The sequence below is a fragment of the Actinomycetospora aeridis genome, assembly GCF_037400275.1.
GTDB classification, from domain to species: Bacteria; Actinomycetota; Actinomycetes; order Mycobacteriales; family Pseudonocardiaceae; genus Actinomycetospora; species Actinomycetospora aeridis.
Genome location: NZ_JBBEGL010000008.1, coordinates 54,794 through 110,860, shown reverse-complemented (window position 1 = coordinate 110,860; position 56,067 = coordinate 54,794). Strand labels below are relative to the sequence as shown.

The 56,067-nt window shown below is 74.7% G+C and carries 54 protein-coding genes and 3 pseudogenes (2 of these 57 only partly in view); 23 read left to right on the top strand and 34 right to left on the bottom strand.

Annotated features, from left to right (window positions below):
* The 4 genes in view from WCD41_RS25390 to WCD41_RS25375 are tightly spaced (each overlapping or abutting the next) and all read right to left on the bottom strand, a layout consistent with a single transcriptional unit that may run on beyond the window.
* A protein-coding gene (locus WCD41_RS25390; RefSeq protein ID WP_337717758.1) for an NtaA/DmoA family FMN-dependent monooxygenase crosses the window boundary here: on the bottom strand, nt 1-881 show its 5' portion. Its footprint begins 439 nt before the window's first position; the window shows 881 of its 1,320 coding nt (coding positions 1-881); it begins with the start codon at nt 879-881; the stop codon falls past the left edge of the window.
* A complete protein-coding gene (locus tag WCD41_RS25385) occupies nt 878-2,035 on the bottom strand; it encodes an LLM class flavin-dependent oxidoreductase (protein WP_337717755.1) in 1,158 nt (385 codons plus the stop codon). The genes WCD41_RS25390 and WCD41_RS25385 overlap by 4 nt, the downstream gene beginning before the upstream one ends.
* A complete protein-coding gene (locus WCD41_RS25380) occupies nt 2,032-2,691 on the bottom strand; it encodes a cyclase family protein (protein WP_337717753.1) in 660 nt (219 codons plus the stop codon). Before WCD41_RS25380 ends, WCD41_RS25385 begins: the two co-directional genes overlap by 4 nt.
* On the bottom strand, nt 2,688-3,605 hold the full coding sequence (locus WCD41_RS25375; RefSeq protein WP_337717751.1) for a dihydrodipicolinate synthase family protein: 918 nt from the start codon (nt 3,603-3,605) through the stop codon (nt 2,688-2,690). Before WCD41_RS25375 ends, WCD41_RS25380 begins: the two co-directional genes overlap by 4 nt.
* A gap of 423 nt (nt 3,606-4,028) precedes the next feature.
* Between WCD41_RS25375 and WCD41_RS25370 the strand changes: the two genes are divergently transcribed.
* The 5 genes from WCD41_RS25370 to WCD41_RS25355 all read left to right on the top strand — a co-directional run bounded on the left by WCD41_RS25370 (nt 4,029) and on the right by WCD41_RS25355 (nt 8,490).
* Nucleotides 4,029-4,691 carry a GntR family transcriptional regulator gene (locus WCD41_RS25370; RefSeq protein ID WP_337717749.1) on the top strand — a complete coding sequence of 221 codons (663 nt, stop codon included), beginning with the start codon at nt 4,029-4,031 and terminating at the stop codon, nt 4,689-4,691.
* A gap of 153 nt (nt 4,692-4,844) precedes the next feature.
* Nucleotides 4,845-4,976: a putative leader peptide gene (locus tag WCD41_RS31185; protein WP_373695194.1), complete on the top strand. Its 132-nt coding sequence runs from the start codon at nt 4,845-4,847 to the stop codon at nt 4,974-4,976.
* An 81-nt stretch (nt 4,977-5,057) separates the two neighbouring features.
* Entirely contained in the window at nt 5,058-5,996 is a 939-nt protein-coding gene (locus WCD41_RS25365) for an LLM class flavin-dependent oxidoreductase (protein WP_337717747.1), read from the top strand.
* A complete protein-coding gene (locus tag WCD41_RS25360) occupies nt 5,993-7,279 on the top strand; it encodes an NtaA/DmoA family FMN-dependent monooxygenase (RefSeq protein ID WP_337717745.1) in 1,287 nt (428 codons plus the stop codon). The genes WCD41_RS25365 and WCD41_RS25360 overlap by 4 nt, the downstream gene beginning before the upstream one ends.
* Nucleotides 7,276-8,490, top strand: a complete 1,215-nt coding sequence (locus tag WCD41_RS25355; RefSeq protein WP_337717743.1) for an acyl-CoA dehydrogenase family protein — start codon at nt 7,276-7,278, stop codon at nt 8,488-8,490. The genes WCD41_RS25360 and WCD41_RS25355 overlap by 4 nt, the downstream gene beginning before the upstream one ends.
* Before the next feature lie 3 nt (nt 8,491-8,493).
* Here the strand turns inward: WCD41_RS25355 and WCD41_RS25350 are convergent, their stop codons facing one another.
* Together WCD41_RS25350 and WCD41_RS25345 are read right to left on the bottom strand one after the other, a co-directional pair.
* Nucleotides 8,494-8,856 (bottom strand): winged helix-turn-helix transcriptional regulator, encoded by a 363-nt coding sequence (locus WCD41_RS25350; protein WP_337717741.1) that lies wholly within the window; start codon nt 8,854-8,856, stop codon nt 8,494-8,496.
* A gap of 4 nt (nt 8,857-8,860) precedes the next feature.
* Nucleotides 8,861-9,448, bottom strand: a complete 588-nt coding sequence (locus WCD41_RS25345; RefSeq protein ID WP_337717738.1) for an NADPH-dependent FMN reductase — start codon at nt 9,446-9,448, stop codon at nt 8,861-8,863.
* Nucleotides 9,449-9,773: 325 nt separating this feature from the next.
* Between WCD41_RS25345 and WCD41_RS25340 the strand changes: the two genes are divergently transcribed.
* The gene (locus WCD41_RS25340) at nt 9,774-9,959 is read left to right on the top strand and encodes a hypothetical protein (protein WP_373695193.1); all 186 of its coding nucleotides are present in this window, start codon (nt 9,774-9,776) and stop codon (nt 9,957-9,959) included.
* Here WCD41_RS25340 and WCD41_RS25335 read toward each other — a convergent pair.
* The 7 genes from WCD41_RS25335 to WCD41_RS25305 are packed head-to-tail and all read right to left on the bottom strand — an operon-like array spanning nt 9,950 to nt 17,468.
* Nucleotides 9,950-11,146, bottom strand: a complete 1,197-nt coding sequence (locus tag WCD41_RS25335) for an acyl-CoA dehydrogenase family protein (protein WP_337717736.1) — start codon at nt 11,144-11,146, stop codon at nt 9,950-9,952. The two genes, WCD41_RS25340 and WCD41_RS25335, sit on opposite strands and share 10 nt — an antisense overlap.
* On the bottom strand, nt 11,143-12,525 hold the full coding sequence (locus tag WCD41_RS25330) for an LLM class flavin-dependent oxidoreductase (protein WP_337717734.1): 1,383 nt from the start codon (nt 12,523-12,525) through the stop codon (nt 11,143-11,145). The genes WCD41_RS25335 and WCD41_RS25330 overlap by 4 nt, the downstream gene beginning before the upstream one ends.
* A gap of 13 nt (nt 12,526-12,538) precedes the next feature.
* Nucleotides 12,539-13,837 carry an MFS transporter gene (locus WCD41_RS25325; RefSeq protein WP_337717732.1) on the bottom strand — a complete coding sequence of 433 codons (1,299 nt, stop codon included), beginning with the start codon at nt 13,835-13,837 and terminating at the stop codon, nt 12,539-12,541.
* On the bottom strand, nt 13,834-15,090 hold the full coding sequence (locus tag WCD41_RS25320; RefSeq protein ID WP_337717730.1) for an LLM class flavin-dependent oxidoreductase: 1,257 nt from the start codon (nt 15,088-15,090) through the stop codon (nt 13,834-13,836). The genes WCD41_RS25325 and WCD41_RS25320 overlap by 4 nt, the downstream gene beginning before the upstream one ends.
* The gene (locus WCD41_RS25315) at nt 15,087-15,539 is read right to left on the bottom strand and encodes an LLM class flavin-dependent oxidoreductase (protein ID WP_337717728.1); all 453 of its coding nucleotides are present in this window, start codon (nt 15,537-15,539) and stop codon (nt 15,087-15,089) included. The genes WCD41_RS25320 and WCD41_RS25315 overlap by 4 nt, the downstream gene beginning before the upstream one ends.
* Complete coding sequence (locus WCD41_RS25310) at nt 15,536-16,273, bottom strand: SDR family oxidoreductase (RefSeq protein ID WP_337702466.1); 738 nt, start codon at nt 16,271-16,273, stop codon at nt 15,536-15,538. Before WCD41_RS25310 ends, WCD41_RS25315 begins: the two co-directional genes overlap by 4 nt.
* Nucleotides 16,274-16,307: 34 nt before the next feature.
* Nucleotides 16,308-17,468 carry an acyl-CoA dehydrogenase family protein gene (locus WCD41_RS25305; protein WP_337717726.1) on the bottom strand — a complete coding sequence of 387 codons (1,161 nt, stop codon included), beginning with the start codon at nt 17,466-17,468 and terminating at the stop codon, nt 16,308-16,310.
* A 64-nt stretch (nt 17,469-17,532) separates the two neighbouring features.
* On the opposite strand from WCD41_RS25305, the gene WCD41_RS25300 reads away from it, so the two are divergent.
* Nucleotides 17,533-18,417, top strand: coding sequence for a LysR family transcriptional regulator (locus tag WCD41_RS25300; protein WP_337717724.1), 885 nt, complete (start codon nt 17,533-17,535; stop codon nt 18,415-18,417).
* 15 nt (nt 18,418-18,432) lie between these two features.
* Here WCD41_RS25300 and WCD41_RS25295 read toward each other — a convergent pair whose 3' ends face one another.
* The 7 genes from WCD41_RS25295 to WCD41_RS25265 form a co-directional block, all read right to left on the bottom strand.
* Nucleotides 18,433-19,026 (bottom strand): peroxidase-related enzyme, encoded by a 594-nt coding sequence (locus tag WCD41_RS25295; protein ID WP_337702473.1) that lies wholly within the window; start codon nt 19,024-19,026, stop codon nt 18,433-18,435.
* Nucleotides 19,027-19,035: 9 nt separating this feature from the next.
* A complete protein-coding gene (locus WCD41_RS25290) occupies nt 19,036-19,620 on the bottom strand; it encodes a peroxidase-related enzyme (protein WP_337717722.1) in 585 nt (194 codons plus the stop codon).
* 333 nt (nt 19,621-19,953) lie between these two features.
* The gene (locus WCD41_RS25285; RefSeq protein ID WP_337717901.1) at nt 19,954-21,054 is read right to left on the bottom strand and encodes an LLM class flavin-dependent oxidoreductase; all 1,101 of its coding nucleotides are present in this window, start codon (nt 21,052-21,054) and stop codon (nt 19,954-19,956) included.
* Nucleotides 21,048-22,028 carry an ABC transporter substrate-binding protein gene (locus WCD41_RS25280; protein ID WP_337702477.1) on the bottom strand — a complete coding sequence of 327 codons (981 nt, stop codon included), beginning with the start codon at nt 22,026-22,028 and terminating at the stop codon, nt 21,048-21,050. Before WCD41_RS25280 ends, WCD41_RS25285 begins: the two co-directional genes overlap by 7 nt.
* On the bottom strand, nt 22,018-22,716 hold the full coding sequence (locus WCD41_RS25275; RefSeq protein WP_337717720.1) for an ABC transporter ATP-binding protein: 699 nt from the start codon (nt 22,714-22,716) through the stop codon (nt 22,018-22,020). The genes WCD41_RS25280 and WCD41_RS25275 overlap by 11 nt, the downstream gene beginning before the upstream one ends.
* A complete protein-coding gene (locus tag WCD41_RS25270; RefSeq protein WP_337717718.1) occupies nt 22,713-23,552 on the bottom strand; it encodes an ABC transporter permease subunit in 840 nt (279 codons plus the stop codon). The genes WCD41_RS25275 and WCD41_RS25270 overlap by 4 nt, the downstream gene beginning before the upstream one ends.
* A 176-nt stretch (nt 23,553-23,728) precedes the next feature.
* Entirely contained in the window at nt 23,729-23,992 is a 264-nt protein-coding gene (locus tag WCD41_RS25265; protein WP_337717715.1) for a helix-turn-helix domain-containing protein, read from the bottom strand.
* A gap of 48 nt (nt 23,993-24,040) precedes the next feature.
* Here WCD41_RS25265 and map point away from each other — a divergent pair, with 48 nt between their 5' ends.
* Both map and WCD41_RS25255 read left to right on the top strand, forming a co-directional pair.
* Nucleotides 24,041-24,823, top strand: a complete 783-nt coding sequence (map, locus tag WCD41_RS25260) for a type I methionyl aminopeptidase (protein ID WP_337717712.1) — start codon at nt 24,041-24,043, stop codon at nt 24,821-24,823.
* A 263-nt stretch (nt 24,824-25,086) separates the two neighbouring features.
* The gene (locus tag WCD41_RS25255) at nt 25,087-25,575 is read left to right on the top strand and encodes a beta-class carbonic anhydrase (RefSeq protein ID WP_337717710.1); all 489 of its coding nucleotides are present in this window, start codon (nt 25,087-25,089) and stop codon (nt 25,573-25,575) included.
* 42 nt (nt 25,576-25,617) lie between these two features.
* On the opposite strand, the gene WCD41_RS25250 is transcribed toward WCD41_RS25255, so the two are convergent.
* From WCD41_RS25250 to WCD41_RS25205, 11 genes are all read right to left on the bottom strand, one after another.
* The gene (locus tag WCD41_RS25250; protein ID WP_337717707.1) at nt 25,618-26,403 is read right to left on the bottom strand and encodes a sulfotransferase family protein; all 786 of its coding nucleotides are present in this window, start codon (nt 26,401-26,403) and stop codon (nt 25,618-25,620) included.
* Nucleotides 26,400-27,314, bottom strand: a complete 915-nt coding sequence (locus tag WCD41_RS25245; protein ID WP_337717704.1) for a hypothetical protein — start codon at nt 27,312-27,314, stop codon at nt 26,400-26,402. The genes WCD41_RS25250 and WCD41_RS25245 overlap by 4 nt, the downstream gene beginning before the upstream one ends.
* The gene (cysC, locus tag WCD41_RS25240) at nt 27,311-27,946 is read right to left on the bottom strand and encodes an adenylyl-sulfate kinase (RefSeq protein ID WP_337717702.1); all 636 of its coding nucleotides are present in this window, start codon (nt 27,944-27,946) and stop codon (nt 27,311-27,313) included. The genes WCD41_RS25245 and cysC overlap by 4 nt, the downstream gene beginning before the upstream one ends.
* Nucleotides 27,947-28,072: 126 nt before the next feature.
* A complete protein-coding gene (locus tag WCD41_RS25235; protein ID WP_337717700.1) occupies nt 28,073-29,362 on the bottom strand; it encodes a sulfate adenylyltransferase subunit 1 in 1,290 nt (429 codons plus the stop codon).
* A 2-nt stretch (nt 29,363-29,364) separates the two neighbouring features.
* A complete protein-coding gene (gene cysD / locus WCD41_RS25230) occupies nt 29,365-30,276 on the bottom strand; it encodes a sulfate adenylyltransferase subunit CysD (RefSeq protein WP_337717698.1) in 912 nt (303 codons plus the stop codon).
* Nucleotides 30,273-30,998, bottom strand: a complete 726-nt coding sequence (locus WCD41_RS25225; RefSeq protein ID WP_337717696.1) for a phosphoadenylyl-sulfate reductase — start codon at nt 30,996-30,998, stop codon at nt 30,273-30,275. Before WCD41_RS25225 ends, cysD begins: the two co-directional genes overlap by 4 nt.
* 139 nt (nt 30,999-31,137) lie before the next feature.
* A complete protein-coding gene (locus WCD41_RS25220; protein ID WP_337717694.1) occupies nt 31,138-32,913 on the bottom strand; it encodes a nitrite/sulfite reductase in 1,776 nt (591 codons plus the stop codon).
* Nucleotides 32,914-33,017: 104 nt separating this feature from the next.
* Nucleotides 33,018-33,101 (bottom strand): putative leader peptide, encoded by an 84-nt coding sequence (locus WCD41_RS31180; RefSeq protein ID WP_373695199.1) that lies wholly within the window; start codon nt 33,099-33,101, stop codon nt 33,018-33,020.
* Between the two features lie 98 nt (nt 33,102-33,199).
* Nucleotides 33,200-34,351 carry an LLM class flavin-dependent oxidoreductase gene (locus tag WCD41_RS25215; protein WP_337717692.1) on the bottom strand — a complete coding sequence of 384 codons (1,152 nt, stop codon included), beginning with the start codon at nt 34,349-34,351 and terminating at the stop codon, nt 33,200-33,202.
* Between the two features lie 15 nt (nt 34,352-34,366).
* Complete coding sequence (locus WCD41_RS25210; protein WP_337717690.1) at nt 34,367-35,671, bottom strand: MFS transporter; 1,305 nt, start codon at nt 35,669-35,671, stop codon at nt 34,367-34,369.
* Nucleotides 35,672-35,918: 247 nt separating this feature from the next.
* The gene (locus WCD41_RS25205; RefSeq protein WP_337717688.1) at nt 35,919-36,962 is read right to left on the bottom strand and encodes a hypothetical protein; all 1,044 of its coding nucleotides are present in this window, start codon (nt 36,960-36,962) and stop codon (nt 35,919-35,921) included.
* An 89-nt stretch (nt 36,963-37,051) separates the two neighbouring features.
* On the opposite strand from WCD41_RS25205, the gene hemW reads away from it, so the two are divergent.
* Nucleotides 37,052-38,287: a radical SAM family heme chaperone HemW gene (hemW, locus tag WCD41_RS25200; RefSeq protein WP_337717686.1), complete on the top strand. Its 1,236-nt coding sequence runs from the start codon at nt 37,052-37,054 to the stop codon at nt 38,285-38,287.
* 32 nt (nt 38,288-38,319) lie between these two features.
* Here hemW and WCD41_RS25195 read toward each other — a convergent pair whose 3' ends face one another.
* The 3 genes from WCD41_RS25195 to WCD41_RS25185 form a co-directional block, all read right to left on the bottom strand.
* Complete coding sequence (locus tag WCD41_RS25195) at nt 38,320-38,580, bottom strand: hypothetical protein (RefSeq protein ID WP_337717684.1); 261 nt, start codon at nt 38,578-38,580, stop codon at nt 38,320-38,322.
* A gap of 190 nt (nt 38,581-38,770) precedes the next feature.
* Nucleotides 38,771-40,282, bottom strand: a complete 1,512-nt coding sequence (locus tag WCD41_RS25190; protein WP_337717682.1) for a LuxR C-terminal-related transcriptional regulator — start codon at nt 40,280-40,282, stop codon at nt 38,771-38,773.
* The gene (locus WCD41_RS25185; protein ID WP_337717680.1) at nt 40,279-42,078 is read right to left on the bottom strand and encodes an Hsp70 family protein; all 1,800 of its coding nucleotides are present in this window, start codon (nt 42,076-42,078) and stop codon (nt 40,279-40,281) included. Before WCD41_RS25185 ends, WCD41_RS25190 begins: the two co-directional genes overlap by 4 nt.
* A 298-nt stretch (nt 42,079-42,376) precedes the next feature.
* Between WCD41_RS25185 and WCD41_RS25180 the strand changes: the two genes are divergently transcribed.
* From WCD41_RS25180 to lhgD, 13 genes and pseudogenes are all read left to right on the top strand, one after another.
* Nucleotides 42,377-43,525: an IniB N-terminal domain-containing protein gene (locus WCD41_RS25180; RefSeq protein ID WP_337717678.1), complete on the top strand. Its 1,149-nt coding sequence runs from the start codon at nt 42,377-42,379 to the stop codon at nt 43,523-43,525.
* Nucleotides 43,526-43,623: 98 nt separating this feature from the next.
* Entirely contained in the window at nt 43,624-45,456 is a 1,833-nt protein-coding gene (locus tag WCD41_RS25175) for a dynamin family protein (protein ID WP_337717676.1), read from the top strand.
* The gene (locus tag WCD41_RS25170; protein WP_337717674.1) at nt 45,453-46,922 is read left to right on the top strand and encodes a dynamin family protein; all 1,470 of its coding nucleotides are present in this window, start codon (nt 45,453-45,455) and stop codon (nt 46,920-46,922) included. Before WCD41_RS25175 ends, WCD41_RS25170 begins: the two co-directional genes overlap by 4 nt.
* Before the next feature lie 104 nt (nt 46,923-47,026).
* Complete coding sequence (hrcA, locus tag WCD41_RS25165) at nt 47,027-48,046, top strand: heat-inducible transcriptional repressor HrcA (RefSeq protein WP_337717899.1); 1,020 nt, start codon at nt 47,027-47,029, stop codon at nt 48,044-48,046.
* Between the two features lie 56 nt (nt 48,047-48,102).
* Nucleotides 48,103-49,260: a molecular chaperone DnaJ gene (dnaJ, locus tag WCD41_RS25160; RefSeq protein WP_337717672.1), complete on the top strand. Its 1,158-nt coding sequence runs from the start codon at nt 48,103-48,105 to the stop codon at nt 49,258-49,260.
* Complete coding sequence (locus tag WCD41_RS25155) at nt 49,257-50,012, top strand: 16S rRNA (uracil(1498)-N(3))-methyltransferase (RefSeq protein ID WP_337717670.1); 756 nt, start codon at nt 49,257-49,259, stop codon at nt 50,010-50,012. Before dnaJ ends, WCD41_RS25155 begins: the two co-directional genes overlap by 4 nt.
* Before the next feature lie 2 nt (nt 50,013-50,014).
* Nucleotides 50,015-50,902, top strand: coding sequence for an alpha/beta hydrolase family protein (locus WCD41_RS25150; RefSeq protein ID WP_337717669.1), 888 nt, complete (start codon nt 50,015-50,017; stop codon nt 50,900-50,902).
* A 58-nt stretch (nt 50,903-50,960) separates the two neighbouring features.
* A pseudogene (locus WCD41_RS25145) lies at nt 50,961-51,647 on the top strand (PhoH family protein); the annotation flags it as partial.
* A pseudogene (locus tag WCD41_RS25140) lies at nt 51,636-52,460 on the top strand (LAGLIDADG family homing endonuclease); the annotation flags it as partial. The pseudogenes WCD41_RS25145 and WCD41_RS25140, both read left to right, overlap by 12 nt.
* Before the next feature lie 261 nt (nt 52,461-52,721).
* Nucleotides 52,722-53,090, top strand: a pseudogene (locus WCD41_RS25135) (PhoH family protein); the annotation flags it as partial.
* Nucleotides 53,091-53,116: 26 nt separating this feature from the next.
* Entirely contained in the window at nt 53,117-53,656 is a 540-nt protein-coding gene (ybeY, locus tag WCD41_RS25130) for an rRNA maturation RNase YbeY (protein WP_337717667.1), read from the top strand.
* Nucleotides 53,653-55,095, top strand: a complete 1,443-nt coding sequence (locus WCD41_RS25125; RefSeq protein WP_337717665.1) for a hemolysin family protein — start codon at nt 53,653-53,655, stop codon at nt 55,093-55,095. The genes ybeY and WCD41_RS25125 overlap by 4 nt, the downstream gene beginning before the upstream one ends.
* A protein-coding gene (gene lhgD / locus WCD41_RS25120) for an L-2-hydroxyglutarate dehydrogenase (protein WP_373695192.1) crosses the window boundary here: on the top strand, nt 55,088-56,067 show its 5' portion. 325 nt of this gene lie beyond the right edge of the window; 980 of the gene's 1,305 nt are visible here — the first part of the coding sequence; it begins with the start codon at nt 55,088-55,090; the stop codon falls past the right edge of the window. The genes WCD41_RS25125 and lhgD overlap by 8 nt, the downstream gene beginning before the upstream one ends.

Genomic DNA, 56,067 nt, shown 5'->3' with positions numbered 1-56,067 from the left:
ATGCCGCGGGCCCGGTCCAGATGCTCCTTGCGGTCCTGGGCGTCCGCGGTGGTGTCGCCGAGCACCGGCACGAGACCGGGCAGGACGAGCAGGTGGTCGGGGTCGCGGCCCAGCGCGGCCGCCCGCTCCCGGAGATCGGTGCGGAACGCGACCGCCGCCTCGAGGGTGTTCTGCGCGGTGAAGACGACGTCGGCGTGCCGGGCGGCGAGGTCGCGCCCCGGCCCGGACGAGCCGGCCTGGAAGATCACCGGCCGGCCCTGCGGCGAGGGCGGCAGGGTCGCCGGGCCGCGGACGGCGAAGTGCTCGCCGCGATGGTCGAGAGCGTGGACGTGGTCGGTGTCGACGTAGCGGCCGGTGCCCTTGTCGCCGACCAGCGCCGCCGGGTCCCAGCTGCCCCACAGGCCCTTGACCACGTCGAGGAACTCCCCGGCGCGGGCGTAGCGCGCCGCGTGGTCGGGCAGCGGGGCGTCGCCGAACTGCGCGGCGGCGCCGGGCACGAACGTCGTCACCGCGTTCCAGCCGGCCCGCCCGCGGCTCATCGCGTCGAGGCTCGCCATGCGCCGCGCGAGGTTGTACGGCTCGTTGAAGCTGGTCGACGACGTCGCCACCAGCCCGATCCGCTCGGTGGCCGCGGCGAGCGTGGCCAGCACGACGGCCGGGTCGAGCGCGCCGAGCGAGGGCCGGGCGTAGCGCTCCTCGGAGCCGTCGAGGGTGTCGGCGAGGAAGAGCGCGTGGAGCCCGCCGGCCTCGGCGAGGCGCGCGTTCTCGAGGTGGTAGCCGGGTCCCAGGTGGTCGAACGGGTCGCCGTCGCGGAACCGCCACGCGCCCTGGTGCATGCCCAGGCCCATGACGGTCGCGGTCAGGACGGCTTCCGACCTCACGGCCGCAGCCCCTTCTTCTCCAGCAGCGGCAGCACCGTCTCGACGAACTGCTCCAGGTCGGGCTCGTAGTCGTAGAAGCCGAGCTGGACGCCGTCGAAGCCCGCGGCGTGCAGGCGCTCGAGCGACTCGGCGACCTTCTCCGGGCCACCGGTGATCTGCAGGTGGCCGCCGAGGGCGCGGTCGGCGAGCACGTGCTGCGGCCACGCCTGGCTGTCGCCGCCGGTGTGGCGGGCGTGGTAGTTCTCGAGCGAGCCGTGGTCGGCGTGCTCGACGATCGCGTCCCGGTACGCCTGCGCCTCCGCGTCGGTCTCCCGACAGACGATCAGCGGGAAGATGATCACCTTGACCTCGCGGCCCTCGGCGCGGGCGGCGCGCTTGATGGTCGCCACGTGCTCGGGCAGCGCGTCGATGGCGCCGTCGAAATCGGCACCGGCGGGGCTCGACGTGAACACGATGTCGGCGTGGCGCCCGGCGAACGCGTAGCCGGCGGGCGAGCCGCTGGCGGCCACGAGGATCGGGCGCCCGTAGCGCGGCCGCGGCGAGACGTAGGCCTCGTGGAGCCGGTAGAACGCGCCGTCGTAGGTGAGGTTCGACCGGCCCGCCCACAGGTCTTCCATGATCGAGGTGAACTCGTCGGCCTGCTCGTAGCGGCGGTCGTGGTCGACGCGCTCCATCCCGAACATCCGCGGCTCCTTCTCCGCGTAGCCGGTGACGATGTTGAGCCCGTAGCGCCCGCCGGAGATGTGGTCGGCGGTGGCGGCGAAGCGCGCGAGGTGCAGCGGGTGCCAGTTGCCGTAGAGCACGTGGACCGTCGAGAGCGACAGGATCGACGACGTCGTCGCGGCCAGGGCGACCGTCGAGATGAACGGGTCGAGGAAGTTCTCGCGGTAGGCCATCTCCCCGCCGAACCCGCCCTGGCCGACCCACTGCTGCAGGCCGAAGACGAACTCGAAGCCCGCGCTCTCCGCCCGGGCCGTCAGCGCGCGGTTGTACTCGAAGTCCCAGCGGGTGTCGCGCGGCAGCGTCGACTGCGAGAACGCGCCGGTCTGCAGGGGCAGGAAGAGCCCGAGCATCAGCGGCGCCTGCGCGGCCCGCGACAGGGGACTGGTGGGGTCGTCGAGGGGACCGGGAACGCGGTCGAGGGGACGGCTCATGACGGGAGCTCCTCGGCGACGATCCGCGCCGGCCCGGCGTCGCCGCCCCGCACGGCGAGGGGGAACGCGCGCAGCAGGGCGTGGCCACCGGCGAGCGGCACGAGGCCGGTGAGGTTCTCGGCGATCAGCACGTCCGCGCCGAGCAGGGTGCGGTGGACGTCGAAGGCGAAGTCCGGGCCGCGGCGGTGCACCGGCAGGTCGGGGGTGATCATGTCGACGCCGACGAAGGGGATGCCGCGCTCGACGACCCAGCGGGCCAGCTCCACCGACAGGCTCGGGTGGTCGCCGTACTCCTCGGAGGTGAAGCGCTCGCCCCAGCCGGTGTGCAGCACGAGGAAGTCGCCCCGCTGCGGCTCGGGGCCGCCGGCGAGGACGTCGTCGACGGTGATCTCCTCGCCGGGCTTGCGGTCGACCGAGGCGACGACGGCACGGCCGTGGAAGCGCTCGAGGGGGATCTCGTCGATGGAGGCGCCGCCGGGCACCGCGTGCGAGGGCGCGTCGACGTGCGTGCCCACGTGGAGCGCGAGCGTGATCGACGAGATGTCCAGGGGCGCGCCGTCGGCCATCGAGGCGATCTGGTGGCGCTCGACCTCGGGCAGGATCGGAATTTTCGGCATGCCGGCCCAGAGCTGGTGGGAGAGGTCGTGCAGGGTCATCGGGACTCCCGGGTGAAGTGGTCGAGCAGGTCCCACTTGGCGAGGTGGGCGGCGAGGTCGGCGCGGGCGGTCTCGTCGAGGCCGTCCCACGGCCACAGCGGGCGGCCGAGATCGCAGCCCATGAGGGACGCCGCGGCCTTGACGGCGGGCAGGAAGCCGAGCGCATTCCAGCGGCTCGGGAAGTCGGCGAAGAACAGCGCGTCCGCGGCGGCGGCCTCGTGGTCGCCGCGGCGCACCGCGTCCAGCACCCGCGCGGCGATCGGCAGGCCCGGGGTCGGCAGCATGGCGCCGGCGCCGCCGAGCACCAGCGTCGAGAGCAGCATCTCCATGTTGGTGAACACGCGGGCGTGCTCGGCGACGCGGGACACCAGGCCGAGCAGCTTCGCCTCGTCGCGCGAGGTCTCCTTGAGCCCGGCGACCTGGGGGTGGCTGGCGATCCGGGCGATGGTGTCGACGGAGAGGTCCACGCCCAGGCGCGGGTTGTTGTAGAGCATCACCGGGATCGGGCTGGCGTCCGCGAGCAGCGAGAACCAGCGGTGGGCCTCGTCGCCGGTCGGGGCCGCGCCCCACGGCTTGGGTGACGCGACGGCCAGCGCGAGCGAGGCCCCGCGCTTCGCGGCCTCCTTCGTCAGCGCGATCGACTCGGCCAGCGACGGGCTCGAGACGCCGGCGACGACCGGCACGCCCGGCGCCGCGGCGACCACCGTCTCGAGCATCGCCAGCCGGGCCCGGCGCCCGAGGACCTGGAACTCCTGACTCTCCACGCCCGCGACGCTGATCGCCGCCGGCGCGTACGCGGCGATGTGCCCGACCTGCGTGGCGAGGCGGCGCTGGTCGACGCGCACGGAGTCGCCGACGAACGGGGTGAGCGCCGCGACCACCAGGCCGGGCGGGAGAGGGGCGGTGTCGGTCATGGGTGACCTTCCGGGCGTGGGCGCACGGCGGCGGGCGCGGTCACGGGGACCGCGTGCGTTCGTGCACGGGAGACGGGGCGATCCGAGACGGGGGCCACGGCCGGGCGCGCGTCAGCGCGGGGGCCCGTGGGCGTCAGGGGGAGGGGTGCCGCGTCAAAAGCGGCTGTGCACCGAGGTCAGGGACGACAGCTGCGGCAGCCGCGGTCACCGCGGGTGTCGCGAGGGTGCGAGAGGAGGTCGCGCTGACAGTTCATGCCGGGCCCCTCTCTCCTTGTCGGTGCACTCCCGACGGTAGACACCGCGCGAGGCTCTGCGCAACCACGTGGCGACATGCGTCTACGCGCGTCGACACGATCTGCGTCACGCCGGGCCCTCGTCGACGCGTGCTCTAGAGTTCTCCCGATCCGGCCCCGGGGAGGACCCATGACCGCCGCCTCGAGCACGAGTGCGGGCGAGACCGCGCACGATCGGCTGCTCGAGGAGCTGACCGGCGGCGCGCTCGCCCCGGGGTCGCCGGTGCTCGAGACGGCGGTCGCCGCCCGCTTCGGGCTGGGACGCGCGCCGGTGCGCGAGGCGATCGTGCGCCTCGAGGCCGACGGGCTGATCGTGCGGGGTCCGCGCGGGCCGGTGGTGCGGACGCTGACGCCGGGCGAGGTCGTCGACATCTACCAGGCGCGCATCGCGCTGGAGGCCGAGGCGGCGGCGTCGGCGGCGCGGCACCGGTCGAGCCTCGACCTGGCGCGCCTGCAGCACGTCCACGACCAGGCCCGCGACGTCGACGACCCCGAGGAGTCGCGCCGGCTGCACGGGCGCTGGCACGCGGTCCTGCGGCGCTCGTGCCGCAACGACACGATCACCGACATGCTGGAGCGCCTCGCCCGCCAGCTCGCGCTGCACGACACCGGCGACATGACCCGGTCGGCGAACCTCGAGTCCACCGACGACGAGCACCAGGTCGTGCTCGATGCGATCGTGGCGGGTGACGAGGACACGGCGAGAAGGGCCCTGCGCGAGCACCTCGAGCGCACCCGCGACGTGCGCATCGCCGCCCTCGTGCGCGACGAGGGTGCCGACGCCGCCAGCTGAGGCGCACGATGGACTCCTGGACGGACGCCGGCGACCTGCTCGTCGTGCCCGACGCGCGCCACCGCCTCGAGGCCGTGGAGGACGCGGTCGTTCTGCTGACGGTGGCCAAGCTCGCCACCAAGTGACGCTCGCCCACCCCGAGTGATCCGCGGCATGGACCGGGCGGCGGGGCGTCTGCGATGCTCGAGCGCGATGTCCCTCTCGGTCGCGCTCCGCACGCGCCGCCACGTCGACCTCCGTCGGCAGGCGAGCGCGATCTGTGCGTGCGTGCCGCCGCGCCGCTAGCAGCACCTCCGCTCGCGCGGCGTCACCAACCTCGTCCGATTCACCCCGAGGTCAGGGACCACTCGTGCACGCACACCTGTCATGACCGCCGTCCTCCTGCGTCTCGACGGCGACCGCGCCGCCGCCTGGCTCGCCCCCGGCGGTCCCGGGGCCGCCCGACTCGGCCGCGCGCTCGACGACTCCCGCGCCGACGCCGTACTGATCGGCGCCGAGCGGGTCGCCGGCCCCGCCGAGCAGGCCGTGCTCACGGCACCCGGGCTCGACCCGAGCGTCGTCGCGACCTTGCTCGCGCACCACACGCGGCGCATCGGCCTCGTCGTCACCGCCGCGCCGCAGCGCGACCACCCGTTCAACCTCGCCCGCCGCGTGGCCTCCCTCGACCACGTCAGCGACGGACGCGCCGGCTGGCTCGTCGGCGACCGCGACCTGCGCGCGCTCGGCGGCCCGCCCGTCTGGACCGACCACGCGCTGGGCACGGCGACGACCGCCGACGCGGTCACGGTCGTCCGCGAGCTGTGGCGCAGCTGGCCCGCCGACGCCGTCGTCGCCGACCACCGGCGCGGCGTCTTCACCGAGTCGCACCGGATCGCCCACGTCGACCACCGCGGCGCCTTCGACGTCGCCGGCCCGCTGCCGCTGCCCGAGGGCCCGCAGGGCGAGCCGGTGGTGCTGTGGTGGTGGACCGGCGGCGCCGACAGCGGGCCCGCGGACGCCGTCGCCGACGCGCTGGTGGTGCCCGGCCCGGGCGTGGTCCTGGCTCCCGGTCCGCGGTTCGTGCCGGTCTCGGGCCCCGGTGTGTGCCCGCCGGCCGGGGTCGACGGGGTCGTGGTGCGCCTCGACGACCTGCCGCCGGAGGGGCTCGCCGACCGCCTCCGCGACCCCCGCGACGCCCCCGCCGCGCCCTCGACGACGCTGCGCCGGCGCCTGGGCCTGCCCGACCGCGCCCCGACGCCGCCGGGAGCCGGGCGCCCGTTCGCTCCCGTGCCCGCCTCGGCGGCAGGGAGTGGAGCCACCCGATGAGGAACGACCAGCTCACCCTCAACGTCAACGTCCTCGACGTGGGCCTGCACCTCGCCGCGTGGCGGGCGCCGGATCTCCACGGGCGCTCGTTCCTCGACCCGCAGCACTACCGGCGCTGCGCCGAGCTCGCCGAGCGGGGCGCGCTCGACGCGCTGTTCCTCGCCGACGTCCCGGCGATCCGCGACGACCCGCGGATGAAGCCGTCGCGCAATCTCGAGCCGACGGTCGTGCTCGGTACGGTCGCGGCGGCGACGGAGAACCTCGGCCTGATCGTCACCGCGTCGACGACGTTCAACGACCCCGTGGAGCTCGCCGACCGCCTGCTCTCCCTCGACACCGTGTCCGGAGGGCGGCTGGGGTGGAACGCGGTCACCACGTACCACGAGGCGACGGCGGCGAACTTCGGTCTGGACGGGCACCCCGACCGCGCCACCCGCTACGCCCGCGCCGGCGAGTTCGTCGACGTGGTCCGCGCGCTCTGGGACTCGGCGGCCACCGGGCGGGCGGTCCACCACCGCGGCGAGCACCTCGCCCTCGACGGCCTGCTCACCGTGCCGCCCTCGGCCCAGGGGGCGCCGGCGATCGTGCAGGCCGGGGGATCGGCGTGGGGACGCGACCTCGCCGCCCGCTCCGCCGACGCCGTGTTCTCCGCGGAGCTGACCCTCGAGGCCGGACAGCGGCACTACGCCGACGTCAAGGACCGGGCGCGGCGCCTCGGCCGCGATCCCGACGCGATCCGCATCCTGCCGGGACTGGTCACCGTGCTGGGCGGCACCGAGGCCGAGGCCCTGGCGCGCCACGAGTCCTACGAGCGCCACGTCCCCGCCGGCCACGCGCTCGGGCGCCTCGGCGGCGTGCTCGGCGTCGACCTGGCCACCCTCGACCTCGACGCCCCGGTCCCCGACCATCTCCTCGACGACCCGCCGGAGCCGGAGCGCTTCCGCGGCGCGCTCGGCTTCCGGGAGGCCGTCGTGCGGGTGGCCCGCGAGCGCCGTCCCACGCTGCGGGGCCTGCTGCGGGAGTTCGGCGGCTACGGGCACCGGCTGGTCGTCGGCACCCCCGAGCAGGTCGCCGACACCATCGCCGACTGGTTCGAGACGCGGGCCGCCGACGGCTTCAACCTCATGCCCGACGCGCTGCCCTCGGGGCTCGAGGACTTCGTCGAGCACGTCGTCCCGCTCCTGCGGGCGCGCGGCCTGTTCCGCCATGAGTACGCCGGGACGACGCTGCGCGAGCGCTACGGGCTCGCCGGCACCGGTGCGGAGAAGGGGGCCACCGCATGACCGACACGCTCCCCACCGCGGCGGCACCGTCCGGGACCCCGCCCGACGCGTTCGAGCAGGTCCTCGCCGAGATCCACGAGGGGGAGCTCGCCCGGGAGGAGGGGCGAACGCTGCCCTGGGCGCCGGTCGAGCGGCTGCGTGCGCTGGGCTTCGGCGCGCTGCGCGTCCCGCGCGCGTACGGCGGGGGCGAGGCCGCGGTGCCGGAGCTGATCGCGCTGGTCACGCGGCTCGCCGAGGCCGACGCGAACGTCGCCCACCTCCTGCGCGGGCACTTCGGTCACGTCGAGCAGCAGCTGGTGGCGCCGGCGTCGGCCCGGCGGGACCGCTGGCTCGAGGACGCCGTCGCGGGCGGGCTGGTGGGCAACGCCGCCAGCGAGCGCGGCGACGCCCCGTCGTCCGCACCGTCCACCGTCCTGCGGCGTGAGGGCGAGCGCCTGCTGCTGTCGGGGACGAAGTACTACAGCACCGGCACGATCTTCGCGGACTGGATCACCGTCAACGCGCAGCTCGACGGGGACCGGGTCACCGCGACCGTGCCCGCCCAGGCCCCGGGTGTCCGTCGCGACGACGACTGGGACGGGTTCGGGCAGCGGCTCACCGGCAGCGGCACCACCGTGTTCGACGACGTCGACATCGACCCCGACCACGTCGCCGACTACCGCGACCGCGTGCTGACCCACTCCACGGCGTTCTTCCAGCTCTACCTGCTCGCCGTCCTCGCCGGCATCGGCCGGGCCGTCGTGCGCGACACGGTCGGCTTCGTCCGCCCGCGCCGGCGGTCGTTCGTCACGGGCCGCGGCGCGATCCCGCGCGATGACCCACTGGTGCAGGAGATCGTCGGGCGGGTGTCGGCGGCCTCGTTCACCGCGGACGAGCTGGTGGCGAGCGCGGCCCGCGCGGTGCAGGCGGCCGTCGACACCGCCGGGCCCCGCGGGCTCGCGCGAGAGGCGGTCGACGCGGCCGAGCTCGCGGTCTACCGCACCCAGCTCGTCGTCGTGGACACCGTGCTGGGCGCCACGAACGAGCTGTTCGAGGTCGGCGGCGCGTCCGCCACCTCGTCCGGGCGCGGCCTCGACCGGCACTGGCGCAACGCGCGGACGCTGGCGTCGCACAACCCCGCGGTGTTCAAGGCGCGCCTCATCGGCGACCACCTGCTCAACGGCGTCTCGCCGTCGGCGGAGTGGTCGGCGTGGAGCACGCCGACGCCCTGACCGTCAGGGACGGGAGCCGTCGTACTCCGCCCGCGCTGAGGCCACGGCGTCGCGGTGGCGGACCGCCCACCCCGAGAGGTGTGCGACGGTGTCGTGCAGCTCGCGCGCCATGTCGGTGGCGAGGTACTCCACCTGGGGCGGCGTGGTCGGGTGGACCCGGCGCTCGAGCAGCCCGTCGCGCTCGAGCTCGCGCAGGGTCAGCGACAGCATCCGGCGGCTGATCCCGTCGAGCGAGCGCTCCAGCGCCGCGAAGCGCACCGGCGCGTCGCGCGTGCTGGAGATGATCGCCAGCGCCCACTTGCTCCCGACGCGGTCCAGCGTGTCCCGCAGCGCGGCGCAGGTGGCGGGATCACGCGGGGCGGTCACATCCTCATCGTGCCACCGGGGACGCCGTGATCCCACCGCCACGGACCGAGGCGAGCGCCCGCGCCCACGTCTCGACCTGGTCGAGCAGCGTGTGCACCTGCGCGTCGCGGCCGGCGGTCGGCGCGATCTCGGTGTGCGAGGCGAAGTCGGTGGCGCTGACCAGCCCGACCGACGCGGCGACGGGCGCCATGCGCAGCTCGATCGAGTTGAGGCGCAGCTGCTCGACCGCGCGGGCGCCCCCGGCCCCGCCGAAGCCGACGAAGCCGATCGGCTTGTCGTTCCACTCCGCGTAGAGGTAGTCGAGGGCGTTCTTCAGGGCGGCGGGCGGTCCGTGGTTGTACTCGCCGGTGACGACCACGAAGCCGTCGTACGAGGCCACGGCGTCGGCCCAGCGGCGGGTGTGCGCGCCCTCGTAGCTGCCGACCATCGCGGGCCACGGCTCGTCGTAGAGGGGGAGGTCGAAGTCCGCCACGTCCAGCAGCTCGTGGACGGCGCCGGGGCGCGTGGCTGCGACCCCGAGGACCCAGCGGGCCACGGCGGGGGCGAGCCGGTTGGGGCGGGTGCTGCCGACGACGACGGCGATCCTGGTCATGAGGTGATCGTCGGCCGGTCCCGGTGCGTTCGGAAGGAGGCACATCCCCGTCCCGGCGTCACACCGGTGTAGCGGTGCTGGTCAGGCGGCCGGCTGTGGTGCGCGCCTCAGGCGGGGGACGCGCGCCCCGAAGCCGCGCGGAGTGCCGTGCCCCAACGGCACCGTTGCGCGCGACGGGGCCCGGGAGGAACAGCGATCAGTGTGCGGAAGATGGGATCGGCGCCTCTGGCGCGCCGGCGCGTGATCGACCTGTGCCGCCGGGTGACGACGGGCTGTCGGGGCTGAGCCGACCCCGTCCCTGTCGCCATCGTCGAAGGAAGTTCCCGTGTCTCTCGTCGGCGTCGACCCGATCATGGACATGATCCGGACTGCGACCAACGTGGCCGGTCAGATCACCGTGCCCGTCCTCGTCGCCGGCCAGGAGGGGCTGCTCGCCCCCGAGGGTTCCCCGCAGTCCGAGACGCTCACGGAGGCGGAGTCCGCTGACCCGCAGCCGGCCGGTCAGAAGTAGCCGTTGACCGGGAGCGGGTCGCCGGAGATCAGGTGGCGGCCGATGGCGGCGGCCTTGTAGCTCGCCGGGTTGTGCAGCGTCAGCGTGCGGATGTTGCGCCAGTGCCGGTCGAGGTTGCGGGCGCGGCTGGACGCGGACGCGCCGCCGACGTCGAACAGCGCCGTCGCCGCCTCGAGCCCGACCGCGTCGAGGTGCACCTTCACCGACACGTGCGCCAGGGACGCCGCGAGCAGCAGGTCGTCGGTCGGCTCGCCCTTCGCCCAGGCCTGCATCACGGTGTCGATCGTGTCGGCGGCCGTGAGCACCGCCGACTCCGCGATCCACGCCGTCGCCGCCAGCCGGCCGACGGTCTCCTGCAGGATCGGGTCGTCGACGGCCTGCGCGGCGGCGGCATGCTCGAAGGTGCGGCTCCGCGACCGGACCACGCCCGCCGCGTCGGTGGCGACCGAGCGCAGGATGCCCGCCACCAGCGCGTGCAGGTAGAGCTGCAGGAACGCGACGTCCCCGGGCGGGCGCGCCTCCAGCCGCGGTCGTGAGCCCAGGACGTCGCCCGGCTCCACCGTCACGTCCGCGAAGGCCGTCGTCCCCGTGCCCGTGCGGCCCTGGCCCATGCCGTCCCAGTCGTCGATCACTGACACCCCGGGCGCGTCGGCGGGCACCATCACCGTCGCGACCCGGTCGTCGGGCACCCGCGCCGCCACCGCGATCCAGTCCGCGTACAGCGTTCCGGTGCTGTAGTACTTCGTGCCGTTCAGCACCAGGCGTCCGTCGACCTCGTCGAGCCGCGTGTCGAACTGGTGCCCGCCGGCCGCGGACGGCCCGGTCTCGCTGATCGCGTTCCCGAACACCTTGCCCGCGCGGATCTCGTCCACCCAGCGCTCCCGCACGTCGGGGTCGGGGTTGCGCAGGAAGCCCAGCACCTGGCTGTAATGGGTGCGCAGGACGTGGGCGACGATCGGGTCGGCCTCGGCCAGGTCGACGACGAACGCCAGCACCTCGCGCACCGAGGCACCGCGCCCGCCCTCGCCGATGGGCAGCGACAGGGCGCCCAGCCCGGCCCGTGCGACCGCGGCCACCTGCTCGAACGGCGAGACGTCGCACCGCTCCCGCTCCGCGGCGCCCTCGGCGATCTCCGCGAGCAGCGCGGCGACCTCGGGCTCGGCGGCCGTCCGCGATGCCGGGCTCATCGGGCGGCCTTGGCCCGCAGCGCTCCGGCCGGGTGGCTCGCGTCCGCCCGCGGGCCCGTGCCGCCCAGGACCTCCCGCAGCGTCCCGGACGGCGCGACCTCCGGCATCCGCCCGCGCCGGCGCAGCTCGGGGACGACGAGCTCCGCGACCTGCTCGAACGTGCCGGGCGTGACCGCGTAGGCGAGGTTGAAGCCGTCGGCGCCGGTCTCGTCGATCCAGCGCTCCATCTCGTCGGCGACCTCGGCCGGCGAGCCCACCGCGACCGGGCCGCGGCCGCCGACCGCGAGGTGCGCGGCGATCTCGTCGATCGTCCACTCGCGATCCGGGTCGTCGGTGGTGAACGAGGCGAGCGCGGTCTGTCCCGCGTCGGTGTGCACGTGGCGCAGCGGCTCGTCGGGCGGCACGTCGGAGAGGTCGAGCCCGGTCCAGCCGCCGAAGAGCGCCATGGCGCCCTCGCGGGAGGCAGCGGCGAGGTAGGACTCGTAGAGCTCGTGCGCCGCCGCGGACGTCGGCGCCACCACCGGCGCCAGCTGCACGAAGACCGTCACCGACTCCGGGTCGCGCCCGGCCTCGGCGGCCGCCGCGCGGATGCCCGCCACCGACTTCGCGACGACGGCGGTCGAGGGCCCGGACACGAACACCGCCTCCGCGTGCCGGCCGGCGAACGCCTTCCCGCGCGACGACGCGCCCGCCTGGAAGATCGCCGGCGTGCGCTGCGGCGACGGCTCGCAGAGGAACGGCCCCGGCACGTCGAACCACGTACCGTGGTGCGCGACGTCGTGCACCTTCGCCGGGTCGGTGTAGACGCCCCGCTCGGCGTCACGGACCACGGCGTCCTCGTCCCAGGAGGTCTCCCAGAGCTTGTAGCAGACCTCGAGGTACTCCTCGGCCATCGCGTAGCGCTCGTCGTGGGGGAGCTGCTCGCCGAGCCCGAGGTTCGCCGCCGCGCTGGCCAGGTAGCCGGTCACGACGTTCCAGGCGACGCGGCCCTTGGTCAGGTGGTCGAGGGTGGTGAACCGCCGCGCCAGGGCGTACGGGTGCTCGTAGCTCACCGACACCGTCACCCCGAAACCCAGCCGCGACGTGGCCGCCGCGAGCGCCGGGACGAGCAGCATCGGGTCGCCGAGGGGCACCTGCGTACCGGCCCGCAGGGCGGCGTCCCGCGACCCGCCGTGCACGTCGTAGATCCCCAGGACGTCCGCGAGGAACAGCGCGTCGAACCCGGCGTCCTCGAGCGTGCGGGCCAGCGCGATCCAGTGGTCGAGGTCGGTGTACCGGAAGCCCTCGTCGTCAGGGTGGCGCCACAGGCCCGCCGACTGATGGCCGGCGCAGTTCATGGCGAACGCGTTGAGATGGATTCTCCGCTTCTCGGGGGACACGGCGTCCTTTCTCTCAGACCGCGTCGTCGAACGCCGTCTCGCGCGCGAACACCGCGGACAGGATCGTCAGCACCGAGACGCCCGCGAAGATCACCACGACGAGCACGAACGACCCCGTGGCCCCGACGACGGCCGCGGCCACCAGCGGTGCGAAGCCGCCGGCGATCACCGAGCCGATCCCGTAGCCCAGCGAGGCGCCGCTGTAGCGCAGGCGCACGTCGAACAGCTCGGCGAACCACGCCGCCTGCGGTCCGTACATCGCGTCGTGGGTGACGTTGATGGCGAGCACCACGGCCAGCACGACCAGCCACGTCGACCCGGTGCCGACGGCGAGGAAGAACAGCAGCAGGGTCAGCGTGCCGCCGACGGCGCCGAGCAGGTACGGGATCCGCCGCCCGATGCGGTCGGACAGGATCGCCCACAGCGGGGTGGTGGCCAGCCCCAGCGCCGACGAGATCACCACGGCGATCAGGCCGGCGCTGCTGCCGCGGCCGATCTCGCTCGCGATGTAGGTCAGGCCGTAGGTCGTGATGAGCACGAACAGCGCGATCTGCGAGAGCCGCAGCCCGGTGGTCAGCAGGACCTCGCGGGGCGCGGCGCGGAACACCTCGACCACGGGCAGCCGCGAGACCTTGCCCTGTTCGCGCAGGGCGGTGAACTCCGGCGCGTCGGAGATGCGCAGCCGGATCACCAGCCCGACGATCACCAGCACCGCGCTGGCCAGGAACGGCAGCCGCCACCAGAAGTCCACGAACGCCGCGTCGCCGACGGCCGTGCGGACCAGGAAGAACAGCCCGGTGGCGAGCAGCATCCCGGCCGGCGAGCCGAGCTGGGTGAAGCTGCCGAAGAACCCGCGCCGCCGCGGCGGGGCGTGCTCGACGGCCAGGATCGCGGCGCCCGCCCACTCGCCGCCGACGGCGAGGCCCTGGAGGATCCGCAGCACCACGAGCAGCACCGGCGCCGCGACGCCGATCGTCGCGAACGACGGGAGCAGGCCGATCAGCGTCGTCGCCGTGCCCATGAGCACGAGGGCTCCGACCAGGACCGTGCGCCGCCCGAGGCGGTCACCGAGGTGCCCCGCGATCACGGCCCCGATCGGGCGTGCGCCGAAGCCCGCGGCGTAGGTCGCGAACGCGGCGAGCGTGCCGGCGGTGGGGCTGATCGAGGGGAAGAACAGCTGGTTGAACACCAGCGCGGTGGCCGTGGCGTAGAGGTAGAAGTCGTACCACTCGATGGTCGTGCCGATGGCGCTGGCGAGGGCGACACGACGCGGCGTGCGCGCGGGGGCAGCGGTGGGCGTGCTGGTGCTCACGGGGGGTCCTGGGGGTTGTCGAGTCGGCTGACGGGAGTCAGCGACGACAGCCCTGGGCGCCGACGCGACCGAGGTCGACGTGCCGGCGGCGGGTCAGGAACACGGGCAGGGAGTCCACCAGGGTCACCCGCGCGGGTCAACGTGATGTGTCGAGCAGTCCCCGGGGCCCTCAGCAGCGGGGTCACGCCGTCGACGAAGTCCTCCGCGCCGCCGGGGTTGTGCGAGAACTTCACGACGAACCCGTCCGCGGCGCCCGCACCCACCCAGTCCGCCATGATCTCGGCGATCGCCTCCGGGGTGCCGGTGTGCTGGAGGTGCCCACGGCTGCCCGCGACGTGGCGGACGAGCCCGCGCAGGGTGACGTCGGGGCCGAGCTCGCGGGCGACGCCCTCGAGCACCGCCGCGCGGCTGCGGATGCCCTGGAACCCGGCGCCCGTGACGAGTCCGTCGGGCAGCCGGTCGTCGAGCCCGACGCCGGGCAGGTCGAGGCCGAACTGGTCGAGCAGGGTCGCGATCGTGCCCTCGCTGAGCAGGTCGTCGAGCTGCCGGCGGCGCCGGCGCGCCTCCTCGTCGGTGGAGCCCAGGGTGACGAGGAACCCGGGCAGCAGCAGCGGGGCCGGGCGTCCCAGGGCCGCGGCGCGGGCGTGCAGGTCGTCGCGGAACGCGCGGGCGGCCTCGCGGTCGGGGGTCGCGGCGAAGACGGCGTCGGCGTGCCGGGCGGCGAACGTCCGCCCGCGCGGCGACGCCCCGGCCTGCACGAACAGCGGCCGCGTCTCCTCGGTGAACGCCGCGCGCACGTGGTCGACGACGGCGTCCGCGGCGTCGTAGCGCGCGTCGTGGGCGGGCACGGCCTCCCGGCCGAACGCCGCGGCGGCGACCGGGGCGCCGGCGGTGACGATGTTCCAGCCCGCGCGCCCGCCGCTGACGTCCTGCAGCGTGGCGAACGTGTCGACGAGGTCGTCGGGCGAGGCGAAGACCGTCGACCCGGTGGCCACCACCCCGATGTCCGGCACCGTCGCGGCCACCGCGCCGAGCAGCGTCGTCGGCTCGAACGGCCAGCGGACCTGGTGGCGGACCACCGGGTCGTAGCCCACGAAGTCGGCGAAGAAGACGTGCGAGAACCCGCCCTCGGCGGCGATCCGGGCCCGCTCGACGTAGTAGCCGGCGTCGTTCGTGCGGTCGGGGCGCGCGGTGGGCAGGCGCCACGCGCCCTCGTGGTCGCCGCTGTGGTGGAACTCGGCGAAGAGCTTCACGCGACCACCCGGGGGACGACGCCCTGCGGCCCGGCGGGCACGTCGAGGGGCGAGTGCACGCTCCACCAGCGCCCGTCGTGGTGCACCGCGGTGATCCGGTCGGTGTCGACGTGCACGCCGCGCTCCCGGTCGTTCACCGTCGCCCCCGGTCCCCACGACGCCAGCAGCGCCTCCACGAGGTGCACGGCCTCGTCGCGGCGCGCCGGCTCGCTGTCCTCGGGGAGCCACTCCGCGCGCCCCAGCGAGATCTTGTCGAGCGCGGCGAGCTTGCGGGCGGCGACGTAGGGGTGGGTGCGGGCGGTGTCGACGGCGACGCCGATCCGGATCGTCGCCGTGCGCGCCGCCACCGCCGCGGCGAGGACGAACACGTCCCCGTCGCGGATCAGCACCCGGGGCTCTCCGGCCTCCTCGCGGGCGGTGGCGTCGGCGAGGATCTCGGCGAAGCTCACGGCCGGAACTCGCCCAGGTAGCGCCCGCCGTCGACGACGAACTCGGATCCCGTGGAGAACCGCGAGTCCGCGCCGAGCAGGAACAGCACCAGCGCGCTGACGTCGTCGGGCTGCCCGGGCTCGCGGACGACCTGGTTGGGCAGGATGCTCGAGTCCAGGCCGTCGATGAACGGCGTGACGATCCGCCCGGGGTGCACCGAGTTGACCCGGATCCCGTGGTGGCCGAGGTCCAGCGCGGCGGCCTTCGTCAGGCCCCGCACCGCCCACTTGCTCGACACGTACGCCGGGTGGTCCTCGATCCCGATCATGCCGGCGACCGACGAGATGTTGACGATGCTGCCGCGCCGGGCCCGCGTCATCGCGGGCGCGACGGCCTGGATGCCGAGCAGGGTGCCCTCGACGTTGATCCGGTGCACGGCGCGGAAGACCTCGAGGTCGACGGTCTGCGTGTCGCCGTGCCCGAAGATGCCGGCGTTGTTGACCAGGCCGGTGACCGGACCGAAGGCGTCCTCGGCGACGCTCACGGCCGCGGCCCAGTCCGCCGCGCTCGTGACGTCGAGGTCGACGGCCACCGCGGCCCCGCCGATCTCCTTCGCGACGGTCCGGACCCCCGCGCCGTCGATGTCGCCGAGCACCACCCGGGCGCCCGCCTCGGCGGCGCGGCGGGCGTGGTTGGCGCCCATCCCGCGCGCGCCGCCGGAGATCAGGACGACCTCGCCGTCGAGGGACGTCACAGCGTCTCCCGTTCCGGCTCCGCTCCGCTGCGTGTCACACGAGCCCCAGGACCGTCTTGCCGATCAGGTCGCGCACCGTGTCGGAGTTCGGCGGGTGGAAGCTGCCCGCGCGGACGTCGCGGTAGAGCCGCTCGAGCTCGTTGCGGCGGCTGATCGAGGAGGCACCGGCGATCTCCAGGGCGAGGTCGGTGACGCTGCGCGCGACGCGGGTGCCGTTCTCCTTTGCCGCGAAGAGCTTGAGCAGCGTGCGGTCGCCGAGGTCGACGCCCGCGGTCAGGTCGGCGGTGAGGCGGTCGAGCTGCGCGCCGACGCCCTCGAGCAGCAGCTCCGCCTCGGCCGCGTGGTACTGCACGAACGGCTTCTCCGCGACCGGCGCGCCGCCCAGGCTCAGCGCGGTGCGGGAGCGGGCCTGCTCGAGGGCGACGTCCACCGCGCGGCGCCCGGCGCCGTAGTAGACGTTGCCGAGCAGCGGGAGCACCCACGGGAAGACGCCGGCGACGTAGGGGCCCGGGCCGGCGCCGAGGTCGTGCACGTCGACGACGCGCTCGGTCGGGACGAAGACGTCGGTGAGGTGGGTGTCGTGGCTCGCGGTGGCCCGGACACCGAGGGTGTCCCAGGTCTCCTCGGTGCGCACGCCCGCGGCGTCGCGCGCGACGAACGCGTGCACGATGCGCGGGCGGTCCGGGTCGGAGTCGTCGCGGGCGTGGATGCCCAGCCAGTCCCAGACCGGCGCCAGGGACGTGAAGATCTTGTGGCCGGTGATCCGGTAGCCGCCGTCGACCGGGGTCGCCGTGGTGCGGGCGTCGTCGATGGCGGTGTCGTTGCCCGGCTCACCGTGCCCGGCCGCGATCACCTTGCCCGCGACGACGTCGTCCAGCAGCCAGTCGAGCGACGTGTCGCCCGCGCGGTGGCGGTCCGCCGCCGAGCCGACCCAGTACAGGTGCATGGTCGTCGCCAGCGCGGTCGAGGGGGCGTAGTACGCCAGGCGGCGCTGGGCGTGGGCGACCTGGTCGAGGGTCAGGTCGCCGCCGCCGAGCTCGGCGGGGACCGGCGCGCGCAGGTGCCCGGCGTCGCGCAGGTCGTCGAGGTCCTCGTGGAAGAACCGGTTCTCGCGGTCGTAGTCACCGGCGCGGGCGTGCACGCGCGCGAGCAGGTCCTCGGTGAGCAGGGTCGGAGCGGGTGAGGTCGTCGTCACGGGAGCTGCCTTCGCTGGGGTCGTCTGGGGGTCGGTCGAGCACGGCGCGTGCCAGGCTCGGGAGATGCGGGTGGAGCAGGCCGGCGCGGTGCTGGCCATCCTGAGGACGGGGTCGTTCTCGGCGGCCGCCCGCGAGCTGGGCGTGGGGCAGTCGACGCTGTCGGAGGGCGCGCGCTCGCTGGAGCGCGAGCTGGGGGCGGAGCTGCTGCGGCGCAGCCGGCGCGGCGTGACCGCGACGACCGTGGGCCAGGCCGTCCGTCCCGCCCTGGAGCGGATCGTCGCCGCGGCCGAGGAGATCGCCGACGTCGTCGCGGGCGGCGGCGTGCGGCGGCTGCGGATCGGGGCGGTCAGCGCGGCGGTCGGCACGGTGCTGGCCGACGCGACCGCCGACCTGCTCGCCGCCGCCCCGGGCCTCGAGCTGCGGGTCCGCGCCGCGGGCTCGGCCGAGATCGTGGCCGGCGTGAGCAGCGGCGAGCTCGACGCGGGCCTGGTCGTGGTCGGCCCCGAGGCCCAGGACCTCACCCTCGTCCCGCTCCTGACCTGCCGGCTGGGCGTCTGCGTGCCGGTCGGGCACTGGCTGGCCGACCCCGACGAGGTCGACGTGGTGACCTCCGCCGAGCTCGACGGCGAGCGCCTCGTCGCCCACCGCCCCGGCTACCGCGTCGCCGAGCTCGTCGACGCGCTGCTGCCCGGCGCCGACGTCGTGCACCGCGCCGACAACACCGAGACGGCCAAGGCGATGGTCGCCGCGGGCGTCGGCGTCGCCGTGCTGCCCGAGCTCTCGCTGACCGACGCCGACCGGGACGCGCTGGCCTGGCGCCCGCTGCACCCGCCGGAGGCGGTCACGGTCGCCCTGGTGCACTCCGCGGAGGCCGGTGAGGTCGTGCGGGTGTTCCGGGAGATCGTCGTGCGCCGGGCCTCCCGGAGCGCCCACGGCGTCTTCCCGTAGACCCGGCACGACGACTCAGCGGTTCGCGAAGATCTGCTCGTCGGGCAGGACGCCGAGGGCGAGCGTGATCCGGTTGGTCGCGTTGATGATGGAGATGACCTGGACCGCCTCGAAGATGTCCTCGTCGGACAGGCCCACCGCGCGCAGCGCCTCGATGCGGTCGTCGGAGATCTCGCCCGGGGTGTGCGTGAGCGTCAGCGCCAGGTCGGCGAGCAGGCGCTCCCGGTCGCTGAGCTCCGCCACCTCGGCGTGGTGCAGACCGATGCGGTGCGCGAGCCAGTGGTCCTCGAGCACCTTGCCCAGGGTGTCCACGTGCAGCGCGTGGCAGTAGCTGCAGCCGTTGGTGACCGAGACGATCGTCGCGAGGATTTCTCGCTCACGCCCCGTCAGGTCGCCCGGGGAATCGGCGGCGCCCTCGAGGAGCGGGAACAGATAGGCGTTGAGACGATTCGTGTTCTCGCCGCCGAGCGCGAAGGCCTCGATCCAGTTCGGGACGTATCCCTCGGCCTTCTCGGTGGTGTCGGCGAGTCGTCGGGCACTCGGCGTGAGCTCGTCGCGCGCGGGAACACGCAGGCGCGAGAGGCGGGGTCCGGAGAACGTGGCGGTCATGCGTGCTCCTCAGCCGAAGAATGCGTCGTCGGGGGTGACCTGCAGGAAGATGGTGAACCGGTTCGCGGCGGCGAACACCGAGATCACGTGCACGGCCTCGAAGATCTGCTCGTCGTCGAGACCGAGCTCGCGCAGCGTCTCGATGTCGGCGTCGGAGACCTCGCCCGGGTGGTTGGTCAGCTTCGCGGCGAACTCGGCGAGCGTGCGGTGGCGCGGCGAGAGCTCGCGGACCTCCTTGAAGTCGATCGCGACGCGGGTGCCCAGCTTGCTGTCGCCCAGGGCCTCGCCGAGGCTGCCGGCGTGGTTGAGGCGGCAGTACGAGCAGCCGTTCTCCGCCGAGGTGACCGTCGCGAGGATCTCGCGGTCGGCGTAGGGCAGGAGGCCCTGGTTCGGGTCGAGCAGGGGGAGCAGGTACTCGTTGAACCGCGCGGTGTGCGCGCCGCCGAGCGCGATCGCCCGGATCCAGTTCGGCGTGTAGCCGAGCTGCTGGGTGATCGACTCGATCTGGTGCTGCAGCTTCGGCGGCAGCTCCTCGAGGCCGGGGACGCGCAGGCGCGAGATCGTCGCGGTCCTCTCGGGAAGGTCGACGGACATGGGTACCCCTTCGTTCGGCAGGAATCGTCGGGAATCGCAGAAATGGGCGCGCGGGAATGCGCGGCGGGCCGGGATGCGGCACGTCGCGATCAGGGAGAGTGCTCAGGAAAGAAAGGCCGGACCACCGAGCCGGCGTCGCGGGACTAACAGCCCGCGGAGATGACGCGACACAGGTCGACGTGTGCTCGCTGGGTGAGCATCGATCCGCCGGTCACGAGAAGAACGCTAATCAACTCCGGTCGGTGAACGCAACCGCCGACTGTGTCGGCGGGGTCATACGACAATTCGGCGGAGCCGATCGATCGATCGGCTCCGCCGGACGTCCACGGACGCTCAGGGCCGCGGTGCCAGCACCCCGCGGCGCGCGAGCTCGGGCAGGACGCCCTCGCCGACCCGGAACGCCTCCTCGAGGTGCGGGTAGCCGGACATGATGAACTCGTCGATCCCGAGTGCGTGGTACTCCTCGATGCGGTCGGCGATCTCGGTGTGGCTGCCGACGAGCGCCGTCCCGGCCCCGCCGCGCACGAGGCCCACCCCGGCCCAGAGGTTCGGGCTGATCTCCAGGGACTCCACCGAGCCCCCGTGCAGCGCGGACATGCGCCGCTGGCCCACCGACTCGCTGGTCTGCAGCACCGCCTGCGCCTTCTCGATCTCGGCGGGGTCGAGCGCGTCGAGCATCCCCTGCGCCACGGCCCAGGCCTCCGCGGAGGTGTTGCGGGCGATGACGTGCAGGCGGATCCCGAAGCGCGGCTCGCGGTGGTGCTCGGCGGCGAGCTTGCGCACCCGCTCGATCTTCTCGGCGACCTGGGCGGGCGGCTCGCCCCACGTCAGGTAGACGTCGGCGTGCTTCGCCGCGACGGGCAGCGCGGCGTCCGACGAGCCGCCGAAGTAGATCGGCGGGGTCGGGTCGGGCGGGGCGAGCGTCGTCGCGCCCTCGACGCGGTAGTGCTCGCCGGTGAAGTCGATCGGCTCGGCGCCCCAGGACGCGCGCAGCACCGAGAGGAACTCGTCGGTGCGGGCGTAGCGGGTGTCGTGCTCGGCCCAGTCGCCGAAGCGCTTCATCTCGACCGCGTCGCCGCCGGTGACGATGTTGAGCATGAGCCGCCCGCGCGAGAGGCGCTGGAACGTCGCGGCCTGCTGGGCGGCGAGCGTGGGGGAGATCAGCCCGGGCCGGAACGCGACGAGGTACTGCAGGGAGCGGGTCTCCTGCAGCAGCGCCGCCGTGGTGAGCCAGGCGTCCTCGCAGAACGTCCCGGTGGGCGTGAGCACCCCGTGGAAGCCCTGGTGCTCGGCGGCGTGCGCCACCTGCGCGAGGTAGTCGAGGTCCGGCCCGCGCGGGGCGTCACCGGCCTCGCCGCGGTCGGCGTGGCGCCGCGCGACGATGGTGCGCGCGTCACCGGACGTGGGCAGGAACCAGTGCGGAATGATCACGATCGGTCCTCGAAACGGCGGTCGACGAAGTCGGCGAAGCCGACACGGCCGGGGATGACGCCCGCCTCGGTGAACGCGTCGGCGAGGTCCTGCTGGGAGCGCACCAGGCGATCGTCGAGCGGGACCGGCAGGTCGGGTCCCCGGGACGCGGCGAGCCGGGTGACCGGGAGCGGGAGCTTCGTCTCCTGGGCCCACGTCTCGGCGCGCTGGTCGCGGTGGGTGTCCGAGTAGCGCATCGCCTCCCGCAGCCGCTGGGTGAAGTCCGCCAGCGCCGCCTGGTGCGCGGGGTCGGCCAGGGCGGCGTTGCTCGCGACGAGGAACGAGTACCCGTTGGCCGTGCCCTCGCCGTCGGCGAGCACCCGCGCGCCCGTCTCGAGCTGGGCCTGCGCGGTGTACGGATCCCAGGTCGCCCAGGCGTCGACCTGCCCCTGCCTGAACGCGGCGTAGGCGTCCGACGGCTGGAGGTAGGTGAGGTCGACGTCGTCGAGCGTCAGCCCGGCCGCGCGCAGGGTGTAGAGCAGCTGGCCGTGCGCCGAGGTGCCCTTGCCGACCGCGATGCGCTTGCCGCGCAGGCCCGCGACGTCGCGGATCGGGGCGTCGGGGGCGACGAGGATGGCGTCGCTGGTGACGTTGCCCTGCGACGCCGAGATCAGCTGCACCCGCGCCCGAGCGGCCGCGGCGAAGATCGCGGGCGTGTTGCCCGTCTGGCCGACGTCGATCGCGCCGGCGCGGGCGGCCTCGATCAGCGGGGGCCCGGCGGTGAACGTCGACCACTGCAGCCGGTACGGGGTGTCGAGCAGCCCGGCCGCGCGCAGCAGCGACTGCGAGCCGCCCTTCTGGTCGCCGACGCGCAGGGTGACCCCCGCGAGTGCCGCCGGGTCGGCGGGCGGCTGCACCGGCGGGCGCTCGCGCGGCACCGACGAGCAGCCGGTGAGGACGAGGAGCATCCCGAGCAGCAGCAGCGCGCTACGCCGCATCGTCGGTCACCCCCAGCTCGCCGAGGACGCGGTGGCGCAGGGCGCCGACGTCCTCGCGCGGCCGCGGCCCCGGGGCGTGGTCGGCGACGATCCGCCCCCCGTCGAGCACGAGCACGCGGTCGGCGAGCACCAGTGCCTCGTCGACGTCGTGGGTGACGAGCAGGATGCCCATGCCGTGGCGCTCCCACAGGTCGAGCACCAGGCGGTGCATGGCGATCCGGGTCAGCGCGTCGAGGGCGCCGAACGGCTCGTCGAGCAGCAGCAGGCTCGGTTCGCGGACCAGGGCCCGCGCGAGGGAGGCGCGCTGGGCCTCGCCTCCGGACAGCGTCAGCGGCCAGGCGTCGGCGCGCTCGCGCAGCCCGACCTCGTCGAGCGTCGCCAGCGCGATCTCGCGGGCGTCGGGCCGGTGCAGTCCGAGCGCGACGTTGTCGGTGACGCTGCGCCAGGGCAGCAGGCGCGGCTCCTGGAACGCGACGGCCACCGAGCCGGGGACGTCGACCTCGCCGCCGACGCCCTCGCTGCCGGTGTCGTCGAGCCCGGCGAGCACGCGCAGCAGCGTGCTCTTGCCCGAGCCGCTGCGCCCGAGCAGCGCGACGAACTCGCCCTCGCCGACGGTGACGTCGAGGCCGTCGAGCACGCGGCGGTCGCCGAAGTCGCGGGTCAGGCCGCGGACCTGTGCGGCGGTCACGGCTCGACGCTCCCCACGCGCCACGCCAGCGCCCGGCGCTCGAGCCGGCGCACCAGGGCGTCGGTGCCGAGCCCGAGCAGGGCGTAGACGACGAGGCCGACGACGATGACGTCGGTGCGCAGGAACTCCCGCGCGTTCATGATCATGTAGCCGAGGCCGGAGTCGGCGGAGACCGTCTCGGCGACGACGATCGAGAGCCACGCGATGCCCATCGCCAGGCGCAGCCCCGTCAGCGCGCTGGGCAGGGCGCCGGGCAGCACGACGTGGCGGAGCTGCTCGCCGCGCGTGAACCCGGAGACGCGGGCGGCCTCGAGGAGCTTGGGGTCGACGCCGCGGACGCCGGCGTGGACGTTGAGGTAGACCGGGAAGAGCGCGCCGAGGGCGACGAGCAGGATCTTCGGGGTCTCGTCGACGCCGAACCACAGGATGAACAGCGGCACGAGCGCGAGGTGCGGCAGCGTCCGCAGCATCTGCACCGGCGGGTCGACGAGCACCCCGCCCCAGCGCGACAGGCCCGAGAGCAGGCCGAGCGCCGCGCCGGCGGAGACGCCCAGGGCGAGCCCGACGACGACGCGGACCAGCGAGATCAGCAGGCCCTCGGGCAGCTCGCCGCTGGCGGTGACGTCGACGGCGGCGGTGACCACACGCCACGGGGAGGCGAGCTCGTCCTCGGCGAGCAGGCCGGTGCTCGAGGCGAGCTGCCAGATCAGGACGATCGCGACGGGGCTGATCCAGCGGTACCAGGTGGCGGACCGGGCCGGGCGGCGCTTCGTCGTCGCGGCGGGGGGTGCGGTGGCCGGGCGCGCGGGCGCACCGGTGGATTCGAGCGTGGACACACGGGTCTCCCGGGAGGGGACGGCGGGACGGCGGCGTGTGTCAGCGACAGGTGCCGTGCGCGGTGCGCATGAGGTCGACGTGGCGACGCCGCGTCAGATCGGTCCCCTGGCCCATGACCCGATCGTGGGTGACCCTCCGCGACAGCGCAACCGCGCTGTGTCCCCGGCCATGGGTCTCAGGCGCTGCGGGAGCGGGCGGGATCGGTGCACAGTGCGGCCAGATCGTCGAGGGGGAGCCCGAGCTCGGCGCAGAGCGCGGTGACGGTGAAGAAGGCCGGCGTCGGCACTCGGCCCGTCTCGATCTTGCGCAGCGTCTCCGGCGACATGCCGACCGCGGCCGCCACCGACGTCATGCTCCGCGGGCCCCGGGCGGCCCGGAGGACCTCGCCGAGACGCTGCCCACGCTCGTGCTCCTCCGCCGTCAACGGCACGCGCACCATGACCGTGATACTAATACCGGGATAGTTATCCCGCGAAGAGAGTGATCGATGATCGAGCTGAAGACCCCCGCCGAGATCGAGCGGATGCACGAGGCCGGCCGCTTCGTCGCGCACGTGCTGACCGAGCTGGGGGCGCGGGCCGCGGTCGGGGTCAACCTGCTCGACCTCGAGCAGCACGCGCGCGAGCTGATCCGCGAGCGGGGCGCCGAGTCCTGCTACTGGGACTACGCGCCGTCGTTCGGGCGCGGCCCGTTCCGCAACGTCGTGTGCCTGTCGGTCAACGACGCGGTGCTGCACGGCCTGCCGCACGACGACGTGCTGCGCGACGGCGACGTCCTGAAAATGGACCTCGCGGTCATGGTCGACGGGTGGGCGGCCGACTCCGCGCGCACCGTCATCGTCGGCACGCCCCGCGAGGACGACCAGCGCCTCGTCCGCGCCGGCGAGGAGGCCCTCGAGGCCGCGATCGACGCGGCGCAGCCGGGCGGCAAGCTCGGCGACATCTCCGCCGCCATCGGCGCGGTCGCGGCGCGCCACGGCTACCCGGTCAACCTCGAGTTCGGCGGGCACGGCATCGGGCGCACGATGCACGAGGACCTCCACGTCCCCAACGACGGGCGCGCCGGGCGCGGGATGCGCCTCAAGCCCGGGCTGACGCTCGCCCTCGAGCCGTGGTTCGCCCGCACCACCGACAAGATCGTCTTCGACCCCGACGGCTGGACCATCCGCTCCGCCGACGGCTCGCGGACCACCCACAGCGAGCACACGGTCGCGGTCACCGACGACGGCCCGCGCGTCCTCACCCGCCGGGCCGACGAGAAGCCCATGTGAGCGATCTTCGGTGCCATAGCACCGAAGATCGCTCACATGGGCCGGGTGCGCGCCCTCGTTGCGGCCGGACGGATGCCTGCGGTGAGATGTGCGCATGAGTCGCCGCGCCCTCGAGCCGTTCTGGCCGAGCCGGCGCGTGCAGGAATTCGACCAGTGGTGTCGCCGGGCCGCGTGAGCGTCCCGGGTCGAGAGCACGGCCTGATCCGCCCACGCGGCCGGATCGTCGTGCCCCGATCGTCCCGACACCCCCTGGAGGCTCCCGCGTGTCCGTCACCGACGAGTACCTGAAGAACAACGAGACCTACGTCGCCGGCTTCCCGGGCGAGCTGCCCCTGCCGCCGGCGCGCAAGACCGCCGTCGTCGCCTGCATGGACGCCCGCGTCAACCCCTACGGCGCGCTCGGCCTGAAGGAAGGCGACTCGCACGTCATCCGCAACGCCGGCGGCGTCGTCACCGACGACACGATCCGCTCGCTCGCGATCAGCCAGCACCTCCTCGGCACCGAGGAGATCGTGCTGATCCACCACACCGACTGCGGCATGGTGACGTTCACCGACGAGCAGTTCGCCGACATCCTCGAGAAGGAGGCCGGCGAGCGCCCGTCGTGGTCGGCCAACGCCTTCCCCGACCTCGAGGGCGACGTCCGCGACTCGATCAAGCGCATCACCGACAGCCCGTTCGTCAAGAACAAGGGCTCGGTGCGCGGGTTCGTGCTCGACGTCGCCACCGGGAAGCTGAACGAGGTCGAGTAGCCGTACGTGAGCACTTTCCTGCCCCGGAGGGCGGGAAAGTGCTCACGTCCGCCAGTCCGCGAGGTCCCAGCCGGTGTGCGCCTCCACGCGCGGCACGTCGTCGGCGAACGCCGGCACCAGGGCCGCCCGCTCCGCGTCGGTGGGGCCCTCGGACCGCCCCGAGACGTCGGGACGCACGTGGTGGCGCGGGACGGCGTCGACGACCCCGGTCGCGACGCCGAGGAACGCGCAGACCCGGTCGGCGACGGCCACGGGCTCCTCGCGCAGGTCGCGGTAGCGCAGCAGCAGGATCCGCCCGGGGTCGACCAGCCCGGTGAGGTGGTCGAGCTGCTCGCCGTAGCGCCCCTGAGCCACGTAGTGCCAGAAGTGCGCCCACCCGGCGTCGATACGGTCCGCTTCGGCGCGGCAGGCGGCCAGGAAGTCGGCCTCGGGCTCGAGCCCCGCCCCCCGCAGGTGCGCCCAGTTGGAGTGAGCCCGCTCCACCGGGTCGCGCAGCACCGCGATCAGGCGCACCGCGGGCAGCAGGTCGGCGATCCGCTTCTGGGCGTCGGTGTCGTAGAGGTAGAACACCGTGCCCTCGCCGCGGCGCGTGCCCGCCGGCGCCGGGGCGAACAGCGCCTCGTAGTCGTCGCGGCGCCAGACGTGCTCGCCCCAGGTCGCGACGTCACCCGGCCCGCCGCCGGCGCTCGGGGGCGGCCCGTCGGTGAGGAAGTACTTCGGTTCCTTCACCGACGGCAGGAAGATCTCCGGGTGCTGGGCGAGGGCGCGGTGCAGGGCCGACGTGCCCGTCTTGGGCGCGCCGACGATGAGGAAGTCGGGCAGGCTCACGCCGCGTCCGGGAGTCCGGCGGCGACGAGCAGCTCGGAGCGCAGCTCGTGGGCGCCGTCCGCGCGCGTCGCCTCCCAGTAGAGACGCCGGGTGCCCCGCACGTCCGCGACGGCGACGTAGCGCAGCCCGTGCCCGGCGTGGGGCGACTGCGCGGCCGGGGAGTCGCCGTCGGCGACGAAGCGCCCGCCGCCGGTCCCGCGCGCGAGGCCGGTGCGCTCCTCCCAGTTCTCGGCCGCCGTCGCGCGGCCGTCGTAGGTCGCGACGACCTCGTCGCCGACGGGGACGACCGCGCTGATGCGCACCCCGCGCGCGTCCCACGCCCCGGCCCGCGGGGCCAGCGCGGTGCCCTGCCACGTCCAGTCGAGCCCGTCCGGGCTGGTGGCGTACTCGGTGGTCATGCGGTCGGTGGCCTCGGGGTCGTCGAGGGGGTGCACCGACGCCCAGAGGTGCCAGGACCCGGCGTCGCGCAGCACCACGGGGTCCTTGACGGCGTGCAGGTCGTCCCCGGGCAGCACCGTGCGGCGCGGGGCGAGCGCGAGCCCGTCGGGGGTGTCGGCCTCGATCACGTCGACCCACCAGTGCTTGGAGCCGGGGGTCGCGCAGCTGACGTAGAGCCGCCAGCGGCCCTCGTCGGAGAGGGCCAGCGCCGGGCGCTCCAGCGACTCCGCCCCGAACGCCTCCTTCTCCACCACGGCCAGCGTCTCGAAGGCCACACCGTCCCGCGAGCGCGCCACGACGTTGGCGTAGCCCCGCCCGACGCCCTCGGGCTGGCGCAGCCGGTAGGACAGGTACACCACGTCGTCGACGACGAGCACGCTCGGCGCCCCCGCCCAGTAACCGGGCTCGTCGACCGGCGGCGGGACGACGACGGTGCCCTCGCCCTGCGGGACCGGGATGGGCGTGGCGCTCATGGTGTCGTCCTCGCCGTCGCTGTCGGGGCCTGCGCGGTCAGACCGCGCCGGTACAGATGGTCCACGAGCAGGTCCACGGACTCGTCGACGGTCTGCTCGTGGCTCGGGATCTCGAGGTCCGGCGACGCCGGGACCTCGTAGGGATCGTCGACACCGGTCAGGCCCTGCACCTCACCGGCCCTCTGGCGGGCGTAGAGGCCCTTGACGTCCCGCTCACCCGCCACCTCGACGGGGGTGGAGACGTAGACCTCGACGTAGGTGGTGCCGGCGGCCGTGTGGGTGGACCGCACCTGCTCGCGCACGTCGGCGTGCGGCGCGATGGCGGCGACCAGCACGATCACGCCGTTGCGGGCGAGCATCTCGGCGACGAAACCGATGCGGTGGATGTTGATCGCCCGGTCCTCGCGCGAGTAGCCGAGGCCGCGGGACAGGTGGGTGCGGATGGCGTCGCCGTCGAGCACCTCGACCCCACAGCGCTCGACGCGCAGCCGGGCGGCGACGGCGTTCGCGATCGTCGACTTGCCGGCGCTGGGCAGCCCGGTCAGCCAGACCGTGGCGCCGCCGGCGCAGGGGCTGTCGTGGGGTGGCTGGAGGTGGTGGGACGGAAGAGGACGGGACGGGTCGTCCGGCATGGCGGGTCGCTCCGGGGCGGCTCGGGGTCGGGCGGCGTGGTCAGCAGCACGCCCGACAGCCCGTCGCCGCGGTCCGGAGCAGATCGACGTGACGGCGCCGGGTCAGGCGCCACCCCGTCGGCCCGCTCACACGCTCTCCGTCTCCAGGTCCTCCAGCGGCCGGGCGACCAGCGGCCGCCCCACGAGCCCTGCGGCGAGCGTGTCGCCGGCCTGCGGGTCGATCAGCAGGAACGAGCCCGTGGCGGCGACGTCGTCGTACTGGTCCAGCGGCAGGGCCTCCGACACCGTCAATGACACCTGGCCCATGTCGTTGATGCCCAGTTCGCCGGGGTCCTCGACCACCGAGAGGTTCTCGGTGTCGAGCCGGTGGGTCACCGCGCCGACGATCGCCTGCACGGTGCGGGTGCCGTGCTTGAGCAGCAGCCGCGCGCCGGGGCGCAGGGGCTTCTCGTGCAGCCAGGCGAGCGTCGCGTCGAACTCGGTGACGGGCTCGGGCCCGCCCGGCGCGGCGAGGACGGCGCCGCGGGCGATCCCGAGGTCGTCGGCGAGGCGCACGACCACGCTCTGCCCGTCGTGCGCGGCCTCGAGCTCCCCGTCGGCGGTGTCGATGCCCTCGACGCGGGTGCGCTGGCCGTCGGGCAGGACCGCCACCTCGTCGCCGACGCGGAGGGTGCCCGCCGCGACCCGCCCGGCGTAGCCGCGGTAGTCGGGGTGCGACTCGGTGCGCGGGCGCACGACGTACTGCACCGGGAACCGGAACGGCGCGGTGTGGTCGGCGCCCTCGACCGGGACCGACTCGAGGTGCTCGAGCAGCGTCGGCCCCTCGTACCAGGGCGTGTTCCCGGAGGGCAGGACGACGTTGTCGCCCTTCTTGGCCGACAGGGGGATCGCGACGACGTCGGACTCGGCGTAGCCGAGGGCGTCGGTGAGCCCGGTGAATTCCTTGGCGATGCGCCAGAAGGTATTCTCGTCGTGGTCGACCAGGTCCATCTTGTTCACCGCGAGCACGAGCCGCGGCACGCGCAGCAGGCCCATGACGGCGACGTGGCGCCGCGTCTGCTCGACGGCGCCGTTGCGGGCGTCGACCAGCAGGATCGCCAGCTGCGCGGTCGACGCGCCGGTGACCGTGTTGCGGGTGTACTGGACGTGGCCCGGGGTGTCGGCGAGCACGAACGACCGGTGCGGCGTCGCGAAGTACCGGTACGCGACGTCGATCGTGATGCCCTGCTCACGCTCGGAGCGCAGACCGTCGACCAGCAGCGACAGATCGGGGTCACCCCCGCCCTGCGTCGCCCGCTCCACGGCCTCCATCTGGTCGGCGAGCACCGACTTCGTGTCGTAGAGCAGCCGCCCGACCAGCGTCGACTTGCCGTCGTCGACGGACCCGGCCGTGGCGAGACGCAGGAGATCGCTCATGATCAGAAGTAACCCTCTCGCTTGCGGTCCTCCATGGCGGCCTCCGAGAGACGGTCGTCGGCGCGCGTCGCCCCACGCTCGGTGAGGCGGCTCTCGCGCACCTCGGCCAGTACCTCGTCGAGCGTCGCCGCGGTGGACTCCACGGCGCCCGTGCACGAGCCGTCGCCGACGGTGCGGTACCGCACGGTCTTGGTGACGACGTCCTCGCCGTCCCGGGCCCCGCCCCACGGCCCGCTGGTCAGCCACATGCCGTCGCGGGAGAACACGTCGCGGGTGTGCGCGTAGTAGATCGACGGCAGCTCGACGCCCTCGCGGGCGATGTAGCGCCAGACGTCGAGCTCGGTGAAGTTCGACAGCGGGAACACGCGCACGTGCTCGCCTGGCTTGTGGCGCCCGTTGTAGAGGTTCCACAGCTCGGGGCGCTGCCGGCTCGGCTCCCACTGGCCGAACGCCGTGCGCAGGCTGAACACCCGCTCCTTGGCCCGCGCGCGCTCCTCGTCCCGGCGCCCGCCGCCGAAGACCGCGTCGTGGCGGTGCTCGGCGATGGCGTCGAGCAGCGGGGTGGTCTGCAGGGGGTTGCGGGTGCCGTCGGCCCGCTCGGAGAGACGCCCGTCGTCGATGTAGTCCTGCACCTTCGCGACCTCGAGCTCGAGGCCGTAGCGCTCGACCACGCGGTCGCGGAAGTCGATGACCTCGTCGAAGTTGTGCCCGGTGTCGACGTGCAGCACCGGGAACGGGATCGGCGCGGGCCAGAACGCCTTCGCGGCGAGGTGCACCAGCAGCATGGAGTCCTTGCCGCCGGAGAAGAGGATCACGGGGCGGTCGAACTCGCCGGCGACCTCGCGCATGACGTGGATGGCCTCGGACTCGAGGGCGTCGAGCTGATCCATCTGCGTCGTCTCCACCGCGGTCATCCGTGCAGCCCGCACTCGGTCTTGGAGAAGCCCGCCCAGCGCCCGCTGCGCGGGTCTGCGCCCGGGGCCGGCTTGGCGGTACAGGGCGCGCAGCCGATCGACGGGTAGCCGGCGTCGACCAGGGGGTTGACCAGCACCGCGTGCTCGCGGATGTAAGTGTCCATCTGCTCGTCGGACCAGTGGGCGATCGGGTTGATCTTGACGAGGCCGTGGCGCTCGTCCCAGGTGACCAGCGGCGTCGTCGCGCGGGTCGGGGCCTCGACGCGGCGCACGCCGGTGACCCACGCGTCGTAGCGCGCGAGGGTCTTCTTCAGCGGCTCGACCTTGCGCATGGCGCAGCACGCGCCGGGGTCGCTCGCGAAGAGGTCCTTGCCGTACGCCGCGTCCTGCTCGGCGACGGTCAGCTCCGGCTCGGCCTGGACGATGGACACGCCGTAGACCTGGGCGACGGCGTCGCGGGTGCCCAGGGTCTCGGCGAAGTGGTAGCCGGTCTCGAGGAACAGCACGTCGACGCCCGGACGCGCCGCGGCGCCGAGCTCGACGAGCACGGCGTCCTGCATGTTCGAGGCGACGATGAGGTCCTCGCCGAACGTCTCGGCCGCCCAGGCGAGGATCTCGCGGGTCAGCTCCTCGTGGCCCACGGTGCCCTCACGGGCGGCGAAGCGCTCACCGGCGGCGAGCGCCTCGGTACGCAGGTCCTCGCGGGTCTCCGTGGTGGTCATGCGGTTCCTCTCGCCGGTGCGGGCACCGGAGTGACGACGAAGGTACTGCGGCAGTCGGCGCACTCCCACGCGCCCTCCGGTTCCTCCCGGGGACGCAGGTCCTGCTCGCCGCAGTACGGGCAGTACTGGAGGACCAACCTCATGAGAGCTGCGCTTCTTCCGCCCGGACCACCCACTGGGCGAACCGCTCGCCGTCCTGCTTGTGCTCGGCGTAGGCACGCACCAGCCGCTCGACGTAGTCGCCGAGCTCGGCCGAGAGCACCTTGTGCCCGCGCAGCTTGCGCCCGAAGCCGGCGTCGAGCCCGAGACCGCCGCCGAGGTGCACCTGGAAGCCCGCCGCCGGGTTGCCCTCGGCGTCGTTGATGATCTGGCCCTTGAGGCCGATGTCGGCGACCTGGACCCGCGCGCAGGAGTTCGGGCAGCCGTTGAGGTGGATCGACACCGGGTGCTCGAGGCTGTCCTGCACGTCGGCGAGGCGCCGGTCGAGCTCCTCGACCAGCTCGCCCGCCCGGTTCTTGGTGTCGACGAACGCGAGCTTGCAGAACTCGAGGCCCGTGCAGGCCATCGTCGCGCGGCGCCACGGGGTGGGCAGGGCGGGCAGGCCGAGGTGGTCGAGCGCGGTGGTCAGCCCGTCGAGCCTCGCCGGGGGCACGTCCAGCACCACGATCTTCTGGTAGGGCGTGAGGCGCACGCGGCCCGAGCCGGCCTCCTCGGCGGCCTTGGCGACGCCGACGAGCGTCGAGCCGCTGGTGCGCCCGGCGGGCGGGGCGACGCCGACGTAGAGGTTGCCGTCGACCTGCTCGTGGATGCCGACGTGGTCGATGGTGCCGGCGATCTCCTCGGGCGGCGGCCCGTCGACCAGCTTGCGCTCCAGGTACTCGTCCTCGAGGACCTGGCGGAACTTCTCGGGGCCCCAGTCGGCCAGCAGGAACTTCAGGCGCGCGCGGGTGCGCAGGCGCCGGTAGCCGTAGTCGCGGAAGACCTTGGTGACGCCGTGCCAGACGTCGGGGACCTCGTCGAGCGGCACCCAGGCGCCGAGGCGCACCGCGAGCTTCGGGTTGGTCGAGAGCCCGCCGCCGACGTGGAGGTCGAAGCCCGGCCCGTGCTCGGGGTGGACGACGCCCACGAAGCTGATGTCGTTGACCTCGTGGGCGATGTCCTGCTGCCCGGAGATCGCGGTCTTGTACTTGCGGGGCAGGTTGGACAGCGACCGGTCACCGATGAACCGCTCGACGATCTCCTCGATGGCCGGGGTGCCGTCGATGACCTCGTCCTTGCTGATGCCTGCCACCGGGGAGCCGAGCACGACGCGCGGGCAGTCGCCGCAGGCCTCGGTGGTGGAGAGGTTCACGGCCTCGAGGCGGCGCCAGATCTCGGGGACGTCCTCGACGCGGATCCAGTGCAGCTGGATGTTCTCGCGGTCGGTGACGTCGGCGGTGTCGCGGGCGAACGTCTGGGAGATCTCGCCGATGACCCGCAGCTGCTCGGTGGTGAGGCCGCCGCCGTCGACGCGCACCCGCATCATGAAGTGCGGGGCGTCGAGGAGCTCCTCGTCGACGTGGCCGGTGTCGGTGCCCGGGAAGCCCTCGGCGCGCTGGGTGTAGAGCCCCATCCAGCGGAAGCGCCCGCGCAGGTCGGCCGGGTCGATCGAGTCGAAGCCGCGGTGGGCGTAGATGTTCTCGATCCGCGCCCGCACGTTGAGCGGGTTGTCGTCCTTCTTCGACTGCTCGTTCTTGTTCAGCGGCTCCCGGTAGCCCAGCGCCCACTGGCCCTCGGCCTTGCCCTTGCGGGCCCGCTTGGGCTTCGGCGGTGCGTCCTCGGTGGCCCCGGGGTGACGCAGCGGGGTGGTCTCCGCGTACGACTCCTCCGAGGTCGCGGCCTTCTCGGACGACGGGGCGCCGGAACTAGCGGCCATGGTTCGGGGTTCCTCCGGGGGTGGTGCACGGACGCACGCGGGCACGACGAGGAGGGCCTCGCGTGGTGCGCGGAGTCCGCTCGGGCGTGGTGGCGGGATCGCGCTCAGCAGGCGCGGCAGAGTGCGCTGGCCTGGCGCTCGAGGTCGACGTGACGTCGACTCACGAGGAGGTCGCCGGGCGCAGACATGCCCACAACCCTGCCACGAGCAGCGCGTGTGCGCGAAGCGCATGTGAGCACTTCGACGTGCTCCAGCACGCAGAAGTGCTCACATGGCCGAAGGCCACCTACTGCGCGAAGGGGATCGCGGCCGGGCCGGTGTCGACGGCACCCGCGGGGTGACTCCACAGGCCGCGGCGGCCCAGCTCGGGCAGCACGCCCTCGCCGACCCAGTAGGCCTCCTCGAGGTGCGGGTGGCCCGAGAGGACGAACTCGGTGATCCCGAGGTCGTGGTACTCCTGGATCAGGTCGGCGACCTCGGTGTGGCTGCCGACGAGCGCGGTGCCCGCCCCGCCGCGGACCAGCCCGACGCCGGCCCACAGGCCCGGCGAGACCTCGAGGTCGGCCGCGGTCTTCGTCCCGCCCGAGTGCAGGGCCCGCATCCGCTGCTGGCCCACCGACTCGCTCTTCGACAGGCCCGCCTGGACCTCGGAGATCATCTCGTCGGGGATGCCCGCGAGGTACTTCTCGGCCTGGGCCCACGCCGCCTCGGAGGTGTCGCGGGTGATGACGTGCAGGCGGATGCCGAAGCGGACCTCGCGGCCCTGCGCGGCGGCGAGCCCACGGATCCACTCGACCTTCTCGCGCACCTGCGCGGGCGGCTCACCCCACGTCAGGTACACGTCGACGTGCTGCGCGGCGACCTCGCCGGCCCTGGGGGACGAGCCCCCGAAGTAGACCGGCGGCACCGGGTCCGGCACGCGGGTCAGGGCGGCCTCCTCGACGTGGACCTGCTCGCCGTGCAGCGTCACGCTCTCGCCCGCCCACAGCCGGCGCACGACATCGAGGAACTCACCGGTGCGCACGTAGCGGTCGTCCTTGCCGAGGAAGTCGCCGTAGGCGCGTTGCTCGGTGGGCTCGCCGCCGGTGACGACGTTGAGCAGCAGCCGCCCCTGCGAGTGCCGCTGGAACGTCGCGGCCTGCTGGGCGGCGAGGGTGGGGGAGAGGACCCCGGGGCGGAAGGCGACGAGGAACTTCAGCCGCTCGGACTCCGCCACCAGCATCGCGGTGGTCAGCCAGGCGTCCTCGCACCAGGCGCCGGTCGGCGTCAGGGCGCCCTCGAAGCCGACGGTCTCGGCGGCGCGGGCGATCTGGGCGAGGTAGCCGATCTCGGCGGGACGGACGGCGTCGGCGGCCGTGGTGGCGACGCCGTGCCCACCGCCGACGAGGCCGCGGGAGTCGCCGTAGGTGGGCAGGAACCAGTGGGCGGTGAGGCTCATGGGTCTCGGTGTCTCCTAGAGCGTCTCGAGGGGCTGCGCCCGCAGGGCCGCGACGGCGCTGACGACCCCGGCGAGGGCGAGGTACCCCGCCGCGAGCCAGGGCGTGCCGCCGCCCGCGGCGAGCAGCGAGGTCAGGATCAGCGGCGTGAGCCCGGAGGCGTAGATGCCGCCGCCCTGGAAGGCGAGCGACATCCCGGTGTAACGGGTGCGCGTGGGGAAGACCTCGGCGAACAGGGTCGACTCCGACCCGCTCGCGAGCCCGTACGACAGGCCCAGCATGACGAGCAGGGCGACGGTCAGCAGGGCGACCGACCCGGTGCCGATCAGCGCGAACGCGGGGAAGACGCCGACGACGAGCACGGCGCAGCCGATCGCGAACACCCTGCCGCGCCCGATCCGGTCGCCCCACGCCCCGGCGATCGGGACCACGATGGCGCTCACGAGCGCGGCGACGGTGACCGCGACGAGCACGGGGGTCCGCGGCATGCCGAGGGTCGCCACCGCGTAGGTCAGGACGAACACGCCCCAGGTGTTGAACGAGGCCCCCTCGGCCCAGCGCGCGAGCAGCGTCCAGCCGAGGTTGCGCCGCGACGGGGCGTCCCGCACGACGTCGACGGCCGGCACCCGCGAGACCTCGGCGGCGGCCTGCATCCGGCGGAAGGCCGGGGTCTCCATCACCGCGAGCCGCACGACGAGCCCGACGCCGACGAGCACGAGGCTCGCGATGAACGCCACGCGCCAGCCCCAGGAGAGGAACGTAGCGTCGTCCATGACGAGCCCGAGCAGGGCGAACACGCCGGTGCCGAGCGCGAGGCCCAGGCCCAGCCCGATCTGCGGGGTGGCGCCGTAGAGCCCGCGCTTGCCGTCCGGGGCGTACTCGACGGCCATGAGCACCGCGCCGCCCCACTCGCCGCCGATCGCGATGCCCTGCACGATCCGCAGCAGCACGAGCAGCAGCGGGGCGGCGACGCCGATGGCGGCGTAGGTCGGCAGGAAGCCGATCGCCGCCGTGGCGATCCCGGTCAGCGCCATGGTCACGATCAGCGTCTCGCGCCGGCCGACCCGGTCGCCGATGTGACCGAAGATCAGCCCACCGATCGGCCGGGCGACGAAGCCGACCGCGAACGTCGCGAAGGACAGCAGGGTGGCGACGGTCGGGTCGCCACTGCCGTAGAACAGCTGCGGGAAGACGATCCCCGCGGCCGTCGCGAACAGGAAGAAGTCGTACCACTCGATGGTCGTGCCGATGAGGCTCGCGATCAGCACCGTGCGGGGGCTGGTGGCGTCCTGCTGCTCGACCGCGGGGGTGGCGGTGGTCATGGAGATCCTCTGGGGCGGCGTGCGGACGGGGGTCAGCACGCCGGACAGAGGGTGCTCGCCAGCCGACCGAGATCCACGTGACGCCGGGCCACGAGGAGCAGTCGGTGAGCGCGCACGCACCGACCGTGCCATCCCCGTCCGGGCCCTTCCAGCCGGAACGGAGTCTCGGTGACCTTCGCCGCATCGGGGTGTACGAGGTGTCAGCGGCGTGGCGTCGCTGTCATCCAGTGTCCGTAACGCCACGCGCTCAGTTGCGTGCGCACTCGTAGGTCACCGGCACCTCGGGGCCGTGGTCGATCACCTCGAACGCGTCGACGGGCAGGCCGGCGAACGACTGCGCGTCGATCCCCAGCTCGCTCCACTTCGCCGTGCTCGACCGGTCGTCGGCGAACGTCAGCGCGATCTCGCCGCCGTCGGAGAGGTACATCCCGTAGGTCTGCAGCGCCGTGATCACCACGCGCTGCTGCTCCGAGTACGCCGACGTGTCGACGTCCGCGCGCAGGCGCAGGTGCACGCCGTAGGGCGGGGCGTCGGGAGCGGCGCTCTCCGGACCGCCCGCGTGAGTCGCGGGCGGCACGTAGACACCGGCCTTCATCCGGTCGTTGGGCAGGATGAAGCGCAGGGCGTGCTCGATGCGGCCGGACGCCACCTCGTCGGCGGTGGGCGTGAGCGCGGCGATCGGGAAGCCGGCGGCGTCGGCGCTGGTGCACTGCGGGCCGCGCAGCTCGTCGGTGTAGGCCCGGTCGAGGTCCCAGACGACGTAGGCGCCGGCGGTGAGCCCGTCCCCGTCCTGCGTCCCCTGGTAGATCTCGTGAAGGCGCCGGTTCGCGGGGTCGGCGATCAGCAGGTGGCAGTCCTCGGCGGCGGCGTCGCAGGTCAGGTCCTGCGAGCCCTCCATCACCGCGCCGTCGGGCACCGGCATCTCCGCGGGCAGCGGGTCGCAGTCCGGCCCGCCGCCGCAGTACTCCGGGGTCGGGGTGACGGCCATCCGCGGCGCGTCCGCCGGCGCGGTCCACACCGGCATCGCGAAGTCGACCTGGAAGACGCCGCCATTGCCCCACCCGCCGGCGTCGGCCAGTGCCGCGATGATCGCCGGGCTGCGCTCCGACGCCGCCGACCCCGAGACGTCCGCGGTCCAGGGCTGGGGGCCGGAGAAGAGCGCGCCCCCCGCGGTGGTCGAGGGTGACGACGGCGTCGACCCCGGCGCCTGCGAGGACGGCGCGGTGCCGCAGGCGGCCAGCGCGACGACCGCAACGGTGCAGGTCAGCGCCGTGCGCACCCCCCGGTTCATGGTCGACGACGCTAGTCTCTTGATCGTTCGAGGACCGCTACCGAACGAGGGCGCCGGGGCTACTGAACGGCCGGGCGCAGAATGGACCCGTGCCTTCCGTCCCCCCGTCCGGCGAGCCCGCGCCCGCCGACGGCGCGCTCCCGCCGCCGTCGCTGGCCGGGCTCGGCACCCGACCGTTCGGGATCTACGTGCACGTGCCGTTCTGCGCGACGCGCTGCGGGTACTGCGACTTCAACACCTACACGGCCACCGACCTCGGCCTGACCAGCAGTGACGACCCCGCCTCCCCGGCCTCCTGGCTCGAGGGCCTGCGCCGCGAGCTCGACCTCGCCGCCTCCGTGCTCGGCACCCCTCCGCAGGCCGACACCGTCTTCCTCGGCGGCGGCACCCCCTCGCTGCTCGGCGCCGAGGGCCTCGTCGCGGTGCTCGACGCCGTCCGCTCGTCGTTCGGCCTGCGCCCCGGCGCGGAGGTGACCACCGAGGCCAACCCCGAGTCGACGACCCCCGAGCTGCTCGCCGCGATCGCCGACGCCGGCTACACCCGCCTCTCGCTGGGCATGCAGTCCGACGTCGACCACGTCCTCGCCGTCCTCGACCGCCGGCACACGCCGGGCGCGGCGGTCCGGGTGACGGACCAGGCGCTGGCCGCCGGTCTCGCGCACGTCAACCTCGACCTCATCTACGGCACCCCGACCGAGACCGACGACGACCTGCGCCGCTCGCTCGACGCCGTCCTCGCCTCGGGCGCCGACCACGTCTCGGCGTACGGGCTGATCGTCGAGGACGGCACCGCGCTGGCCCGCCGCATCGCTCGCGGCGAGATCCCCATGCCCGACGACGACGTGCTCGCCGACCGCTACGAGATCGTCGACGACGTGCTCACCGCGGCGGGCTTCGGCTGGTACGAGGTGTCGAACTGGGCGCGCTCGGACGCCGCGCGCTGCCGCCACAACCTGGGCTACTGGGGCGGCGGCGACTGGTGGGGCGCCGGGCCGGGCGCGCACTCGCACGTCGGCGGCACCCGGTGGTGGAACGTCCGCCACCCGGCCCGCTACTCGGCGGCCCTCGCGGCGGGGCGCTCGCCCGCCGAGGCCCGCGAGCGGGTGACGCCCGACGAGGCGCACCTCGAGCAGGTGCTCCTCGAACTGCGGACCTCCGACGGGCTGGCCGCGTCGGCGCTGGAACCCGTCGGGCGCGACGCCGGCGACGAGGCCGCCCGCAACGGCCTGCTCGACCGGGGGGCCTGGGCCGGCGGTCGGGCGGTGCTCACCCGCCGCGGGCGCCTGCTCGCCGACGGCGTGGCCCTGGCGCTCGCCGAGCGCTGAAGGGCCCGGTCGCCCGGCAACCCGGCGAAGCCTCAACGGCGATCGACCGGATAGCACCGGTAGAACCGACCGATGGCGTCATCGACGCGGATCCCATGAGGGGACGGCTCCCAGTCCGGGCCCGAGACCTCCCTGCTGAATTCCTCGGCGAGGACGGCAGCGGTGCGGTCACGGAGATCGTTCGAGGGATCGTCGGTCTCCTCCAGAGCGCGCAGGACGTCGGGCGCCCGTCGGCCGAGGACGAGCCGTACGGTCTCCGCCGTCTCTCCGTCGAGGCCGTGCAGTGCGCTCACGGGTTCCTCCAGCCACGTGATGATTTCGCCCAGACGGTCACGACCCGACCTTCCTCGCTGAGGACGACCCCGGCGCGTCGTCGCCCAGCTGTGCGGCGCCTCGACGCAGAAACTCGGGACGGACCTCGACTCCCTCCGGCATGCCGAGATGGTCACAGCCCGAGGCCCGGCCGAGGGGCCGTTCCGGGAATCAGCGACCCAGCGCCGCTCGCAGGTCGCCGAAGAGCTCGCTGCGGCTCGCCGAGCCGAGTCGGTGCCGCAGGCGGGCGACGTGGTGCTCGACGGTCTTGGCCGAGAGGAACAGCCGCGCCCCGATCTCGCGGTAGGTCAGGCCCTGGACGACGAGCGCCGCGACCTCGCGCTCCCGCTCGCTGAGCACCACCCCCGAGGTCCGGGGTGTCGGGACGGCCTCCTCCTGGGGCGGGTGCAGGTCCCGCGCGCAGGCCAGGAGGGCGGAGATCGCGCGCCGGTCGGTGGTGCGCAGCGCGGCCTCGCCGGCGAGGCGGGAGCCGTCCCACCCGAGCCCCGCGGCCCGCAGCCCCGTGGCCGCGGCGGTGACCTCGTCGGGGTCGACGTCCCCGGCCAGCACCCGCAGCCACGCCGCGGCCGCGCGGGCCGGCGCGACGGCGGGGTGGGTGACCCGTGCGGCCGCCGCCAGCCCCTCGGCGTGGGAGGCGGCCGCCGAGGTCTGCTCCGTCGCGATCGCGTACTGCAGGCCGTACCAGTGCCACGGCGTGCTCCACAGCGGCGGCTGCCCGAGGGCGTCGAGCAGCGCGGCGCCCTCCTCGAGGTGCGGCGCCACCCAGCCCTGCTCGCCGAGCCGCGCCGCGGCCAGCGCGAGCTCGCCGACGGGCAGCAGCACGTAGAGGTCGACGGGGTGGCGCACCAGCGCCTCGCGCGCCCGCGCCCAGAGGTCGAGCAGCGCGCGCACGTCCCCGGCGCGTCGCGCGAGCGCCACGTCGAGGGCCACCGCGACCAGCTCGTCCCGCGGCTCGACCACGTCCGGCCCTGCCTCGCCGGCGCGGGCCCGCAGCGACCGCGCCTCCGCGCCGTCCCCCGCCGCGAGCGCGCACCACGCCCGCAGGAGCAGGTGACGGCGACGGTGGGCCGGGCCCCCGAGGTCGAGGGCGAGCGCCCGGTCGAGCAACGGCCCGCCGAGCTCGGGCTCCCCGCGGTGCAGGGCGACGAGCGCGCCGAGCGCGGCGGGGGTGTCCCCGCGGACCGCGGGCCGGTCGCACACGGCCAGCGCCGTGGCGGCACGGGTGAGCAGCGACAGGGCCGCCGACGAGTCGCCGGTGACCGAGGCCAGCACGCCGCGGGCGGTGAGCACGTCGGCGGCGTCGGCCAGGCCGGGGGCGAGGCCGGCGGCAGGGCCGGCGACCTTCTCCGCCGACGTCACGGCGGTGGTGGCCTCGTCGAGCGCCCCCGTCCCGAGCAGCGCGACGACGGCGTCCGGCGCGCTCCGGCCGTGACGGCGGGCGAGCCAGCGGTGCAGGTCGGCGCTGCGGGCGAGCAGCCCGCGGTGGGGGAGGACCGCGGCGAGGACCGCGGCCGCGCGCCCCTGCCCGTCGGGGTCCGACCGGTCGCGCAGGGCGGCGTCGGCGGTGCGCAGCGCCGTGTCGAGATCACCCGCGTAGGCAGCGTCGGCCGGGTCGTCCGGCCGCTCCGGCGAGGAGGGCGGGGCGGTGTGGACGGCGGTCACGTCGTCTCCTCGGGGGCAGGGGACGAGGCGGGGGACGAGGACGAGGGAGACGCCGTGGACGTCTCGGCCGGCTCCTCCACGCTGCGCGTCTCCTCGACGGGCGGGTCGGGCTCGCCCGTCGGCTCCGGCTCGTCGGCGGCGGGCGTCTCCGCCGGTGCCTCCTCGGCCGGCGACGACGGCGGGTCCGGCTCGGTCACCGCGGCCGGGGTGGCCTCGACCGTGACCGGACGCTCCGGCGCGGCAGCGGTCCGGGCGACCGCGGGCTCCGCGACCGTCGCAGGGGCCGCCGCGGGGGCGACCGCCGGCGCCCCGACCGGCCCGGTGCCGGGGGGCGGCACCGGGCCGGGGCCCGACACGGGACCACCGCCGGGCAGAGCGGGGTCCGTGGGGCCGAGGGGCGTCACCTCACCCAGCGGGCGGGCGACGACGGTGGCGGCCGGGGCCGGCGGCGCGGTCAGGGCCGCCGGTGGGGTCCCGAACGCGTCGTGCAGGGCGCCCCGGACCGAGTCGCCGACGGCGTCGTCGAGCGGGAGGGGCACGGTGACCGCGACGGCCACCACCGCCGCGAGCACCCCCGACGCGACGAGGAGCCGCCGCCCCCGACGCGGCGGCTCGTCCTCCTCGGGCTCGTCGGCGTCGAACAGGCCGGTGATCGTCGACGCCGGACGCTCGGGTCCCCGGACGACCGTCGGGACGGCCTCGTCGTCGACTCCGTGGGCCGCGACGGCCGCGCCGAGGGCGACGACGGTGAGCGGGTCCGCGTCGGCGGCGACAGGGCGGCCGAGGGCCTCGGTGAGCAGGCGCGCGACCAGCGGGATCGTCGACGACCCGCCGGCCAGCAGGACGTGGTCGACCTCCGACGGCGTGACCCCCGCGTCCGCCAGCGCCGCGAGGAACTCCTCCACGGTCGCCGCGACCGTGCCGTGGATCCGCGCCTCGAAGTCGGCGCGGCCCAGGCGCACGGTGCGGTGGCCCGACGGGAGCACGACGGGGACGACGACCTCCGTGTCGGCCGAGAGCCCCTCCTTCGCCTCCACACAGTCGCGGCGCAGCCGGTGCAGCGCCTGCCAGCTCTCCGGGGCGTCCGGGTCGAGATCGGCGAGCGCCTCGGCGACCTCGTCCCGCACGTGGGCGAGGACCGCCTCGTCGAAGTCGATGCCCCCGACCCGGTCGAGGCCTCGGGGCGTGCCGAGCAGGGTCACGGTGCCGTCCGGCGCGCGGCGGGCGACGGCGGCGTCGAACGTGCCGCCGCCGAGGTCGTAGACGGCCGTCGTGACCTCGGCCCCGGACGGTCCGCCGACCGTGGCCGGTCGCCGCAGCGCCGCGTGCCCGAGGACGGCGGCGTGCGGCTCGGCGAGGAGCTCGACGTCGGCGAGGCCGGCGGCGCCCAGGGCCGTCCGGAGGCGGGTGCGGCGGAAGTCGCCCCAGGTGGCGGGATGGGTGACGACGATCCGGCGCGCCGGCCCGCCCTCGCGCTCGGCGACCCGCCCGAGCACCCAGGTCACGATCGCGGCCGCGACGTCCTCGGCCGGCCAGGGCTCGCCGCCCACCACGGGCGGGACGTCGTCGCCGAGGCGGCGCTTGACCTCGCGCACGACCCGGTCGGGCTCGTCGCCGGCGCGGCGCTCGGCGCTCTCGCCGACGAGCACCGTCCCGTCCGGACCCCGGTAGACGACGGACGGGACCACCGCCAGGCGGCTCCCCAGCGTCACCGTCTCCGGGTGCGCGCCGCCGTCGCGCAGGACCGCGGCGGCCGTGTAGGTCGTCCCGAGATCGATGCCGAGGTCGTACGTCATGGCTGCCCCCCACCCAGTCACCGAGGATCGGTCACTCAGCGCTCGGTACCCATGTACCGAACGTGCACAGCAGCGAGAGTAAGCGGCATTCGGACTAACACCTAGTCCACTTAGCCCACACGGGGGGTGGACATCGGGGTCGCACGTCCGGACCCCCCGGACCCCGACCGGCCCAGCGGGGGCCGGCCCCCGGGGTCCCGGTCGCGGATGCGGGTCGATCCCCGCTGTCCCGGGGCCCGGATCTTCCTAGCTTTCGTCCTCACCGGACGACCGGTCCGGACGACCACGGAGGTGCCCGATGCCCGCGACCGAAGCGAAGACGCTCCTGCAGTTCCTCCTCGACCTCTTCCGCGACCCCGTGGCACGTGCCGAGTTCCTCGCCGACCCGTCCTGCTCGCTGCAGGCCGCGGGCCTCGACGACCTCACGCTCGACGACCTGCGCGACGCGGTGCCGCTGGTGATGGACCACGCCCCGGCCGCCGTCGCCGCCCGCTACGACGAGGACGTCCGCGACGGGGTGCTCGACGGTCCCGGTGGGGGTGCCGGCGGGGGCGATGGCGGCGGCTCCCGGCTCGCGGCCCTCGACGACGACTGGTCCGGCCCCGGCTGGCACGGCGGCGGGCACAGTGGCGGGCACGGTGGCTGGCACGGCGGGGGTGGCGGGAGCGGCCCCGGGCCGGCGGTCCCGGGTGTCACGGAGATCGACCGCGTCATCGCCCACCTGTCCGTCGCGACGACGACCTACCACTTCGACAGCCACGACACGGTGCTCAACCAGATCATCGACCAGGACATCTGGGCCGGCGGCGACGTGGTCCAGGACTTCGACCTGAGTCCGACGGTGGCCTCGGGCGCCGGGGCGGTCGCGGTCGGGGACGACCTCGACGGCACGGTCGTCACCGGGGCGGGCGCGATCGTCGGCGACGGGAACCAGGTCGTCGACGACGGCACGGCGGTCCTCGGCGACGGCACCGCGGTGGGTGGCGGTCTCGCCGCCGGCGCCGGCGGGGCGGTGGCGGTCGGCGGCGACGCGACGGGCGGCACGGTGGCCACCGCCGGCGAGGGCGACGTCCTCGTCGAGGGCGGCGCCGGCGACCTGACCAGCGACGACGACGTCACGATCACCGACTCCGGCAACACGACCGAGGACAACGACGTCACGATCTCCGACTCGGGCAACGTCACCGAGGACAACGACGTGACCGAGGACAACGACGTCACGGAGGACAACGACGTCACGGAGGACAACGACGTCGACAACAGCGTCACCGAGGACAACGACGTGACGGAGGACAACGACGTCACGGAGGACAACGACGTCACAGAGGACAACGACGTCACGGAGGACAACGACGACGTCTCGACCGGCGACATCACCGACGTCGACGGCGACCTCACCGACGTCGACATCGAGGTCGACGACGTCGACGTGGACCTCGTCCCCTGATCGGGTCCGGTCACACGCAGTAGCATCTGCTGGCTGTTCGGTGACGGGCGGTGCTCGGCGATGGCCGGGCGCCGCCCGTCGACCACGGGGGGTCCCTGATGACGACGACACTGCCCGCGACGACCGCGCCGACCTCACGGCGCGAGGCCGCCGCGGTCCTCGACGAGGCGGTGGCCCTCGCCCGCGATCTCGGCCGCGACGACGTCGCCGCGTCGCTCGCCCGTGACGGGAGCCGCCTGCTCGACCCGGGGGCCCGGGTGCTCGTCGTCGGTGACCACAAGCAGGGCAAGAGCAGCCTCGTCGACGCGCTCGTCGGCACCGACCTCTGCCCCGCCCACGCCGACGTCGCGACCGCGCTGCCCACCGTCGTGGCGTACTCCGAGGAGCCGTACACGGTGCTGGTGGGTCCGCACGGACGGGAGGACGTGACGGCCGCGCGTCTCGCCGGCGCGGTGACGGGACGCGACGACCGGGCGTGGGTGCAGGCCGAGATCGGCCGGGACGTCCCGGTGCTCGCGGCGGGGCTGACGCTGATCGACACGCCGGGCGCCGGCGGGCCCGGGGGAGCCCCGGGCGTCGCGGTGCTCGGCGAGCTGCCCGCGGCGGACGCGGTCCTGCTGGTCAGCGACGCCTCGCGGGAGCTCACGGCCGGCGAGGTCGAGCTGCTCGCGGCGGCCGCGGGCCACGTCGCGACGGTCGTCGTCGCCCTCACCCGCACCGACCTGCACCCGGCGTGGCGGGAGGTGCGCGACCTCGACGCGGCGCTGCTCGCCGCGCGGGGTCTGGTGGTCGACGTGGTCGGGGTGTCGGCGGAGCTCGCCCGCCACGCCCGCACCCGGGACGGCACCGACCTCGGTCGCGAGCTCGCGGCCGCGTCCGGCGTCCCGGCCCTGGCCGAGCTCCTGCGCCGCCGCGTCGTCGAGCCCCGCGGGTGCCGGACCGAGCGCGCGCTGCAGCGGCACGTCGCCGAGGTGCTGCGCGACGTCCGGGCGGTGCCGGTCGTCGAGCTCGCCGCGCTGGAGGGCCCGGCCCGGGCCCGCGAGCTCGACGAGGCCCTGGCCGCGGCGACGGCCCGCGCGGCGGCGACGAAGGAACGGTCGGCGCGCTGGCAGCAGACGCTCGCCGACGGCGTCGCCGACCTCGGCGCGGACGTCGACTGGGATCTCCGCGACCGCGTCCGGCAGGTCCTGCGGACCGCGGAGGAGACGCTCGAGACCGTCGACCCCGCCCAGGTGTGGGACCAGTTCGAGCCCTGGCTCGCCGAGGAGATCGGCCGGGCCGTCGCGACCACCTACCTGTGGGCGGGGGAACGGACGTGGTGGCTCGCGGAGCGGGTCGCCGCGCACTTCGCCGACCCGGGCGCCGAGCCCGGCGTCGAGGGCACGGAGCCCGTGGCGGACGGGGCCCCCGTGCCGGCCGGCCGCTTCACCGCCGAGCTGTCCGCCCTGCCCGAGCTCGGGACGCCCGACCTGGACCGCATGGCGTTCACCCAGGGACTCCTCGTCGGCCTGCGCGGCTCGTACGGCGGCGTGCTCATGGTCGGGCTGGTGACGACCCTGTCGGGCATGGCGCTGATCAACCCATTCTCGGTGGGCGCCGGCGTGCTGCTCGGCGGGCGCACGTTGCGCGACGAGCGGCGCCGCGCCCTGCGCCGGCGGCGGCTCGACGCCCGCCGCGTGGTGCGCCAGCACGCGGACGAGGTGCAGTTCGTCGTCGGCAAGCACACCAAGGACATGCTGCGCGAGGTCCAGCGCACGCTGCGCGACCACTTCACCGCGCGGGCCGAGGAGGTCGCCACGGGCGCCGCGGCGGCCGTCGTGGCCGCCACCGGCGCCCGGGACCTCGACGCGGAACGCCGCCGGCGCCGCACCGCGGAGGTCCGCGCGGAGCTGGCGCGCCTCGACGACGTGCTCGCGCGGTGCGCCACGTGAGCGCCCTCGCCGACCGCACCCGCGCCGTCCTCGACCGCGCCCTCGCCGTCTACGCCGGCCGCCCGGCGCCCGCGGCGCTGCTGCGCGCCCATCGTGACCGGCTCGACGGGCCGCTGCGCGTCGCCCTGGCCGGCACGCTCAAGGCGGGGAAGTCGACGCTGCTCAACGCCCTGGTCGGCGAGCAGATCGCGCCCACCGGGACCGCCGAGTGCACCCGCGTCGTCACCACCTACCGGGACGCGCCGAGCGCGCGGATCGTGGCGCACCACCGCGACGGCACGCCCCCCGACGAGCTGCCCGTGGTGCACCGGCGCGGTGCACTCGTGATCGACCTCGCGGGCCGGACCGGCGTGGACGAGCTCTGCGTCGACTGGCCGTCGGCGAGCCTGCGCGAGGTCACGCTCATCGACACGCCGGGTGCGGACTCGACCCGCCCCGGGGTCGCCGGCCGGGCCCGCGCGTTCCTGTCCGCGGAGGAGGCCGAGGACGCGGGGACCCCCGGTGACGGGGCCGACGTCGTGCTCCATCTCGTGCGCCACCTCCACGACGCCGACGTCGCCTTCGCCGAGACGGTGGGCGAGGGCGCCGCCCGCGGGATCGGGCCGGCCGGCACGGTGGCCGTCCTGTCCCGCGCCGACGAGATCGGCGGCGGGCGCCTCGACGCGCTGATGACCGCCGCGCAGGTCGCCCGCCGGTACCGGGCCGACCCGGGCCTGCGCCGGCACTGCCGCACGGTGGTGCCGGTCTCGGGGCTGCTCGTCGAGACCGCGCGCACCCTGCGGGCCGCCGAGTTCGTCGCGGTCCGCGACCTCGCCGCGCTCGCCCGCGAGGACGTCGAGGACCTGCTGCTCTCGGCGGACCGCTTCGTCGACGGCGCCCCGGTACCGGCCGACCACCGCGCCCGCCGGGCGCTGCTCGACCGGTTCGGGGTCCACGGGCTGCGGCTGGCGACGACGCTGGTGCGGCGCGGCGCCGCGGGGACGGCCGACTCCGCCGGCCTGGCCGCCGAGCTCGTCCGGCGCAGCGGGCTCGACGAGCTGCGGTCGGTCGTCGGCTCCCAGCTCGTCGCCCACGCCGACGTCTTCCGGGCCCGCGCGGCACTCGGTGCCCTCGAGCGCGTCCTGCACGAGGTCCCCTGCGGTGACGCGGAGGGCCTGGCCGCCGCGGTCGAGCGCGTGCGCACCGGCGCGCACGAGTTCGTCGAGCAGGACGCCCTGGTGGCGCTGCACGCCCGGGGCGGTGCCGACGAGGAGGCCCGCCGCCTGCTCGGCGGTGACGGTCCGGCCGCGACCGCACGGCTGGGTGTCCCGCCGGACGCGCCGGACACCGACGTGCGGGGTCTCGCCCTCGACGCCCTGGCCCGCTGGCGCCGTGCCGGCGAGGACCCGCGGGCCGAGCGCGCCCGGACCGACGTCGCGCGCGTCGTCGTCCGCAGCGTCGAGGGGATCCTCGCGGGCCGGACCTGACGTCGCGGCGTCCGGCGGACGTCGGGCCGGGGCTCACCTACCATGGACGGTCGGGCCCGACGGACCGACGAGACCCACGGGCGAGCATCCGGGAGGTGGGCGCGGTGAACGCCGACGAGCGCCGCGTCGCCGTCCTGCGCGCGATCGTCGCGGACTTCGTGGCCACCAACGAGCCGGTGGGCTCGAAGGCGATCGTCGAGCGCCACAACCTGGGCGTCTCCAGCGCGACCGTGCGCAACGACATGGCAGCGCTGGAGGAGGACGGCTACATCGCCCAGCCGCACACCAGCGCCGGGCGCATCCCCACCGACAAGGGCTACCGCCTCTTCGTCGACCGGCTGCACCAGGTCAAGCCGCTCTCCACCGCCGAGCGCAGGGCGATCACCACGTTCCTCGAGGGCGCCGTCGACCTCGACGACGTCCTCAAGCGCAGCGTGCGCCTGCTCGCCCAGCTCACGCGCCAGGTGGCCGTCATCCAGTACCCGACGCTGACGCGCTCGACGGTGCGCCACCTCGAGGTCGTGCGGCTCACACCGGCGCGGCTGATGCTCGTGCTGATCACCGACACCGGCCGGGTCGACCAGCGCGTCGTCGACCTCGGCGACGTCCTCGACGAGGACGACGTGTCCCGCCTGCGTGCGCTGCTCAACAACGCCCTGGTCGGCCAGCCCCTGGCGACGGCCTCGGCGCGCATGTCGGAGCTGCCCGACGACGCCCCCGCCGGGCTGCGCTCGCCGCTGCTCAGCGTGGCGGCGGTGCTGCTCGAGGCGCTGCTCGAGCGGCCCGAGGAGCGTCTCGTGCTCGGCGGCACGGCCAACCTGACCCGGGCGGGCACCGACGCCTCGGCGCTGCGCGGCATGCTGGAGGCGCTGGAGGAGCAGGTCGTCGTGCTGCGGCTGCTGACGTCGGCCAGCGACCCGGAGACGGTCACGGTGCGCATCGGTGAGGAGAACGAGTCCGAGGACCTGTGGACGGCGTCCACGGTGTCGATCGGGTACGGAGCGGGAACGACCGCTCTGGGCGGCATGGGCGTCGTGGGACCGACGCGGATGGACTACCCCAGCGCGATCGCGGCGGTGCGTGCGGTGGCGCGCTACGTCGGTGAGATCGTCGGGGGACGCTGAGCGCCCACCGGAGGGCACGGCGCCGGCACGGATGAACAGGACGGACGAGGACCAGCGTGGCGAAGGACTACTACGGAATCCTGGGCGTGTCCCGGGAGGCGGACGACGGCGAGATCAAGCGGGCCTACCGCAAGCTCGCCCGTGAGCTGCACCCCGACGTCAACCCGGACGCCGAGACCCAGGCGCGGTTCCAGGACGTCAAGAGCGCCTACGAGGTCCTGACCGACCCGCAGAAGCGCCGCATCGTCGACCTCGGCGGCGACCCGCTGGAGACCCGCGGCGGCGGTGGCGGCGGGGCCGGGGGCTTCTCCGCGGCCGGCTTCGGCGGCCTCGGCGACATCATGGACGCCTTCTTCGGCGCCGCGGGGGCCACCGGAGGGCGCGGTCCGCGCAGCCGGGTCCAGCCCGGCGAGGACGCGTTGATCCGCATCGACCTCACGCTCGAGGAGTGCGCGACGGGCGTCGCCCGCGACCTGACCGTCGACACGGCGGTCCTGTGCGAGAAGTGCCACGGCGGCGGCGCCGAGCCCGGCACGCGCACCGAGACCTGCGACACCTGCGACGGCCGCGGCGAGATCCAGAACGTCCAGCGCTCGTTCATCGGCCAGGTCGTCACGGCCCGCGCGTGCCCCGTGTGCCGCGGCACCGGCGAGATCATCCCCAGCCCCTGCACCCAGTGCTCGGGCGACGGGCGCGTGCGCTCGCGGCGCACGGTCACCGTGCAGGTGCCCGCCGGCGTCGGCGACGGCATGCGCATCCGGATGGCCAGCCAGGGCGAGGTCGGCCCCGGGGGCGGCCCCGCCGGCGACCTCTACATCGAGGTCTCCGAGGAGCGTCACGAGTACTTCACCCGCGACGGCGTCGATCTGCACTGCCACGTCAGCCTGCCGATGACCGCGGCCGCGCTGGGCACCACGCTGCCGCAGCGCACGCTCGAGGGCGACGAGGAGCTGACGATCGAACCGGGCACGCAGCCCAACACCACGCACACCCTGCGCGGTCGCGGCATGCCCCGCCTGCGCTCGACCGGCCGCACCGACGGCCGCGGCGACCTGCTCGTCCACCTCGACGTGCAGGTGCCCGACCGGCTCGACGCGCGCCAGACCGAGCTGCTGCGCGAGCTGGCCGAGCTGCGCGGCGAGGAGCGGCCCGATCTCGCGGCCCACCGCAACGGCCTGTTCGGACGCCGGCGTCAGGGCGGCCGCGCGCGGTGACACCTGCGGTCTCCGAGGCCTGGTCCCGGCCGGCGCTGTTCTGGGTCGACGCGGTCCCCGAGGTCGGCGCGGTCGTCCTCGAGGGCGCGGAGGGGCGCCACGCCGCCGACGTGCGCCGGGTGCGTCCGGGCGAGGTCGTGCTGATCGGCGACGGCGCGGGCACCCGGGCCCGGGCCCGCGTCACCGACGTCGGCAGGAGCACGGTGACGACGACGGTGCTCGAGCGGCGCAGCGAGGACGAGCCGCGGCTGCGCATCACGCTCGCGCAGGCCCTCGTCAAGGGCGACCGCGCCGAGCTGGCCGTCGAGCTCGCGACCGAGGCGGGCGTCGACGCGATCCTGCCGTGGCGCGCCGAGCGGTGCGTGGCGCGGTGGGACGACGGTGTCCGGGGGGAGAAGGCCCTCGCCCGCTGGCGCACGACGGTGCGCGAGGCCGCCAAGCAGGCGCGACGGGCGCGGGTCCCGGACGTCGCCCCGCCCGCCACCACCCGCGACCTCGCGGCCCGTGACGCCGACGCGGTGCTCGTGCTGGAGGCCACCGCGGACACCTCGCTCGCCGAGGTCACGCTGCCCGACCGGGGCGAGCTGGTGCTCGTCGTCGGCCCCGAGGGCGGGGTGACCGACGACGAGCGCGCCCTGCTCGTCGGCGCCGGGGCGTGCGAGGTCCGCATGGGCCCGGGCGTGCTGCGGACCTCGACCGCCGCCGCCGTCGCCCTGGGCGCGCTGGGCGCGCGGACCGGGCGATGGAGGTGACGGTGGCGCGCCGATCGCTGCTCGGGGGGCTCGCCGGACTGGCCGGCCTGGCCGCCTGCGCCCGGGTGCCGACGCCCGCGGGCGGGGTCACGGTGCCGCCCACCCAGCCGGGCACGCCGACCCCGCGCTCGCTGCCCTACGGCACCGATCCCGCGCAGTTCGGGGTGCTGCACCTCCCGCCGGGCGGCGAGAAGGTCCCGGTGGTGGTCGTGGTGCACGGCGGCTACTGGCGCGCGGCCTACGGGCTCGAGCTGGGCACGCCGCTGGCCGTCGACCTCACCAACCGCGGCATCGCGGCCTGGAACCTCGAGTACCGCCGCGTCGGCGCCGGTGGGGGCTGGCCCGCGACGTTCGCCGACGTCGCGGCGGGCGTCGACCAGCTGCCGGGTGCGGTGCAGAAGGCCGCGAACGGGCGCCTCGACCTCGACCGCGTGGTGTTCCTCGGGCACTCGGCGGGCGGGCAGCTCGTCGGCTGGGCCGCGAGCCGCGAGCGTCTCGACGCCGGGGCACCGGGCGCCGACCCCCAGGTGCGCCCGGTCGGCACCGTGAGCCAGGCCGGGGTGCTCGACCTCGTGGCCGGCGCGGCCGCGAACCTGGGCGGCGGCGCCGTCGTCGACCTGCTCGGCGGGCCGCCCGCCACCGTCGCCGACCGCTACGCGCTGGCGTCGCCCACGGCGCTGGTCCCGGCGTCGGCGCCGGTCGTGTGCGTCCACGGCGACGCGGACACCGTCGTGCCGCTCGACCAGTCGCAGCGCTACGTGGCGGCGGCGACCGCTGCGCGGGGCGACGCCCGCCTGCGCGTGCTGCCCGGCGCCGACCACTTCGCGGTGATCGACCCGTCGCTGCCGGCCTGGGCCGCGGTGCGGGACGAGGTCGAGGGGCTGCTGTGAGAGCGCTAGGATCGATGTGACGGATCGACGGCGAGCAGGAAGCAGGACAGTTCAGCACGTGACCGGTGACGGAACCTCCCGGATCGTGGTGCCCGAGGCGGCGCTGCTGGCGCTCCTGGGCAAGCGCGACGAGAACCTGCGCGAGGCCGAGAGCCTGCTGGCGGCCGACGTCCACGTCCGCGGCAACGAGCTCACCCTCTCCGGCGAGCCCGCCGACGTGGCGTTCGCCGAGCGGGTGTTCGCCGAGCTGGTGGTGCTCGCCAGCCGCGGCCAGCAGATCGATCCCGACGTCGTGCGGCGCTCGGTGCGGATGCTGCAGGACGACGACGAGGGCCCGGAGGGCGGACCGTCGCCCGCCGAGGTGCTCAGCCTCGACATCGTCTCGCGGCGCGGGCGCACCGTCCGGCCCAAGACGCTCAACCAGAAGCGCTACGTCGACGCGATCGACGTCAACACCATCGTCTTCGGCATCGGCCCCGCGGGCACCGGCAAGACCTACCTGGCGATGGCCAAGGCCGTGCAGGCGCTGCAGGCCAAGCAGGTCAACCGGATCATCCTGACCCGCCCGGCGGTCGAGGCGGGGGAGCGGCTCGGGTTCCTGCCCGGCACGCTCTCGGAGAAGATCGACCCGTACCTGCGGCCGCTCTACGACGCGCTGCACGACATGCTCGACACCGACGCGGTGCCGAAGCTGATGGCCGCAGGGACCATCGAGATCGCTCCTCTGGCCTACATGCGGGGGCGTGCGCAGCCGGTGGACACGCCGGTCCTCACCCCGGACGGCTTCCGTCCGATCGGCGAGCTCCGGGTCGGCGACCTCGTCACCGGACGCGACGGCAGGCCGACCGCGGTCCTGGGAGTCCACCCGCAGGGCCGCAAGCAGGTCTATCGGGTGTGGACGCAGGACGGTGTCTCGACGCGCGCCTGCGCCGAGCACCTGTGGTTCGTCACCACGCCGGACGACCGTCGCCACGGCAAGGCGGGCCGCGTCCTCCAGACGCAGCAGATGCAGGACAACCTGTGGTGGTCCCACGCGCACCGGTACGAGCTGCCGCTCGTGTCGCCGGTGTCGTTCCCGGAGCAGCCGGTGCCGATGGATCCGTACGCGCTCGGGCTCCTGCTCGGCGACGGCTGCGCCGACCGGACCACGCCGAGCTTCTGCACCAAGGATCCGGAGCTGGCCGAGGCCCTGGACGCGGCGCTCCCGGACGCCGAGGTGACCCACGAGTCCGGCCTGGACTACGTCCTGCGGAGGGTCGGCGGCGGAGGTCGCGGTGGCGTCATCACCGCCAACCCCGTGACGGCGGTGCTGCGACAGCTGGGCCTCGCGGGCACCGACTCGTCGACGAAGTTCGTGCCGGAGTCCTACCTGCACAACAGCGTCGAGGTCCGCGCGGCGCTCCTGCAGGGCCTCCTCGACACCGACGGCGGTCCGGTGCGTCAGGGCGGGCGGACGTGCCGTGTCCAGTACACGACGTGCTCACCCCGCCTCCGGGACGACGTCGTCCGCCTGGTCCGGTCGCTCGGCGGTGTCGCCTATGTCAAGACGCGGTACGCCGCCGGCCGCACCCCCGGCCGCGCCGGTGGGCGCCCGGTTCCCTACCGCTCCGACGCCCACGTCCTGGACATCCGCCTCCCGGCGGAGATCGCCCCGTTCCGGTTGACGCGGAAGCGGGAGGTCTACGACGCGACCGGCGGCGGACGGCCTCGTCGCTACGTCGACAGCATCCTTCCCGACGGCGAGGCCGACTGCGTCTGCATCTCGGTCGCCGCCGAGGACTCCCTGTACGTCACCGAGAACTACATCGTCACGCACAACACGCTGAACGACGCCTTCATCATCCTCGACGAGGCCCAGAACACGACGCCGGAACAGATGAAGATGTTCCTCACGCGTCTGGGCTTCAACTCGAAGATGGTCGTCACCGGTGACGTCACCCAGGTGGACCTCCCGGGTGGTTCGACGTCGGGGTTGCGCATCGTGCGTGACATCCTCGACGGGGTCGACGACGTGGTCTTCTCCGAGCTGACCTCCAACGACGTCGTCCGTCACCGGTTGGTGGCCGACATCGTCGACGCCTACGGCCGCTACGACGCCGCCCAGCAGCGTCGCCCGCAGGCCGTCTCGAGCGCCCCGCGCACCGGGCCGCCGGTGGGGCCGCGCAACCGCGAGCGACGAGGTCGATGAGTTCCCCAGACGCTGACGAGGTCCCCATGAGCATCGAGATCGCCAACGAGTCGGGCGTCGAGGTGGCCGAGGGCCCGATCGTCGAGGTGGCGCGCTACGCCCTCGACCGCATGGGAGTCAGCCCGCTCGCCGAGCTCTCGATCATGCTCATCGAGCTCGAGCCGATGGCCGAGCTGCACGAGCGCTGGCTCGACGAGCCCGGGCCCACCGACGTCATGTCGTTCCCGATGGACGAGTACGACTCGGCGCGCCGGCCGGACGCGCCGTCGTCCGGGCCCGCGCTGCTCGGCGACATCGTCCTGTGCCCCGCGTTTGCGGCCGACCAGGCGGCCGCCGCCGGGCACGGCCTCGCCGACGAGCTGCACCTGCTGACCGTCCACGGCGTGCTGCACCTGCTCGGCTACGACCACGCCGAGCCCGACGAGGAGCGCCAGATGTTCGGGCTGCAGGCCGAGCTGCTCGCCGACTGGCGCGCCCAGCGCGCCGCCGCGGCCCGCAGCGCCCGCGAGCGCGCCGCCGACGACCGCCTGCTCGGCACCGTCGGGCTGGGCGAGAAAGAACAGTGACGTCCGGGCTGGTCGGCCAGCTCGTCGCGGCGATCCTGCTGGTGCCGCTGGCCGGGGTGTTCGCGGCGGCCGACGCCGCGATCTCCACGGTGTCGCGGGCCCGGGTCGACGGGCTGGTGCGCGAGGGCGCCACCGGCGCGAAGGCCCTCGCGGCCGTCGTCGCCGACCGACCGCGCCACCTCAACCTGCTCATGCTGCTGCGGCTGGCGTGCGAGGCCGCCGCGACGGTGCTCGGCGCGTTCGTCGCCCTGCAGCTCATCGGGCCGGACTGGCTCGCGCTGCTCGTCGCGGGACTCGTCGTGGTGCTCGTGTCGTACGTGCTCATCGGCGTCGGGCCCCGCACGCTCGGCCGCCAGCACCCCTACGGCCTCGCGCTCGCGGTCGCCGGCCCGGTGCGGATCCTCGCGCGGCTGCTGGGCCCGCTCGCCTCGCTGCTGATCGTCGTCGGCAACGCGATCACCCCCGGCGTCGGGTTCCGCGAGGGCCCGTTCTCCTCGGAGGTCGAGCTGCGCGAGCTGGTCGACATGGCCGAGCGCGGCGGGCTCGTCGACGACGACGAGCGGGCCATGATCCAGTCGGTGTTCGACCTCGGCGACACCCGCGTCCTCGAGGTCATGGTGCCGCGCACCGAGATGGTGTGGATCGAGCGCGAGAAGACCGTCCGCCAGGCCCTGGCCCTCGCGCTGCGCAGCGGCTACTCGCGCATCCCGGTGATCGGCGAGAACGTCGACGACACCGTGGGCGTCGTCTACCTCAAGGACCTCGTGCGCCGGACCGTCGACGACGGCTCGCCACCGGACCGGGCCGGCGCGGTCGGCGAGCTGATGCGCCCGGCGAAGTTCGTGCCCGACTCGAAGCGGGCGGACGCCCTGCTGCGTGACATGCAGCGCGACCGCAACCACATGGCGCTCGTCGTCGACGAGTACGGCGGCACCGCGGGCCTGGTGACCATCGAGGACCTGCTCGAGGAGATCGTCGGCGAGATCACCGACGAGTACGACGCCGCCGAGCACCGCCCGCTCGAGCACCTCGACCCCTCCACCTGGCGGGTCGCCGCGCGCCTGCCGGTCGAGGACCTCGAGGAGGCCACGGGCGTCGAGTTCGACGTCGAGGACGTCGACACCGTCGGCGGCCTGCTGGCCCAGCGGCTCGGGCGGGTACCGCTGCCCGGCGCCGAGGCCGAGATCTCCGGGCTGCGCCTGCGCGCCGAGGGTGGCGAGGACGCCCGCGGGCGCATGCGCATCCGCAGCCTGCTCGTGTGGCGCCAGGAGGAGGAGTCCGACTCCTCCGACTCCTCCGACTCGTCCGACTCGTCCGGCTCCTCCTCCGACGGCGTCCCCGCCGACGAGGGGACCGCGGCGACCGGCGACGATGAGCGGCACGCCGAGGGCGACCTCGCCCAGACCGGCGCCCGTGAGGGAAAGGACGACCGTGGCTGACGGTGTCACCGCCGGTGGGGCCACCCCCGTTGCTGCCGGCCCCGTTGCTGCCGGGCCCGTTGCTGCCAGCCCCCGCCACGACGTCGTCGTCGTGGGCGGCGGGATCGTCGGGTTCGCGGTGCTCCACGAGCTGCTCGCCGCGGGGCACACCTCGGTGGCCCTCGTCGAGCGCGAGGCGACCGCCGGCACCCACCAGACCGGGCGCAACTCCAACGTCATCCACTCCGGGCTGTACTACGCGCCCGGCTCGCTGAAGGCCCGCCTCGCCGTCGCCGGCTGCGCCGAGACGAAGGCGTTCTGCGCGGAGCACGACCTGCCGTTCGAGGAGTGCGGCAAGATCGTCGCCGCCACCGGCGCCGACGAGCTGCCGCGCATGGCGGAGCTGGTCCGGCGCGGGCGCGCCAACGGCGTCGAGGTGCACGAGCTCGACGAGGCCGGGGTGCGCGAGCGCGAGCCGGCCGTCGCGGCGATCGCCGGCCTGTGGGTGCCGTCGACGGGCATCTGCGACTACGGCGCGATCACGCGGAAGCTGGCGGAGCTCGCCGTCGGGCGGGGCGCGGTGCTGCACACCGGCCGCGCGGTGCGGTCGGTGACGCGCCGGCGCCGCGACGTCGTCGTGCACACCGACGGCGGCGACCTGCTCGCCGGTCAGGTCGTGGTGTGCGCGGGTCTGCGCTCCGACGAGATCGCCCGGGCGTCGGGCTTCGATCCCGGCGTGCGGATCGTGCCCTTCCGCGGGGAGTACTCCGACCTCGTCGGGCCGATCGGCGAGGCCGTCCGCGGGCTCGTCTACCCGGTACCCGACCCGGCGTTCCCGTTCCTCGGCGTGCACGCGACGCGCGGGGTCGACGGGTCGGTGCACGTCGGCCCGAACGCCGTGCTCGCCCTGGCCCGCGAGGGCTACGACTGGCGCACGTTGCGGATGCGCGAGCTCGCCGGGACGCTCACCGACCCCGGGTTCCTCACCCTCGC

Excerpts from the sequence above, each read along its gene's own strand:
- cysD (WP_337717698.1), bottom strand. The coding sequence starts at position 30,276 with ATGACCGCGGTGGAGACGACGCAGATGGATCAGCTCGACGCCCTCGAG.
- WCD41_RS25225 (WP_337717696.1), bottom strand. The coding sequence starts at position 30,998 with ATGACCACCACGGAGACCCGCGAGGACCTGCGTACCGAGGCGCTCGCC.
- WCD41_RS25380 (WP_337717753.1), bottom strand. The coding sequence starts at position 2,691 with ATGACCCTGCACGACCTCTCCCACCAGCTCTGGGCCGGCATGCCGAAA.
- WCD41_RS31180 (WP_373695199.1), bottom strand. The coding sequence starts at position 33,101 with ATGTCTGCGCCCGGCGACCTCCTCGTGAGTCGACGTCACGTCGACCTC.
- map (WP_337717712.1), top strand. The coding sequence starts at position 24,041 with ATGATCGAGCTGAAGACCCCCGCCGAGATCGAGCGGATGCACGAGGCC.
- WCD41_RS25365 (WP_337717747.1), top strand. The coding sequence starts at position 5,058 with ATGACCGCCGTCCTCCTGCGTCTCGACGGCGACCGCGCCGCCGCCTGG.
- WCD41_RS25370 (WP_337717749.1), top strand. The coding sequence starts at position 4,029 with ATGACCGCCGCCTCGAGCACGAGTGCGGGCGAGACCGCGCACGATCGG.
- WCD41_RS31185 (WP_373695194.1), top strand. The coding sequence starts at position 4,845 with ATGGACCGGGCGGCGGGGCGTCTGCGATGCTCGAGCGCGATGTCCCTC.
- WCD41_RS25280 (WP_337702477.1), bottom strand. The coding sequence starts at position 22,028 with ATGCGGCGTAGCGCGCTGCTGCTGCTCGGGATGCTCCTCGTCCTCACC.
- WCD41_RS25210 (WP_337717690.1), bottom strand. The coding sequence starts at position 35,671 with ATGACCACCGCCACCCCCGCGGTCGAGCAGCAGGACGCCACCAGCCCC.
- WCD41_RS25175 (WP_337717676.1), top strand. The coding sequence starts at position 43,624 with ATGACGACGACACTGCCCGCGACGACCGCGCCGACCTCACGGCGCGAG.
- WCD41_RS25355 (WP_337717743.1), top strand. The coding sequence starts at position 7,276 with ATGACCGACACGCTCCCCACCGCGGCGGCACCGTCCGGGACCCCGCCC.
- WCD41_RS25245 (WP_337717704.1), bottom strand. The coding sequence starts at position 27,314 with ATGAGCGCCACGCCCATCCCGGTCCCGCAGGGCGAGGGCACCGTCGTC.
- WCD41_RS25235 (WP_337717700.1), bottom strand. The coding sequence starts at position 29,362 with ATGAGCGATCTCCTGCGTCTCGCCACGGCCGGGTCCGTCGACGACGGC.
- WCD41_RS25220 (WP_337717694.1), bottom strand. The coding sequence starts at position 32,913 with ATGGCCGCTAGTTCCGGCGCCCCGTCGTCCGAGAAGGCCGCGACCTCG.
- WCD41_RS25215 (WP_337717692.1), bottom strand. The coding sequence starts at position 34,351 with ATGAGCCTCACCGCCCACTGGTTCCTGCCCACCTACGGCGACTCCCGC.
- cysC (WP_337717702.1), bottom strand. The coding sequence starts at position 27,946 with ATGCCGGACGACCCGTCCCGTCCTCTTCCGTCCCACCACCTCCAGCCA.
- WCD41_RS25265 (WP_337717715.1), bottom strand. The coding sequence starts at position 23,992 with ATGGTGCGCGTGCCGTTGACGGCGGAGGAGCACGAGCGTGGGCAGCGT.
- WCD41_RS25360 (WP_337717745.1), top strand. The coding sequence starts at position 5,993 with ATGAGGAACGACCAGCTCACCCTCAACGTCAACGTCCTCGACGTGGGC.
- WCD41_RS25385 (WP_337717755.1), bottom strand. The coding sequence starts at position 2,035 with ATGAGCCGTCCCCTCGACCGCGTTCCCGGTCCCCTCGACGACCCCACC.
- WCD41_RS25205 (WP_337717688.1), bottom strand. The coding sequence starts at position 36,962 with ATGAACCGGGGGGTGCGCACGGCGCTGACCTGCACCGTTGCGGTCGTC.
- WCD41_RS25345 (WP_337717738.1), bottom strand. The coding sequence starts at position 9,448 with ATGACCAGGATCGCCGTCGTCGTCGGCAGCACCCGCCCCAACCGGCTC.
- WCD41_RS25180 (WP_337717678.1), top strand. The coding sequence starts at position 42,377 with ATGCCCGCGACCGAAGCGAAGACGCTCCTGCAGTTCCTCCTCGACCTC.
- WCD41_RS25335 (WP_337717736.1), bottom strand. The coding sequence starts at position 11,146 with ATGAGCCCGGCATCGCGGACGGCCGCCGAGCCCGAGGTCGCCGCGCTG.
- WCD41_RS25290 (WP_337717722.1), bottom strand. The coding sequence starts at position 19,620 with ATGTCCGTCGACCTTCCCGAGAGGACCGCGACGATCTCGCGCCTGCGC.
- WCD41_RS25375 (WP_337717751.1), bottom strand. The coding sequence starts at position 3,605 with ATGACCGACACCGCCCCTCTCCCGCCCGGCCTGGTGGTCGCGGCGCTC.
- ybeY (WP_337717667.1), top strand. The coding sequence starts at position 53,117 with ATGAGCATCGAGATCGCCAACGAGTCGGGCGTCGAGGTGGCCGAGGGC.
- WCD41_RS25185 (WP_337717680.1), bottom strand. The coding sequence starts at position 42,078 with ATGACGTACGACCTCGGCATCGATCTCGGGACGACCTACACGGCCGCC.
- WCD41_RS25295 (WP_337702473.1), bottom strand. The coding sequence starts at position 19,026 with ATGACCGCCACGTTCTCCGGACCCCGCCTCTCGCGCCTGCGTGTTCCC.
- WCD41_RS25300 (WP_337717724.1), top strand. The coding sequence starts at position 17,533 with ATGCGGGTGGAGCAGGCCGGCGCGGTGCTGGCCATCCTGAGGACGGGG.